Source organism: Arthrobacter sp. ISL-95 (assembly GCF_018613695.1).
Lineage (GTDB): Bacteria > Actinomycetota > Actinomycetes > Actinomycetales > Micrococcaceae > Arthrobacter.
Window position 1 is genome coordinate 215,964 of the sequence record NZ_JAGGPR010000002.1, and the last position, 52,217, is coordinate 268,180.

A 52,217-nucleotide genomic window follows, 5' to 3' on the forward strand; every position below is an offset into this window, starting at 1 on the left:
GGGATGTGAGAGATGGTTGGGGTTAGGCTTCGCTGCGGAGCTCGGGTTCTTTTTGCAACCCGGTTAGGCCGTTCCAGGCCAGATTGACCAGGTGCGCGGCAACGGCCCGTTTGTCCGGCGTGCGGCTGTCGAGCCACCACTGGCCGGTCATCGCCACCATTCCCACGAGCATTTGCGCATACATGGCACCATCTGCCGCGCTGAGTCCCCGGCGCGCGAATTCGTCGGAGAGCAGGTGCTCCACCCGGGCGGTGACATGGGTGAGCAGCGTGGAGAAGGCGCCTTCGGGCTGCGAGGGCGGAGCGTCCCGCATGAGGATCCGGAAACCGTCGGTGCGGTCTTCGATGTACCCGAGGAGGGCCAGCGCAGCCCTTTCCACCAGCACGCGGGGCTTGGCTTCGGTACTGAGGGCCTCGGTGATGGAGTCAAGCAGGATCCGGAATTCGGTCTCCACCACTTGCCGGTAGAGGCCCTCCTTGGATCCGAAGTGCTCGTAGATCACGGGCTTGGAAACGCCGGCGGAGGCTGCGATTTCTTCAATGGTGGTGCCGTCCAACCCGCGGGTTGCGAAGAGGGCGCGTCCGATGCCGATGAGCTGTGATTTGCGCTGCTGCCCGGTCATCCGTACGCGCGTTGCAGGAGCGTTGGTGACGTGCTCTGCGGGCTCGGAAGCGGCCGACGGCCGGGGGAGTTCAGTGCGGTTGCTCACGTGACCATCATGCCCTAAGTCGCCTCTGGAACGGCTGAGGAGCGGGGGCTCTGGAGGTTGAGGGGTGGGGCGCAAGGCGGTCAAGTCGCGAAGCACGCGGTGGTCATGGCAAACTAGATTCTTGTGTGTGCATCCCGGTGATCCGGGAAACCCTCCGGGCCGCAAGATTCGGGGGACGAAAGCGTGCACGGTCCGCTCTGGTGTAATGGCAGCACCCCGGCCTTTGGAGCCGTGGAGTATAGGTTCGAATCCTATGGGCGGAACGGTCGGAAAATGCGCTCCTTCTCTGTACCTGTAGCGGCTCTCATGGTGCCTGGGTCCATTGTTGGATGGCGGCATTCCGAAGCCGGGTTACCCGGGACATACCGAGCAAGGAGAGCCAGTACGTGAGCCCCGAAACCATCGGTCCCGCAGCGGTGATCGTTTTGGCCGCAGGTGCCGGAACGCGCATGAAGTCGCGGACTCCCAAGATTCTCCACGAAATCGGCGGCCGCTCCATGGTTGGCCACGCTCTTCTTGCCGCACGCGCCATCAATCCGTTGAAGCTGGCCTTGGTGGTCCGCCACGAGCGTGACCGCGTAGCCGAGCACGTCACAGGCCTTGACCCGGAAGCACTGATTGTTGACCAGGACGATGTCCCCGGCACAGGCCGCGCCGTGGAAGTAGCGCTCAATGCCTTGGACGCCGACGCCGAGCTTTCCGGCACCGTGGTGGTCACTTACGGCGATGTCCCGCTGCTGACGGGCCAGCTTCTTGGCGAACTGGTGACAACGCACGAGGCTGACGGCAACGCCGTCACGGTTCTGACGGCAGTGCTGGACGACGCTACCGGTTACGGCCGGATCCTGCGCGCCGACGACGGCACCGTCACCGGTATTCGCGAGCACAAGGATGCCAGCGAAACCGAACGCGCCATCCGCGAGGTCAACTCCGGTATCTATGCTTTCGACGCCGCTGTGTTGCGCACTGCCCTGACGAAGGTCACCACGGATAACGCGCAGGGCGAGATGTACCTGACTGACGTCCTCGGGTTGGCCCGTGACGCGGGCGGCCGGGTGGCCGCCGTCGTGACTGAAGACCGCTGGCAGGTTGAGGGAGCCAATGATCGCATCCAGCTCTCCGCGCTGGGTGCCGAGCACAACCGCCGCATCGTCGAGTCCTGGATGCGCGCGGGGGTAACAGTGGTGGACCCCGCAACCACATGGATTGACTCCACCGTGACCCTCGACGAAGACGTCCGGCTGCTGCCCAACACCCAACTGCACGGTGCAACCACTGTGGCGCGCGACGCCGTCGTGGGCCCGGATACCACCCTGACTGACGTCAAGGTGGGCGAGGGCGCCAAAGTGATCCGCACGCACGGATCCGGCTCCACGATCGGGGCCAAGGCCAGCGTCGGACCTTTCACCTACCTTCGCCCGGGCACGGTCCTTGGCGAGACCGGCAAGATCGGCGCGTTCTACGAAACCAAGAACGTCACCATCGGCCGAGGCTCCAAGCTGTCGCACCTGGGCTATGCCGGTGATGCTGAGATCGGCGAAGACACCAACATCGGTTGCGGCAACATCACTGCCAATTACGACGGCGAGAAGAAGCACCGGACGGTGATCGGCTCGGGTGTCCGCACAGGTTCCAACACGGTCTTCGTGGCTCCTGTGACGGTTGGCGACGGCGCCTACAGCGGTGCCGGGGCCGTCATCCGCAAGGATGTTCCCGCGGGAGCCCTTGCCCTCAGCCTGGCCGCACAGCGGAACGCTGAAGGTTGGGTCATCGCCAACCGTCCGGGCACCGACTCTGCAAAGCTGGCCGAGGCTGCCCACGAGCTGACGCCCGCCTCCACATCCTCACAATCCCCGGCAACCATAGAAGAGGGCAAATAGGCATGAGCGAAATTACCGCACACGGCGAGAAGAAACTGATTCTCGCCGCCGGAAGGGCGCATCCGGAGCTGGCGCAGGAAATCGCGAAGGAGCTGGAGACCGAGCTCCTGCCGATCGACGCCTACGACTTCGCAAACGGGGAAATCTACGTCCGTTCGGCTGAGAGCGTGCGAGGCACCGATGCCTTCGTCATCCAGGCCCACCCGGCTCCGTTGAACAACTGGCTCATGGAGCAGTTGATCATGATCGACTCCCTCAAGCGCGCCTCTGCCAAGAGGATCACGGTTGTTTCCCCGTTCTACCCGTACTCCCGCCAGGACAAGAAGGGCCGTGGCCGCGAGCCCATTTCCGCCCGCCTGGTTGCCGACCTTTACAAGACCGCCGGCGCGGACCGCATCATGTCCGTTGACCTGCACACCTCGCAGATTCAGGGCTTCTTCGACGGTCCCGTTGACCACTTGATGGCCATCCCGCTGCTGGCTGACTACATCCGCACCAAGGTGGAAGCGGACAACATCACCGTTGTTTCCCCTGACACCGGCCGTGTCCGTGTTGCAGAGCAGTGGGCGGAGCGCTTGGGCGGTGCTCCGCTGGCGTTTGTTCATAAGAGCCGCGACCTCACCGTCCCCAACCAGGCCGTTTCCAAGACCGTTGTTGGCCAGGTTGAGGGCCGTACCTGTGTCCTGATCGACGACATGATCGACACCGGTGGAACCATCTCCGGCGCCGTCCAGGTCCTGAAGAACGCCGGCGCCAAGGACGTCATCATCGCCTGCACGCACGCCGTCTTCTCCGATCCTGCCGCCCAGCGCCTCGCGGATTCCGGTGCCCGTGAAGTTGTGGTCACCAACACGCTGCCCATTCCGGCGGAGAAGCGCTTCCCGTCGCTGACGGTGTTGTCGATCGCACCCTTGATCGCGCGCGCCATTCGTGAAGTGTTCGACGACGGTTCGGTCACCAGCCTGTTCGACGGCAAAGCATAACGCCGGACTGCTGAATTTGAGCGGGCCACCTGCCACCTTCGGGTGTGCGGGTGGCCCGTTTTCATTGGCCGTTTTCAGAAAGAGCGCGATCCGCTGCTAAACTCTTGGGGATACCTTGGCGAGGGAGAGCACATCCGGTCCGCATTTGTGGGCCTGGGTTGCGGGTCTCCGTTATCGACTGGGTCTGCATCTCCTTCAACACAGGCGGAACGGCTGCTCAGCGGCCGGTCTCAGCCGGGCGTAGAAGGTCTCCAGACCTCCGCCCTTGCTGATAGACCAGCCCGGACTTTCCGGGTGCCACAGTAATCAAGGAGTACACATGTCTGAGCAGAAGCTCACCGCAGAACTGCGCACCGAATTCGGCAAGGGTTTCGCCCGCCGTGCACGCATGGCCGGCCAGATTCCGGCTGTCATCTACGGTCACGGCGCGGAGCCGATCCACATCAACCTGCCGGGCCGCGCCACCACGCTGGCAGTGCGCGTTTCCAACGCCCTCCTCGCAGTGGACGTCGACGGCGAGCAGCACCTTACGCTTGTGAAGGACATCCAGCGCGATCCCGTAAAGCAGATCATCGAGCACGTTGACCTCCAGACCGTAAAGGCCGGCGAGAAGGTTACCGTCGACATCGCCATCCACGTTTCCGGTGAAGTTGCTCCGGGTGCCGTTGCCAGCCTCGAAGCCACCACGGTTTCCCTCGAGGCTGAAGCAACCCACGTTCCCACGGCCGTGGAGGTTAGCATCGATGGCCTCAAGGCCGGCGAGAGCATCCACGCTTCCGACCTCGTTCTGCCGAAGGGTTCCATCCTCCTCACCGAAGGCGACACCCTGGTTGTCCGCATCGCCGAAGCCGCTGGCTCGGAAGAAGAAGAGACCACGGAAGCTGCCGCCGAGTAGTCTTCTGACTGCTTGAGGCTTACGCCGTTGAGTGGCCGGGCACCCTTGGGTTCCCGGCCACTTTCTTCTTTGCCGCCACCCTTCCTGCTGAACCTACGCACGCTCCCTAGGATGAGACCATGACTGACACCTGGCTGATTGTTGGCCTCGGCAACCCCGGCAGTGAGTACAGCAGCAACCGGCACAATGTTGGCCAGATGGTGCTCGATGAACTGGCTTCCCGCATGGGTGGGAAGTTTAAGGTCCACAAGGCCAGGGCCCAAGTAGTTGAGGGGCGGCTGGGTATCGGGGGTCCACGCGTGGTGCTCGCCAAGCCCATGACGTACATGAACGTCTCGGGCGGACCTGTAGCAGGACTTTGCAACTTCTTCGGTATAGCGCCGGATCATGTCATCGCTGTGCACGACGAGATTGACATACCTTTTAACACAGTCAAGCTAAAACTTGGCGGCGGCGAGGGCGGGCACAACGGCCTGCGGGACATTTCCAAAGCACTTGACACCAAGGACTACCTGCGCGTCAGGGTAGGGGTGGGCCGGCCGCCGGGACGGATGGAGACAGCCGACTACGTCCTCCGGGATTTCGCCACGACGGAGAAGAAGGAGCTGCCGTTCCTCTTAGACGAGGCAGCGGACGCCGTGGAACTGCTCATGGACCAGGGGCTGCTGGCTGCGCAACAGAAGCACCACCCTGCCAAAGCTTGAGCAAATCTTGAGGAAAGCCTGAGGAAAGCCTGACGGTCCCGAGGACCTTTAGGCCTACAAACTGCGGGCGCCCGAAGGTAGTGTGCATGGTACGCAGGTAAGCGGTGGGGGTCTACCGCGAATGTGTAGCTAAGGATGCGGATGTCGGCGGAGTTGCTAAACAGGAGCGGTGGAGGCGCAGCGAGGGCTGCGGCTCCCGATCTTTTGGGCGGCCCAACAGACCGTCAAACCTGGTCACTGCTGGCCCGGAGCCACGATCTGTCCAAAGCGGGCAAGTACCTCGAATCACCCGATTCCTACGGAGTGGTCCTCACCGGGGAACGGGGAATAGGCAAGTCAGGCTTGGCGAGGGCGGTGGTGTCCTCCCTCGGCCCCAAAGTCCATAGCCTTCAATTACGCAACACCGTCGCCAGCGGCCAAACCCCCTACGGATGCCTTGGCTTTCTGCTGGCCCGCCTGCCTTCGGGGGCGGTGGGCTCCCCGACGGGCATTCTGCACGCGGTCACCAAGCTGATCAGGACAGAAGCCGCGGGCCGGGAGACCGTGTTCATTGTGGACAATGCCGGCGGCATGGATCCGATGAGCACCGGCGTGCTCTTGAACCTTATGGCTACCGGCACGGCCAAGGTCATTGCCACCGTCCAACGCGCCAGCGACCTCCCTGCCGATTTCCATCGGCTGGTCCTTGAAGGAGGACTGGGCGAGGTTCATCTGAACACCCTCAGCGAGGAACAGACCAAGCAAGTCCTCGGCTCTGTCCTTGGACACTACGTATCCTCAACGCTGGTGGGTTCGCTGCACTCCGCGGTGGGTGGCAACCCCATGCTCCTGCATGCGCTTCTTGAGGAGCAGCGGCACACTGGCAACTTGGTCCTCAACGACTCCGTCTGGACACTGCGTGACCGGATCAGTCTTGAGGGCGCCACGGTTGTGGAGGACTTTGTCCGTTCCAGACTGGCGCGCGAGCCGCAACCCAGCAAGACCGTCGTCGAAATCCTGGCCTGCGCGCAGCGCGCAACGTTGTTGGATCTGGCAGCGATTTTCGGCACCGAAGTCCTGGTGGACATGGAAGACTCGGCTCTGCTGACTATTGGGAAGGCCGGCGAACATTGGGTCTCGCTCCGGGACCCGTATGTGGGAGAGGTTGTCCGCGGCTGGCTAAGCACCCGCCGCATGCGTGAGCTGCGCCTGATGCTGCACGGTCCCAAAGAGCCTGAACTCCAAGCCCTGGCACCGCAGGACCTCTTGAGCTATGCGGCATGGATGCACGCTTCCGAAGATGAGCCCGCACCCTCGCCCGCACATGCACTTGCAGCCGGGCGGGCGGCATTGGATGACTACGACCCCAATTTTGCCATCCAATGCACCTTGTCCTTGGACCCGAAGGACAGCGAGTGGGTGCCCGGGCAGCGACTGAAGGCTGCGGCTTACCTCATGCTGGACCTGCCGTTGCATGCGGCCCAGGCCTTGGATGAGGTCTCCGAGTCCCATCTGGCTGCCTTGGAGCCCTTGGAGTTCGCTGAAGTCACCGCAGCAAAATGCCAGGCCATGATGTGGATCGACGGACGATCAGGGATGGTGCCGGGAGTAATCGCCGCGGGACTGGAGACGCTCGAAGCCGAAGCCGGGGACCATCCCGCTCAGGCCGTGGCGCAGGCACGCAACCGCCTGCAGCTGTGCAGCTACGAGTACAAAACCTTCACGGGTGAGTACGCTGCCATGATTGAGGACCTGGAAGCCGAACAGGCCAAGGACTTGGCGGAGGACCGCCAACACTGGCTCAAGTCCTCCTTCTTCCTCATCGAGGCCCGCTGCATGCTGGGCAGGGAGCTGGAGGCCCAACAACTTGCCCGCACCGTTTCACGGCACTTAGGGGACGCGGACCGCCCGGCACGGTTGGACGAATCCTTTGCCACACACGCGTTCCTGGTGCTGCTGTTGTCCGGTCAATGGCGCAAATGCATCGAACTCATGCGCCGCACGCCCTCGGGGTCCTCGCGCCTCCAATACAGGGGTGCACTCACGGAACTGGGCGTCGGGCTTGCGTTCGCCTATGCAGGCAAGCCCGCTGGCGCCATTGAACCACTCCGGTCGGCTGTTGCCCAGCTGGAGCTCCGGCCGAGCATGAACATGAACAAGGTTGCGTACGCAGCCACAGCTTTTGCCTATGCTCAACTTGGCAATACCGTGGAGGCCGGCCGATACCTTGACCTCTACAGGACATGCAGGGGAGTAGGGACGTTCTTCTCCGAATCCGTAGCTGAGTTCTGTGCGGAGATGGCCGGGCGCTGGATGGGGGACCCGGACGTGAAACAAAGGCTGCTGGTCCGGGTACAAAACGACATTGACCAGCAACGGTTCGCCACGGCGGGCATCAACCTCTTCGGGGCAACCGTGGAAGGAACGGATGAGGAATACCGGCTGCTGGAAGAGATTGCCGGCCGTCGGCAAGGACCCTTGGCCAAGATCTCCGGGGACCTCGCTCGCGGAGCCCTGACTAAGAGTTCCCGCTCGCTGCTGGCGGCCGCTGATGCCGCAGCAGCCTTGGACCTGCTGGTGGTTGAAGCCCGCTGCGTGGCCATGGCCCTTGACTTCGCCAGGGACGCCGGCGAAACCACAGCGGCCCGAACGGCCCAGCTGCGGCTCGAACGGTTGGAGCATTCCATCCCGGCGCTACCGATCCAGCCACGCAGCGACGCGCCGGTACTGACCGAACGGGAACGCCAAATTGCTAAACTCGCGGGAAAGGGTGTAAGCAACCGCGAAATCGCGATGGATATTGGGGTGTCTGTGCGAACTGTAGAGGGTCATCTGTACCAAGTGTTCACGAAGCTCGGTGTTTCGTCTCGGGGCGAGCTCAATGGGCTGCTGTGAATCGAAATGTGAAACTTTTCTAGCCCTGACGTGGGTCGCCCATGCAGGCTGAGCACTCGGTAGGCCGGGACGCGGAACTGGACCTGGCCACGGAGATACTGAGGCAGGAAGGCACCGGGGCCGTGCTTCTGGTTGCCGACCCGGGGATCGGCAAGACCGCTCTGGCAGCCGAGATCGCGGCCCGCCTTGCCGGTGAAATGGTGGTGATGCGGGTTCATGGGAGCCCTGCATTGTCCGCCGTTCCCTATGGCGTCTTGGCCCCCTATCTGCTGGATCTTCCCGTGGAGCAGGCAACCTCGCCCGTGGCCATCCTCCGCGAGTTCTGGTCTCAGTTCGAGAAACGGCGTGGCGGTGAAGGCGCCCGCCTGCTGCTGATCGTTGACGACGCCCACGACCTCGATGAAGGCAGCACCCAGATTCTGGCGGAGCTGGTCACTGCTGGATGGGCGCGCCTGGTAGCCACCAGCAGGCCCAGGCCCGGCCTTCCTGCTGCATTGCTTCAACTTTGGTACGACGGACTGGCCGAGCGGCTGGAGCTCCACCCGCTGGACAAGGAAACTGTTACGGAGCTGGCAGAAAAGACCCTCGGGGGTGCGGTCATGTCCAGTGCGGCGGAGGTGCTGCACTCCATGTCCGAAGGCAACCCCTTGCTGCTCCACTGCCTCCTTGAGGACTCGAAGGCTGACGGAAACCTCATCCGCCGGAACGGAGTCTGGCTCCTGACGCGTGGACTTTCAGGCAGTGGAGAAAGACTGGCCGAGGTGGTCCGCAACAGGGTTCTCCGGACCAGCGAAGCCGAACGGGAGGCGATGTACGTCATTGCCTTATCCGAGCCCGTCCCTGTCGCCGTGCTGGATATGCAGGTAGGCAGGGACACAGTACGGGCGTTGATGGACAACCGGCTTGTGGTCTCCGCCAACGGACCCGGCGGTCCGCTGAAGATGTGGCACCCCATGTACAGTGAGGCGCTCCGACAGATCGTTTCGCCTGCCAGGAGTCTTCAGATCCGCCAGCGCCTGGTGCAGCAATTGCCCACGGAACCGTCCACGGCGGAGGAACTGCTGCGGATGGTGGGCTGGGCCCTTGACTGTGGTGCCGTCGTCGACGATGAACGACTGCTGGAGGCAGCCTTCCTTGCCGCCAGGACGCTTCAACACCCGCTGGCACTAGCGGCGGCCGCCAAAGTCCGCTCGGGCGCGCTGCAGCCCCGGGCTCGCGCCGTCATGGCCTTGGTCAGTTACAACGACGGCGACTACCGCGGTGCCGTCCGGCTGCTGGAGGAAAGCGCCGGGTTCCTGGACGCTGACGTATCGGGGCCATTGGGCGCAGGCCTGTTGTGGGCCGCCGCGCGCACCGCTGCGGGCGACTCGCCGGCTGACATTGTGGCTGATGCCCGGACCGCTGCCAAAGCACTGATGCGCGAGCGGGAATCATCCGATCCTGTGCTCCGGCAAGTCGAAGGGCACGTCCGGGTGGTGGAATTGGCGGCGCTTGCCAATGACGGCCACTATGAGGAACTCCGCGAGGGCTTGGACCGGTTCGCCGACGAGTTCGCAACGGATGGCCCAGACCTCGCCGTGAACCGGATTTTCCTGCGCGCCATGCAGTGTGAGCTGCTAACGGTGGAGGGCCAAGCTGTGGAGGCCCTGGAAGCCGGCCGCGAAGCCTTGCTGTTGTTGGACGAGCACCCCCATGAGCTTTTGTACTTCAGCGACTTCGTCCTGCTGCGCTACACCCTGGCCGCCTTGGAATCCGGAGACTGGGAGGCAGCCGGGGCCGGCCTTGACCGCTACGCCTCCAATTCGCCCCGGGGACTCATATATTTTGGCGGCGACATTGAGGCGCTCAAAGGCCTGTCACTGCTGCGTCAGGGACGCTTGGAGAAGGCAACGGAGATGCTCACGCCCGCCGTCGAAGCGTTACAGGTCAGGGACCCGCTGCAGCTGCAAAGCCTTGGAACCGCCCTGGCGTTCTACGCGGCAGCCAAGTCCGGCAATGATTCGCTTGCCCGGCGGCTGGAAAGTGAGCAGCGGGACGCTGCCATCGGTGGTGCTTATGTGGAGGCCCTTGCCGAGCTGTTCAGGCTTGCCGGCCGGGAACTTCTCACGCAGGGCACGGGGCTGCAGAAACTTAGTGGTCTCCCCGAATCCGGCCATCTGCACCAACTACCCGGGGTCTTACTGCAAAACTTGGTGCTCAGGGCCGAGCTCGGAGACGTGCAAGCCATGGAGTCGCTCCGGGAAACGGCGGCGTCGATGGCCGGAAGCTGGGCAACCGGCTGGGAGTCACTGGCGGCGGCGCAGCTGAGCGGTGAGGGCCAGGGATTGGTAAACGCAGGCAACCTCCTGGCTGCATCCGGGATGCCGGGACCGGCCGCGGCGGCGTTCGACAAAGCGGCTGTGACTTTTGACGCTGAAGGCAAACGCCCCGAAGCCCGGCAGGCAGCTGTACTGCGTGACGTCAGCGAGGCAAGCCTTGGCGACGCCGTGGTCCATGATCCGCAAACGGAGGCAGACCGGTCCGTGCCGCTGACGCGACGCGAGCAGGACATCGTGGCATTGGCTGTCTCGGGACTGACCGACCGTCAGATTGCCGAGAAACTCATGGTGTCCGTACGGACCGTGGAAGGCCACCTGTACCGGAGCTACGCCAAATTGGGCATCCGCCGTCGTGAAGATTTGGGCGCTGCCGTCCGTCCCTGACGCCCGCACCGAGTAGTCACTGACGCCGGCCACTGAGTACCTTCGGAATCGCCTCCGGACTCACCGCCCTTGGAATCCCGCGGAATTTACCCAATCAATGGAGTAATAAGCAGGTATTTCGTGTCGCAACCAAGTAGTGCCCTGTCCGCGGACTGAGTACAACAGAGTACCGAGGGAGCAAAAGCCGCCTGTTTTTCGAGTACCAACTACTGATGTACGCGATGTTGCGCCCCGGCAGTATTGATCTTGGAAGAACGGTTCAGCCCCAAGCATCACCGGGATTCCGGAAATCGCATCACCCGCATCGGAAGGTCTCTTTGGCCGATGCTCCGGCCACCGCTTGGTGGTCCGGCCCTGTACGAAGCCGGCGGCGACAGAGTCTTCTGAGACCGAGACTCTCCCCCCAGCCGCCGCCGGCTTCTAGGTCAGGGACCCCGCACATCGCGGAACCCCAAACTCTCCCGGATCATGGGACTGCTGCTATTGGAGTGTGCATGTTGCCGGACCCTTGGCTGGACGAAGACACCGTCACAGCCGGTCTGAGGCCATCAACCCTCCCGGACAGAGCGCAACTTCTAAACCTCATCCTTTCAGCCGTACCGTCCACGTCCACCAGCGGCATTGTGGTGGTGGGAGAGAGGGGCTCCGGAAAGAGCCACCTCTTGCTCTCCATCAAAGAGGGACTCCCAAAATCCGTGGATGTTCGCACCTTCACCGGAAAACCCGAACGGAGGGCACTCCACTTCGGGGCATTGGGTGCCGTTTCGGCAGCTGAAGCGGACGAGGCCGTACCTCCGGGTCTCCACGTTCTCCGGGCACTGACCAGTACTCTGGGGCCGGCCGACTATTTGTACACACCACCACGCGGACGACGCCGGAGCAAACGGCACGTCCAGCCGTCACGGCCGCAGCTGGTCCTGTTGGTGGACGACATCCACTACATCGATCCGGCCTCACTCGCGGTCCTGCTGCAACTCATTCCCGGCTTCGGCGCAACGCTTGTTGCCACGGCCGAAAGCCGGCACCCCCTCCCGCCGGACCTTTACCAGCTCTGGGAAGACGGCTTCCTGGAGCAATTCTTCCTGCCGCCCTTTACGTTCAATGAGGCACACGCTCTGTGCGAGTCCATCCTTGGCGGACATGTCCAGCGACGCGCGAGCAGCCTCCTGGCAGCCATGAGCGGCTTCAACGTGGGGTTGCTGTGCCTGGCCGTCGATGACGCACGCAGTTCCGGTTTCCTTGTCCGCATTGATGGTTACTGGACCATCGATGTACGGGCGCACTGTGACTGGCCCGGCGTTGCTGAGCACGTCCGGAAGGAGAACACTTCGCGCCCGCCCGAAGAGCGCCAGGCGCTCGAACTCATTGCCCTCTCAGAACCCGTGGCCCTTGAGGTGGTGGAGCGCCACTTCGGCCGGAAAGCCGTGGAACATCTCCTCGCTAACAATGACATCAGGCTGCTGCCCGGCCAGCCCCCGTTGCTCCGCACCAGTTCCTGGCTGCGGGGCGAAGGAACCCGGCTGTCCGTACCGCAGTCCCGTAGCGTGGCTCTTCGACTGGGTGTGGAGGAACCCGGGCTGACTACGGAGACGGCGCCCGCCATGCTGCGATGGATAACATGGACCCTCGACTGCGGGCTGACGCTCTCCTACGAACTCCTCCTCGCTGCCGCCCCCGCAGCTGACAGTCCATCCACCGCCGAACTCGCACTGAGGGCCGCCTCGGCAGTGACGGGCGCGGATCACGTGGACGAGGCCAGGCTGGTCAGGGCACGGGCGCTGATCGCCGAGGGCCACATCCGGGAAGCAGGTCCGGAACTTCGGCAGCTGGCAACAGCGGGCGGGCCCTCTGAAGTGAAGATCGACGCCGCGCACCGGCTGCTGGCCCTTGGGCTCCTGGGAGCTGCAACTTTGGCAACGGAGTCCGCACCTTTGGAAACGGATCCTACCGGCTTGGATCCCGCCGGCCAGGGTTCGGCGGGGCAGGGTTCGGCGGGGCAGGGCGATCCGTCCGGCCAGGGTTCGGCGGGGCAGGGCGATCCTGCCGTGCTGATCGTGGAGGAAGTGCGCGAAGCCGAGCGCCTGCTGCTGTCCGGGGCGGCGCCCGAAGCGTTGCAACGGTCCTCGGCCGCCATCGAGGCCATCAACGCCGATCCAACCCTGGACATGTTCCTTTCGGGCGCCCTGCTCCGCCACGTAATTGGCCTGCGGTACAACCTGGCTTGGGAAGTGTTGGATCCACTCCTTGATACTCCCGCCGACTACACCATGCCCATGCACCTCTCGGCGTGCCTGGACGTTGCCCGCGGTTACGTCCAGCTCAGCCAAGGGCTTCCGCGCGCAGCCCGCGCTACTTTGGAACCCGTCCTCGCAGAACTGCACGACGCCGGCCTGCCGCCCGTCCGCGCTCTGGCTGCGGCCCTGCTGGCTTACTCCGAGGCGCTCTGCGGCAACTCGCGGCGGGCCATGGCAAGGGCCCGGCAAAGCGAAGCAGCCCAGGCCGGTCCGGTGACCCAGGCCAGTCTGGTGAGGCAGCCCGGTCTCGTGACGCAGCCGGACCTCCTCACTGAACTCAGCACCGTGTTTGTCGCGGCCGCCCGGGACCAGGCATCGGGCACGCCACGTCATCTGATGGCGCTTGCAGAACACTTGCACTCCCAAGGCAGCATGCTGATGGAAGCTGAGGTGTTCTCCCTCCTGACCTTAAACGCCGCAAGTGCCGCCGTCGACGATTCCAGGATTCAGCGCCGCCTTGGCGGGCTGGCCGCAACTGTCCAGGGTCCTGGCGGGGCAGCGTTGGGGACGTTTGCTGCCGCCCTGCTGGACGATGACCCCAAAACGTTTGAGGCCGCAGGCCGGAGCCTGTCTGCGGACCGGCAGTTTGCCCATGCCGCGCTCTGCTATTCGCGGGCCGCTACGGGTTATGAGGCAAGGACACGGGTTGCTGCCAGCCGCCGGGCCTCGGTGCTGCTGGAGAGGCTGCGGAGTGCCTTCGATAGCGGGATCGTTCCACCGCCGGGGTGGGTGCCGGGGAGGGCCGGCGGCTGACGTGCTGTACGGCACACCGTCGGGCAGGGGCCACCGTGGGATAATGAGGAGTCCCTGAAGGATTTCCAAGGAGCGCCCCTTGACTGCCGTATCAACTCCCGCCTCACTGCAGCGATCCATGCACGCCATGGACAACGCGGAGGTGTTGCGGATCCGGAATGATTTCCCGGTGCTGGACCAGCTGGTCAACGGCAAACCCTTGATCTACCTTGATTCCGGCGCTACGTCGCAAAACCCGCTCAGCGTCATCGAAGCCGAGCAGGAGTATTACGAGCAACGCAACGCTGCCGTTCACCGCGGCGCCCACCACCTTGCCGTGGAGGCCACGGAGGTCTTTGAGGACGCACGCCAGACCGTGGCGGACTTCATCGGTGCGCAGTATGAGGAAACCGTGTGGACCTCCAACGCCACCGAGGGCCTCAACCTCATCAGCTACGCCCTGTCCAACGCTGCGTTGTGGGCTGCCCAGGGACGTGGCGGTTCAGCGTTGAAGGACCTGGCAATCGGTCCTGGCGACGAGATCGTGGTTACCGAAATGGAACACCACGCCAATCTCATTCCCTGGCAGGAACTGGCCTTCCGGACAGGTGCCACGCTGAAGTACATCCCCATTGAAGACGACGGCACGCTGCGGCTTGATGCAGCCGCTGATATCGTAGGGGATCGGACCAAACTCCTTGCTTTCAGCCACGCCTCCAACGTCCTGGGCACCATCAACCCTGTAGCCGAGCTTGTAGCCATAGCTCGCCGCGTAGGTGCTTTGGTTGTCCTGGACGCTTGCCAGTCAGTTCCGCACATGGCTGTGGACGTCAAGGAACTGGATATCGATTTCGCTGTTTTCTCCGGCCACAAAATGCTGGCCCCCACCGGCGTCGGCGTTCTGTACGGGAAGCAGGAGCTGCTGGACGTCTTGCCGCCGTTCCTGACGGGCGGGTCCATGATCACCACTGTCACTATGGAACGGGCCGAGTACTTGCCGGCACCGCAGCGGTTCGAGGCCGGAACCCAGCGCATCTCCCAGGCTGTTGCCCTCGCCACCGCAGTGAATTACCTTACCGAGACCGGCATTGACCGCATCCACGCGTGGGAGGCCACGTTGGGCCAACGTCTCGTCAAAGGGCTTGAAGCCATCGATGGCATCCGCGTGGTTGGTCCTGCCTCCGGCACCGAACGGATCGGGCTCGCAGCTTTCGACGTCGCCGGAGTCCACGCCCACGACGTCGGACAGTTCCTTGATGACCGCGGCATCGCCGTTCGCGTCGGACACCACTGCGCCCAGCCGCTGCACCGCCGCCTGGGCCTGACGGCAACCACCCGCGCGAGTACCTACCTTTACAACACCACGGACGACGTCGACGCTTTCCTCGACGCCGTTTCGGGTGTCCGGGCCTACTTCCAGGCCTGACACGCGGCACAGGCCCTTGGCCGCTCAGCCGTCAACCACGATTTCCCCCAGAAGAGGCAACAAGCATCATGAGTCTTGACCAGCTGTACCAGCAGATCATCCTGGACCACTCCAAGCAGCGGCACGGCAGCGGCCTCGCGGAAACGGATGCGCCGGACGGTACGTCCACGGGTCAATCGCACCAGCTGAACCCTGTGTGCGGGGATGAGGTGACGCTGCGGCTTGCGGTCTCCGAAGGAACCGTCCAGCAAATCAGCTGGGACGGCGCGGGCTGCTCCATCTCCATGGCCTCGGCTTCGGTGCTCAGCGAACTTGGCGAGGGCATGTCAGTGGAAGAACTGCACTCGGTGATTGATAATTTCCGCGAGGTTCTCCGTTCACGCGGAAAAGTACAGGCAGACCCTGAGATCCTGGGCGATGCCGCCGCATTCGAAGGCGTCGCCCGGTACGCGGCCCGCGTGAAGTGCGCCATGATTTCCTGGGTTGCTGCCGAGGACGCCCTTAATCAGGCCACCGCGTAGCCGCTACCGCAGTACCTCCGCCTCAGGCGCGGGAAAAGACGTCAGGGACGCCGTCGCCGTCGTCGTCGCGTTCTTCATCTGCCTGCACTTGGCGGTAGCGCCGGTTACGGGCCCTGAGCACGACGGCGGCCAGCAGTGCCGAGATCAGGGAACCTGCCAGGATGGCCACCTTGGCGTGGTCGTTATGGGTGGAGCCGGCGCCGAAGCTCAACTCGCCGATCAGCAATGAGACGGTGAAACCGATGCCGGCCAGCAGCGCCAGTCCGAAGAGGTCGATCCAGGCGATGCTGGAATCCAGGCTTGCCCGAGTGGTTTTGGTGACCAGGAATGTGGTGCCGAAGACACCCACGGCCTTGCCAACCACCAGCGCTGCCACAATGCCCAACGCCACCGGATCCCTCAATGCCGCTCCCATGCCATCCACACCGCCCAAGGCCACACCGGCCGAGAAGAACGCGAAGACGGGCACGGCAAAGCCCGCCGAGAACGGACGTAGTTTGTGTTCGAGGTACTCGGCCAGGCCTTCGGCCGGCTCTCCCTTTTTCCCGCTGGCCAGGACCGGAACGGCGAAGCCCAGCAGCACCCCGGCCACGGTGGCGTGGATCCCGGATGCATGCACAAAGCCCCATGTGGCCAAGGCAAGGGGAACCAGCAGGTACCAGCTGCGGACGCGTTTTTGGACCAGGAACGTGAAGAGGCCAAAGGGCACCAGGGCTGCGAGCAGCATCAGCGGCTGAATGCCGGTGGAGTAGAAGAAGGCGATGATGCCGATTGCGATGAGGTCATCCACTACGGCGAGCGTCAGCAGGAACGTCCGGAGCGCGGAGGGCAGGTGCGTGTTGATGACGGCCAGCACTGCAAGGGCGAAGGCGATGTCGGTGGCGGTGGGGATGGCCCAGCCTTTGAGCGTTTCGCCGGCCGTCCCCAGGTTGAAGAGGACATAGATCAATGCGGGGACCACCACGCCACCAACAGCAGCGGCCACGGGGACAACAGCTTTGGCGGGTTTGCGGAGTTCCCCGGCGACGAATTCGCGTTTGAGTTCAAGCCCGGCGAGGAAGAAGAACACCGCCAGCAGGCCGTCTGAAGCCCAATGGCCCAGACTCAGTTCAAGATGCCAGGGTTCGTAACCGATCTTGACGTCGCGGAGCGCGAAATAGCCGTCTGCTGCAGGGGAGTTCGCCCAAATGAGCGCCACCACGGTAGCGGCAAGAAGGAGGGCGCCGCCAACGGTTTCCGTGCGAAGGATCGCGAGGATCCGGCGGTACTCGGGGTAGCTGGAGCGGGAGAAGACTTTGCTGGAGCTGCTGGAGACGGGCTCGGGTGCTGCAGGCCGGTTCGATGGCTGGGGCACAGGGGCTCCTCAAAAGTGGGCGGGCATTTGCGGGTACTGCAAAAGAACCGCCGACCAGACTTCCCGGCACACCACTGTCCATCTTACCCAACTGGGTAGCAGCAGTGCGCGTTATGAGCTCTCAAAACGCGCACTGCTGCGACTCAGTTGGGTGAAACCTAGGCGACCAGGCCCGCGATCCCTATGCCCGCCGTCGCGAGTCCCAGCACCATGGAGATGGTGACCAGCACAACGTGGACCGTGAGGAACTTGGTGGCTTTACCGGCGGCGTCGCGGGCGCGCGGGTCCTTCATGACGCGCTTGAGGAACTGCGGCCAGACAACCAAGGACCAGACGCCGGCAACGATCAGGACGATCGCCAGAATTGCGGGGATCTCCACGTTAGTGGCTTTCGAGCCAGGCCTGAGCCTGCTGGGACTGGATGCCCAAAGCCTTGCCCACCATGGGCTCGGCAGCGTCGGCGATCTTGCCACCGAGGAACGGAACCGAGGAAGTCACATTGCCTTCGAGTTCGATCCGGGTGCTGGCGCCTTCGGCAACCAGACGCTGGACCGCAGTGACATCAAGCGGTGCGCCGGAGATCTTCAGTGCAATAGTGCTGGACCGTGAACCGTCGTCAGCCGGGGCTTCCCACTTCTCGGTCTGGGTAACCTTCAGCGTTTCGCCAACGAACTTGCGGGCGATGTCCGGCAGGCGCGTGGTGGGCAGCGTGCGCACCGTGGTGGTGGTGAAGGCGCCGGCGGTGTCGCCGTCAACGGTGAACGATTCCAAGGAGCCGCCCACGTATTCGCTGGTGTGACGCAGGAAATCTTCGTTCACAAAGACTGCGGCTACGCGGTCAACGCTGTGGGGCAGGGTGGTGGATGCACTCAGGGCCATGGGTCCTCCGTGGATGGTTGTGGTGAAGCTTTTTAGCTCCCAACATCCTACGGGGTCCGGGTGGACACCCCTGAACCGGCCTCTTGGAGCGCAGTGGCAGCGGCGGAAATGTTGCGGGCCATGGAGGGGAAGATGAACCCGTGGAAGGGGTACACGCCAAGCCAGTACAACCTCCCCGCCAGGCCGCGGGGGAAGAAGATGGCCCGTTGCTTGTAGAGGCTCCCGTCGCCATCGGGTTCCACTGCCAATTCAAGCCAGGCACCGCCCGGGGCCCGCATCTCGGCCCGTAAACGGAGCAGGTGTCCGCGCTCGATCGCTTCCACCCTCCACCAGTCCACTACCTCGCCCGTGTTCAGGGTCTTGGGGTGCCTGCGTCCCCGCAAGAGCCCTGCGCCGCCCTGCAGCTTGTCCAGCCAACCCCGGACCCGCCATGCCAAGGGTAGGGAGTACCAGCCGTTTTTACCGCCGATGCCCTCAATGATGGTCCATACATGTTCAGGCTTGGCCTCGCTGTGGAAGGTCCGTTCATCAAGGAACACTTTGTAACCGGCCCAGTCGGGGTCGCTCGGCAGGGGATCGGCGTCGATGCCTGCGTTCGCCCACGTCGTCTCAACCTGTCCGTCCCGTTCCTTGCCCAGCGCCAAGGCGACCGCGCGCCGGTAAGGCGTGAGGCCGCCGTCGGGCTGTGGAATGTAATCGTCGACGTCGTGCTCCCGCGACACCGCGTCATGCTGCAGCGACTGCACCAAAGGCAGGGACATGGACAACGGAATGGGAGTTACCAAAGCAACCCACAAGCCTGCGAGCTTGGGAGCGGGCACCGGAAGGGCGATCACCAGCCGCCGGGGGAGCCCACGCTCCACGGCGTAATCGTTCATCATGTCCTTGTACTTCAGGACGTCGCGCGAACCGACATCGAAGGAACGGTTCAGCTTTTCCGGGATTGAGGCCGCGGCCACGAGGTAGTGCAGGACGTCACGGACGGCGATTGCCTCAACCCGGTTATTGACCCAGCTGGGCGCCGGCATGACGGGCAGGGTCTCAGCAAGGTGCCGGATCATCTCGAAAGAGGCCGAACCCGAACCGATGACCACCCCGGCCTGGAAAACTACTGAGTCAACCGCGGACTGCAGGAACACCCGGCCCACGGTCTCCCTGGACCGCATATGGATGGAAAGCTCCTGGTTCTCCGGGTGCAGGCCGCCGAGGTAGACGATCCTGTCCACGCCCGCTTCCTCTGCCGCTTCTGCCACGAGCTTGGCCATGGATTCTTCCTTGGCTTCAAATCCGCTGCCGGACGCCATGGAGTGGACCAGGTAATAGAGCACATCCACGCCGGTCAGGGCGCTGGCCAGGCTACGGGCATCGGACAGGCTGTCCTGGATGATTTCAACCTGATCGTGCCAGGGAACATCGGCAATCTTCTGTGGTGTGCGGACCAGGACCTTGACCTTGTGGCCGGCTTCGAGGAGTCGGGGGACCAGACGCCCGCCGATGTAACCGGTGGCGCCGGTGACCAGCACTGTCTTGGTCTCTTGCGGGGTATTGGAATGCGTAGCTTCCGAAGGCTGCAAAGGAACTCCTGTGGCTGGGGGTAGAGGTAGGCTGGAATGACCCGGCATTCATCTGAATTTCCGGGCATTTGTGTTGCCTGCCCTTGGACCCACCCTAGGAGTTTCTGCCATGAGCCTCAACGGTCTGCGCCGCGCACTGGCGGAGGACAAGACTTTTGCGCGCGTTCGCACGGAGGCGCAGCGGTCCTTCAGCGACCGGAACGCCGACTACCAGATCAGCGCCCCCCAAGGGATGCGCGCGGTGTTGCTCGCCGAAATGGCCGATGCCCTGGCTTCCGCTGGTGTCGAAAATGACAGTGCTCCCGTGGTGCTCGCAGTGACCGCAACCGGCCGTGAAGCCGAGGACCTTACGGCGGCGCTCGCCTCGTATCTCCCCGTAGAGTCCGTGGCCACCTTTCCCAGCTGGGAGACCCTCCCGCATGAGCGGCTTTCACCACGCTCAGACACCGTTGGCCGCCGGCTCTCCGTCCTGCGCCGCCTGACACACCCGGAAAGCTCGACGGCGGCCCCCTTGCGTGTGGTGGTTGCCCCGGTCCGGGCCGTGGTCCAGCCCATTGTGGCCGGCTTGGGTGACTTAATCCCCGTCACCTTGCAGGTGGGGCAGGAACGATCCTTTACGGAAGTTGTCAGGGCACTGTCCGACGCCGCGTATGCCCGCGTTGACATGGTGACGCACCGTGGCGAATTCGCAGTCCGAGGCGGCATCCTTGACGTCTTCCCGCCCACCGAGGACCACCCCATCCGCGTGGAATTCTTCGGCGACGAAGTGGATCAGATGCGCTGGTTCGCCGTTGCCGACCAGCGCTCGCTGTCAGCGCCGGGAATCCACCATCCCACTGAACTGCACGCCCCGCCGTGCCGGGAAATCCTGATCACGGCTTCGGTGATGTCCCGTGCGGCCAAGCTCAAGGTAGACATGCCTGCCGCGGCTGACATGCTGGAGAAGATCGCCGGCGGCATCGCCGTGGAAGGCATGGAGTCCTTGGCCCCCGTGCTGGTGGATGCCATGGTCCCGTTCGTGGACCAGCTCCCGGCCGGCTCGCTTTCGGTGGTGATCGAACCGGAGAAGGTGCGTACGCGCGCTCACGATCTCGCGGCGACGAACGAGGAATTCCTGGAGGCTGCTTGGTCAACAGCGTCCGACGGCGGTGCGGCGCCACTGGATCTGTCGTCCCAGGCCTCCACCGACCTGCACGCCGCCAGCTTCCGTTCGCTGACCGACACCCGCTCGGCTGCCCTGGAACATGGCGTGTCCTGGTGGTCCATCACGTCGCTCGCCTCCGATGAGGACCTGGTCCTGGACATCGACGTGCTGAACATGCGTGCCCGCGAACCGCGTGGCTACCAGGGTGATGTGGCCGAGATGCTGGAGTTCATCGGCTCCCGTGTTCGTGAGCAGTGGCGTGTGGTGGTGGTGACCGATGGTCCCGGGCCTGCCCAGCGTTTGGCGGAGCTGTTCCATGATGCAGAGATTCCTTGTTCGCGCGTGGAGTCCCTGGATGAGGAACCCCAGCCGGGCATCATCGAGGTGACCACCGCCGCCGTCGGACGTGGTTTTGTCCTGGACGGCCTCAAACTGGGCCTGTTGACCGAAGCTGATCTGTTGGGCCGTGCCACGGCCAGTTCCACCAAGGACATGCGCCGCATGCCCTCCAAGCGGCGCAACGCCGTGGACCCCTTGCAACTGCATGCCGGCGATTTCGTGGTTCACGAGCAGCACGGAATTGGCCGGTTCGTGGAGCTCATCCAGCGCAAGGTGGCCGGGACGTCGTCCTCCGATGCCGGGCTGCGAGAGTATTTGGTGCTGGAGTACGCGCCGTCCAAACGTGGTGCTCCGGGGGACCGACTCTTCGTACCCACGGACCAGCTGGACCAGGTGACCCGCTACGTTGGCGGTGATGCTCCGGCACTGAGCAAGATGGGTGGTGCGGACTGGGCCAGCACCAAGTCCAAGGCACGCAAGGCCGTCAAGGAAATTGCCGGTGAGCTGATCCGGTTGTACTCCGCCCGCATGGCCTCCCGGGGTCACGCCTTCGCGCCGGACACTCCTTGGCAGCGCGAGCTTGAAGAGGCGTTCCCCTACGTGGAAACGCCGGACCAGTTGACCACCATCAACGAGGTCAAAGCGGACATGGAGCGGGAGATCCCCATGGATCGGTTGGTCTCCGGCGACGTTGGCTACGGCAAGACCGAGATCGCCGTCCGGGCAGCCTTCAAAGCCGTGCAGGACGGCAAGCAGGTGGCAGTCCTGGTGCCCACCACCCTGCTTGCGCAGCAGCACTACGAGACATTTACCGAGCGCTTTTCCGGTTTCCCCCTGAGGGTGAAGCCGCTGTCCCGCTTCCAAAGCAGCAAGGAAGCCAAGGAAACAGCTGAGGGCGTCAAGAGTGGCGCCGTGGACGTGGTGATCGGCACCCACCGCCTCCTGTCCAAGGACTTCCAGTTCAAGGACCTTGGCCTGGTAATCGTTGACGAGGAACAGCGTTTCGGCGTGGAGCACAAGGAAGCGCTCAAGAAAATGCGCACCAACGTAGACGTGCTTGCGATGAGTGCAACGCCGATCCCGCGGACCTTGGAAATGTCGCTGACGGGCATCCGCGAAACGTCCACCCTGGCCACTCCGCCGGAGGAACGCCACCCCGTGCTGACCTATGTTGGCCCGTACACCAACAAGCAGACCTCCGCCGCGATCCGCCGTGAACTCATGCGCGAAGGCCAGGTGTTCTTCGTCCACAACCGCGTCTCATCCATTGAACGCATCGCCGCGCAGATCCGCGAGCTGGTCCCTGAAGCCCGCGTGGAAGTAGCGCACGGCCAGATGTCGGAGAGTCGCCTTGAGAAAATCATTGTGGACTTCTGGGAGAAACGTTTCGACGTCCTCGTCTGCACCACCATCATTGAAACCGGCCTGGATATCTCCAATGCCAACACCCTGATTGTGGATGGGGCGGACAAGTATGGTCTCTCGCAGCTCCATCAGCTCCGCGGCCGCGTTGGCCGTGGCCGGGAGCGTGCCTACGCCTACTTCCTGTACCCCTCGGAGAAACCGTTGGGTGAAGTCGCGTTGGAGCGCCTCAAAGCCGTGGCCGCGCACAATGAGCTCGGTGCGGGTATGCAGCTGGCCATGAAGGACCTGGAAATCCGTGGCGCCGGTAACTTGCTGGGTGGTGAGCAGTCCGGCCATATCCAGGGAGTCGGGTTCGACCTCTACATCCGCCTGGTGGGTGAGGCTGTTGCCGAATACCGCGGTGAGGCCGAAGAGAAGGCCGCCGAGATGAAAATCGAGCTGCCCGTCAACGCCCACCTGCCGCACGACTACGTGCCCGGCGAACGGTTGCGCCTGGAGGCGTACCGGAAACTGGCGTCCGCCATCACGTACGAGGCCATCGACGAAGTCCTGGCAGAACTCGTAGACCGCTACGGCGAGCCGCCGTTGCCTGCCCAAAACCTCATTGCCGTGGCCCGGTTCCGGGTGGGCGCCCGCGAAGCCGGCCTGTCCGACGTCGCACTCCAAGGCAACTTCATCCGTTTCTCGCCGGCGCAACTGCCCGAGTCCAAAACCATGCGCCTGAACCGCATGTACCCGGGCTCGCAGGTGAAGCCTGCCCTGGATGCGGTGCTGATTCCCAAGCCCAAGACGGCCAGGATCGGTGGGCGGGATCTCCAGGACGCCGAGATCCTTCAATGGGCCAACAACGTCATTGAAGCGATTTTCGCTGATGTACCCGTAAAGGCCGGCTAACTTCCATGATGGGAGGACATCACGCCGCGTCGGGAGCCGCGGCGTGGATTGCCATTGCCTCTACCGGCCCCTACGCCTTGGGCTGGTACCCGTTGGACTCCACCGGGATCCTGATCGGCGCCATGGCGACGGCGGGAACTGCTTTGGTGGTGGACTGGGACCACCGCCACAGCACTGTCGCGAATTCGCTGCCGCCGCTGTCCAACGTAATTGCGGTGGGGATCGAGAAAGCCAGCGGAGGGCACCGGCAGGGGACCCACTCGTTGTTGGGAGCCTCCGCGTTTGTGGTGCTCGCAGCCATGGCGGCCCAGTTCCAGATGGTCACCCCGGTAGGCAAGCTCTCCATCGGCGCGGGGTTGCTGTGCATGTTCATGATCAACCTGGCGGCGAAGGCGTTGAACCTGTTCCCGAAGTCGGGCTGGATTACCAACTGGCTCTTCGCCGTGGTGATGGCCGGCCTGGTGACCTGGTTTGCGCCGGATCAATGGGGTTGGTTGCCGTTATCCATGCTCACCGGCGTGGTGGTTCACATCGTGGGGGACATGATCACGGTTGGCGGGGTGCCTCTCTTATGGCCCATTGTCATCAAGCCACCCAAATTCCTGCGGAAATCCGTGATCCGGGGAATCTGGCGGCCCAATGGAGCCTTCTCCATCCCGTTGCTGGGACGGGCTGGTTCCCGACGTGAGTGGTTGGTCCTGATACCCGTCAGCGGCTACGCCATGGTGGGCATGGGAGCTGCCGCGTGGACGCTCGCACAACAGCACTGGCCGGGCGTTCTGGCGGCTCTGGGCGGGGTAGTGCAACTGCCCTGATGAGGCTCTTCGGCAGCACCCGAACGGTCAAAAAAGAATGGCCCGGGCGTGAGCCCGGGCCATTCAAAGTTGCAGTGGGGTTTAGCTTTCGCCGGCAGAATCAGAACGACCAAAAATGGTCTGCGGGATCCAGAATGCCAAGGCGAACAGGCCGAGGCAGACGGCCATCGGCCACGGGTTATCCAGCGTGAGGAACGACAGCGAGTAGATGGCACCCAGGAAGAGCACGATCATGACAAGGAACAGCACAATGCTGGACGCCAGGCTGTTCTCTTTTTCAATGGGGGCGCTTGTGGCGTTCTTGGACATTCATTCCTCCTCGCCCCGCAGGGCTCAAAAATCTCTGACGGTAGCGGAAGCCCTAGTAGGCAGATGAACCCTGTTCACCTTTGACAATGGCAATTCCGGAACTCGCTCCGATACGTGTTGCACCAGCAGCAATCATAGCCTGTGCATCGGCCAGGGACCGCACTCCACCGGAGGCCTTGACCCCCAGGTCAGGTCCCACGGTCTTGCGCATCAGGGCAACGTCTTCAACGGTGGCGCCGCCACCGTTGAATCCGGTGGACGTCTTGACGAAATCCGCCCCCGCTTCCACAGCCGCTTCGCAGGCGATGACCTTCTGCTCATCGGTCAGCATGGACGTCTCAATGATGACCTTCAAGATGGCCTCACCTGCATGGACTGCCTCGGAAACGGCCCGGATGTCATCTACCAGTGCACCCTTGTCATTGGCGCGGGCGGAGGCCATGTTGATCACCATGTCGATTTCATCGGCACCATCCAACACGGCACCGCGTGCCTCAAAAGCCTTGACGTCGCTGGGCGTGGCGCCCAGGGGGAATCCGATCACCGAGCAGGTGAGCACACCGGAACCTTTGAGTGCCTTGGTGACGGTTTTGACCCATACCGGGTTCACGCAGACTGACTTGAACTTGTACTCAGCGGCCTCGGCGCACACCTTGAGGATGTCAGCCTCGCTGGCTTCCGGCTTCAAGAGTGTGTGATCAATGTAGGAGGCAATATTTGCAGGGGCGACGGCTTCGTTGCTCATGGGATCCTTCCGTGCAGGGCGTGGCCGGCCCGGTGGCCGCAGGGTTGTCACTGCCCGTCAAAGGACCATCTTGCCACATGCGCCGGGGGCCGCCCGGGCCCCCGCCAGCTGCACGTCAGGCGGCCATCAGCGCCTGCTGATCATCTTTGCCCACGCCGAGAAGCAACCCCGAGGCGCACAACATTGCAGAGGACTCGGCGGAGAGGAGCAAGCCCAGGCGAAGCCCGTCGCAGGACGCTGCATCGCCAACCGCCCAGATGCCGGGGACGGACGTGGCGAGGTCGCGCCCCACTGAAATACCGCCGTCGGGAGCTGTTGTGAGTCCGGCGCTTTCGGCGAGGTCGTTGCGGGCAGTGCGTTCCTCGGCCAAGACCACCAGGTCGCCTTTCATGGTGCTGCCATCTTCGAAAAGGATGCCGGTTGCCGGCAGCGTGGCACCTTGAGCGCCGGTTGCGGCGCCGGTTTCGGTCCCGGTGAAAGGCACGACGGCGGTGGGGCGGAGGGTTGTGCGGACGGGACGGACTCCGCGGGCACGCAACACGGCCTCAGCCTGGCCCGCTGCGGGTCCGTTCCCAACCAGGATTCCCAGTGGGCGGCGGCCCACCAACCGGGTGACGTCTTTGACCGCTTCGCCGATGGAAGCGGCGTCATCGATGGTGGAGTAGCTCAGGCCTGATTCGGCGCCTGCCACCGGCGGAAGGGCCGGGGCCGAGCCAGTAGCGATAACCAACTGGTCGTAGGAGAACTCCATGCCGTCAACCGTGGTGACAATTTTTGCGTCGGCATCAATGAAGCTGGCCGCCTGCCCGAACCGGACCGAGACCTGGGGGAGTTCCGCTAGTTCCAACAGGGCCTCGGGGCATTCGTCCCGGTTGCTGAGAACTGTGATGGTTCCGTGGAAAGCGCGCTGCCGGGAGTCGGACGCCGCGGCAAGTCGCCGCACCAAAGCCTGGGCCGCTGGACCTGCGCCTGCAATGACGATGTGGAGGGAAGGTGCGGACGGGATGGCGGACATGTTTGGCCCTTTCGCTCATGTGACCTGCTGTTGTTCATCAGCGTAGGGGGCCGGTTTTTCGTGGGTGTTTCGCCGCTGTTGCCATCTATGGCCGATCTGTAGCGTCGCGTTTACCGCTCGGTAATAAGGTGGATCACAGGTCCCGCTGATCCGGGTGTAGACCATGTCGAAGTCGTGCTCCAGCGGTCCGCCAGGATAGCTTCCCCTCTCCAGGCGGGCATGGATGGTGTTTCCGTCCGCGCTGAAGTGGCCCACGAATCGCTGGGGCCAGTCCGGGCCGTCCCGGAACATCATCCAGACGTTGTCTTTCAAGGTGACGTCGTATATTCGGGCGACGCCGCGTGAATCGAAGTAGTGCTGCTGGAGGGCACCGTCGGAGCCTGTGGCGCCGATGATGCTGATCGAGTCGGGGTACTCCGGTCTTTGAACCGTGGAGCGCTGGATCAGGAAGCCGCCGCTTTCCAGCCACTCGAAAGTGGTCCGGCCTGTCACATCCCTGTCCGGGACGGTGGTTTCCCACTCGCCGATCAGGATGGTCAGGTGCTCCAGGTTCGAAGCTCGCGTCATGGGATCCTCCTGCAGGTATAGCCACAGTGTCCGCCCGGCTGTGGCCTTTTGCCAGGGTTTTCTGTTTCTTCCTGGGGCGGTGGTGGCATGATGGGCGCATGAGCCACGTCACGTGTGATCTGACCGTTTCCCTGGACGGATTTGTTGCCGGCCCCAACCAGCGGCTGGAGGAGCCGTTGGGCGACGGCGGAGAGTTCCTGCACAGATGGATGTTCGAGGAGCCGGAGGCGAACGCACCTGAGATTGAAGGGATCTTGGCGGCAGGCGCCTTCATCATGGGACGCAACATGTTCGCAGGACCCGGACCAGCGGCGTGGGACAAGGAATGGCGGGGTTGGTGGGGCGAGGAACCGCCGTATCACGCACCCGTATTCGTTCTGACCCACCACCGCCGGGAGCCGCTGGAGATGGAAGGCGGCACAACCTTTAACTTCGTGACCGACGGCATGGAATCGGCGTTGGCGCAGGCCCGGGAAGCCGCTGCGGACAAAGATGTAGCGATTGCCGGGGGCGCGCAGACCGCCCGCCAGTATCTTTCAGCTGGGCTTATGGACGAGCTGCGGCTCCACATTTCACCCATGGTTCTTGGTGGCGGTGAGCGATTGTTCGACGGCGTGGGGGACCTGACGCTCGAGCAGGCCGAGGTGCGCGGGGCTGGACTGGTCACACACGTACGGTATCGAGTGCTGCGTTAATGGCGGGTGGGCTTGCCGGTGCTGATGATGATGTCCTGACTGAGTAGGAGAAGGTGCCCGTCGGCGGGAACTCATCAACAAACCGAACATAATAGGGTCATGACCCGTTCCCTCCGAGCTGTCGCCAGGGCTGCCATGGTTGCCGTAATCGTTTCTTCCCTGATGGCATGCACCGCGCCGGCGCCACTGCCCGAGCAGACCCCGCAATCCATTCCGCACGACGCGGACACCGGACAGACCATCGCGGAAGCCCGCGAGGCCATAGACGCTATCCCCGGGATCTCCGTTACCGACTTTGCAGGCGGAGGCCCACCGAATGTGAAGGGCAACACCGGTTACACGGTGGTGTTCAACATTGAGCCCGGGTACACCGTCACCGACGGCGACTTGCTCGTCGACTACATTGTCCGCAACGTTTGGGCTGTGGGCGAAGGCCACATGCCAAATACTCAGATCCAAATCAGCGCGAGCACCGCTGATGGGGAGCCGTTCTTCGACCTTACAGCCGCAGCCGAGGGCTCGACCTGGCGCAGCCCAAAGACTTCCTCCGCCCCATCGCGACACAGCTCCGTCATTTTCCCGCTCAGCGAGGATGACCCGGAGGGGGCCGTCAACCTCATGAAGCTCAAGCGGGGCGGTTCCTGGCCGGGCGTCATACCGGAGCCTTTCTCGTATGACGTCACCGTCAAGAATGGCTGATCCGGCACGAAAGGCGCCCCTCGCGCTAGCGGCCCCACGGGCGTCGCTAACCTGAGTATCGGGCGTCGGCGACGCTCAGGTCGGCGTCGCTGACACAGGCATTACCGCTGGCGGGTGATCCTACGCGTCTCGCGGAACTCCGCCGGCACGTTGATAGTGCCCTTCGGGGCGGCGACTGTGATGCCCTTCTTCGTCACACTGGTGACGTTCTGGCCCAGCTGCTTCGCGTACTCGACGATGGGTCGCGAAGCGGCCCTGTTTCGGACGATGGCGACGAGTACGATCGTGAGGAATGCGAGGGTTGTCAGCCCAGGAACCACGATGGCGATCACCGGGCTGATGAGACCGGTCAACAACAGTGCCGGACCGACGAACCACAGCGCGACCGAGGAGAACATCAAGGCGAGAACCGACTTCTCGGAGCGTGCGTGTACGGCCTGCGCGTGGGCCAGTTCATCCGGGTATCGCTCCTGGAATATGCGTGTGACGTCGGCGCTGAGCGCACCAGCTACTTGCCTGTTCCGGTCGGCCATGGCTCTCCAATGCGTGATGCACAGTCCGCCGCAGTGTGCTGGGTCGACGCCGGAGACAGTGCTTTTGTTGTGTGTGTGCCAAGAAGTTGTTCCCTTGACCTTCCCTAAAATACTCGTCATTCGTCTCGACGCGAGACCAACCGCGGCTTAGGCACCGAGCGAAGCGGAATGGACAGGATGTCTGGCGTCCGCTGTACACTGAACCATCGAACATATATTCGAATAAAGGTGTGTTGTGGGCGTGATAGTCGGCCCCCGCGTGATAGATGCGGGCTTTTCCCTTATGTCAGTTCTGTTGGCTCCTCTTCCGGTGGCGGCAGGCTATCCCTCGCCTGCGCAGGACTATTTTGACGGTCGGATCGATCTCAACGAGCACCTCATCAAGGATGTCACCAGCACGTTCGTGGTGAGGGTGACGGGTCAGTCCATGGAAGGGGCGGGCATCAGCGACGGTGACGAGTTGATCGTCAACCGGGCGCTGGAGCCCAAGGATGGGTCCGTCGTCGTTGCTGTCCTGGACGGTGAGCTGACTATCAAGAGGCTGCGCGTCACACCCTCGGGCGTAGTCCTGCAAGCTGATAATCCAAGGTACCCGGACATCATCGTCCCGGCGATGTCCGAACTGACTATTTGGGGGGTCGCCACCACCTGCCTGCACCACATCTGACGGGCCGGTGCGGCCGTGGAGCTTCGCGCCACCGTTCGCCGGACTTTTCCACAATCCGGCGGGCGGGACGTTTTCTTGTCAGAGCCCGGAGGTAGAGTGAAGATATTCGAATATATGTTCGAATACACGGCGTGTCCCGCACTTGAAAAGAGGGTACGCGTGTTAGTGCCGAGCCAGGGAGCAGAATGTCCAAGCCAGCGCTCATGCATCGGATGCAGGAGATCGCCCACGTGGATATCAACTGCTTCTATGCGTCGGCCGAGCGTGCCTTCAATCCAGCGTTGGAGGGCAAACCGCTGATCGTCTTGTCCAACAACGACGGCTGCGCCGTGACAAGGTCGCCGGAGGCCAAGAAGCTGGGGATCGGGCTGGGGGAGCCATGGTTCAAGCTTGCTCCGCGTGCCAAGGAATGGGGGCTCATTGCACTCTCAAGCAACTACGAACTGTATGGAGACATCAGCTCCCGTGTCATGGAGCTCCTGGCGCGGTACTCAGCATGGCAGGAGGTGTACTCCATCGATGAGGCATTCCTGGGAGTCAAGGGGCAATCGGAAGATCTGCTGACATTGGGGCGCACCATCAAAGATGCCTGTCAACGGCATGTGGGGGTTCCCGTGTGCGTAGGAATCGCGCGCACCAAGACGCTGGCCAAACTGGCCAATAAGTGGGCCAAACATAATCCGGCCTTCAACGGTGTGTGCCGTTGGGGCTCCGTCCCGGAGGCCCAACGCGAGGCACTCATGGCGCGGCTCTCCGTGATCGAGATCTGGGGAGTTGCCACCAGGCTTACCAAACGCCTGAATGCGATGGGAATCTTCTCAATCCTGGACCTGGTCCGTGCTGACCCTGTGGCGTTACGGGACAAATTCTCCATCGTCATGATGCGTACCGTCTTGGAACTCCAAGGCACGCCCTGCATCCCCATGGAGGAGGAACGGATCGGGCGGGACCAACTCATCTTCTCCCGGTCCTTCTCCACGCCGATCACCACGGCGGCTGAGCTGCGGCAGGTACTGAGTGTTTACGGCCAAATGGCAAGTGCCAGGCTGGCCAAGCACGATCTTCAAGCCAAACTGCTGACGGCCTTTGCTGCAACCTCGGTCTACAACCCCAACGACAAATCGTTCCCCACTGTCAACGTCAAGCTCCCCATGCCCACCTCGGATCCGGTGTTGCTGACCAAGGCCGCACACGCGCTGGTTCCAAGGATCCAGGAAGGCGTGAGGTACGCCAAGGCAGGGATCATGGTCACTGACCTCCGCCCCAGTGGCAATCAGAAACCGCTGGAGATCTTCGAGAACCCGCATGAGGAACGTGGCATCGGCCCCTTGCTGGAGCAAGTCAGCAAGCGGTACGGCAGGGGCTCCATCGGCTTGGGCCATGCAGGCATCAAAGGCGGCCCGGACTGGTCCATGAAACGCGACATGCTCAGTCCCCGCTACACCACCAATTGGGATGAGCTTCCCCTGGTGAAAGCGGCCTAGCGTGTCAGAAACCCTAGGCCCGCAGCCGGTACCCCCGCTTCACTACTGTTTCCACGAGCTTGCCGTCCGGGAGGGCGGACCGCAACCGGCTTACCGTCATGTCCAGCGCGTGCACAGAACCTCGCAAGTCCAACAGATCGGAGAGGGCTTCCCGGGACAGGACGGCCCCACCCGCGCCCAGCAGCGCTCGCAGCAGCAGCAGGGGAGCCGGTGCAAGGTCCACCACCTCGCCATTGATCCGCAAGCAACGTCCGCGGAGCTCAATGGTGGCACTTTTGGTTTCCAAACGCCGCACGTGGTTCAGCGAAAGATGCTCGGTAACCAGCCTGATGAGCGCGCCCATGCGGTAGCGATCAGGGATCAGCGGGCTCAGCCCGGCGTCCACCAGCGGTTGAGCGGTGACGGGCCCAACGGCTGCCACAGTTACCGGACCCTTGAGGGCCTCGATGAGCTGGCGGTAGAGGCCCATCTCGTGTGCGGTGCTCCACATCGCGTCCACGGCTGGGGCGCTGGTGAACGTCAGGACGTCGAGGTTGCCGCCCACCACGGCTTCGATCAGGCGCGGCAGCTTGTCTTCGCCGTCGGGCTTCACCCAGCGGTACGGAGTCACCGTAAGGACCGTAGCCCCGGACATGCGGAGCCGCTCCAACTGGCGGACGTCGGTGTAACCGTGCAGCTGCACGGCCACGGTCTTGCCGCGCACGCCTTCGGCCAGGAGCATGTCCACCAAAGTGGCGGTGGTTTCGTCACTGCTGATTCCGACGTCGGCAAGACCGGCCGCGCGCACTGCACCGCGGGCTTTGGGACCACGGACGAACATGCGGCAGGCGGACAGGGTCTCCAGGAGTTGCTCGCCGATGCCAAAAGAGTCTGCAGCCTCACACCAGCGACGCATTCCATATGCCGTAGTGGCGATGCAGATGTCCGGTTTAGCCGCGATGATGGTGCGCGTGTCCTCGATGAGGACCATGTCCTCCTGAACAGGGGCAATCTTCAAAGCCGGGGCGTGCAACACGCTCGCACCGCGACGCTCCAGTGCCTCAATGAGATCCCGGGAGCGGCGGTGCGAGGTGACGCCAATGCGGAATCCGTCCAATGGCGCTTCCACAGCTTCGGAAACTTCCGGCGCGGCAATAGCGTCCTGGACTTCGATGGCACGTGCAACAGTCATGTGTTCTTACCTTCAGGCTTCAAGGAGCGAAGCCGCGAGTCGGCTCAGTTCAGCGGATGCTTCGGCATGGTTCCGGTTGGCTTCAGCAACCCGAACCACCTCGCCGATGACCAGTACGGCCGGGTTGCTGCAGCCGGTGGCTGCCGTTTCGATGGTACCGAGGTCAGCGATGGTGGTGCGCTGTCCCGGGCGGTATCCGCGTTCCACCACGGCCATGGGCATCTCCGAATTCATTCCCGCGCGGCGCAGGCCCGCCGCCAGCTGGGGCAGGGTGCCGATGCCCATGAGGACTACGATCGTCCCGCCCAAGCCGGCAAGGTGGGTGTGTTCCTTTTCCGTCAAAGGCGCGTGGCCGGACACCACGGTGAACATGTGGCTCACCTCGCGGTGCGTCACCGGGATTCCGGCTGCTGCCGGCACGGAGATGGCGCTGGTGACACCCGAAATGACCCTGACAGGGATGCCGGCAGCAACACAGGCAGCCACTTCCTCGCCCCCACGGCCGAACACATAGGGATCGCCGCCCTTGAGTCGGACCACGTTCTTGCCCAGCAGCGCAGCTTCCACCATGAGCTTTTCGATGTCCCTCTGCGTCACCTTATGGAGCCCGGGCTGCTTTCCCACATCCACAAGGTCTGCAGAGGTCAGATCGATCAGTTCCTGGTAAGGAGCGAGACGGTCATAGAACACGACGTCGGCATCCCGCAGTGCGTCCACGGCACCCACGGTGAGCAGGTCCAGGGCTCCCGGGCCTCCACCCACCAAGGTCACATGGCCTTCGGCTCCGGGTGCAGGCTCAAACGCCACGGGAATCCCCGCGTCGCGGCAACGTTCCACCAGCGGCAACCAGCCGGTTCCGCCGTCGTCCACTACCGCCACCAGGAACGGGCGCTCGGGAAGTTGACCGTCGCCCGGAACACCTTCCGGGGCGCTGAGCCGGTACACGTTGGCACCGGCTCGCTGGTAGCGGCGGACCGCTTGGCGGGCGGACTTTTCAGATCCCGTGACGAGGACGTCGCGGCCGGTGAGATCAATGGTGAGCTGCATGGTGAACCCCTAGTTTTCTGCGCCGACGGTTTCGCTGCGGACCGGGATAGTGGAGGCAATGAGTACGCCGCCCTTTTCCTCGTTGGTGGCCGGACGGATCTGGCCGCGCTCCGGAACGAAGGAAATGGACTCGTCCTTCTGGTTGGGGGCGTTGACGAAGGAACGGAAACGACGCAGGCGCTCCGGGTTTTTCAGGGTCTCGGCCCACTCGTCCTCGTAGGTGTCGATGTGCTTGGCCATGGCAGCTTCAAGCTCCTCGGCAATGCCCAAGGAGTCATTGACCACTACTTCCTCGACGTGCTTGATGCCGCCGTCAAGTTCCTCCTGCCAGCGCGCGGTGCGCTGGAGGCGGTCGGCGGTGCGGATGTAGTACATGAGGTAACGGTCGATGTACTTCAGCAACGTTTCGTCGTCCAGGTCCTTGGCCAGCAGTTGCGCGTGGGCTGGGGTAGCGCCACCGTTGCCACCGACGTACAGGTTCCAACCATCGGCCGTAGCGATCACGCCAACATCCTTGCCGCGGGCCTCAGCGCATTCACGGGCGCAACCGGAGACACCCATTTTCAGCTTGTGTGGACTACGGAGGCCGCGGTAGCGCAGCTCCAAGGCGATGGCCATGGCCACCGAATCCTGCACGCCGAAGCGGCACCATGTGGAACCAACGCAGGACTTCACAGTGCGAAGACTCTTGCCGTACGCCTGTCCGGATTCGAAGCCGGCGTCCACCAGTTCCTTCCAAATATCGGGCAGTTGCTCCAGGCGGGCACCGAACATATCGATGCGCTGGCCGCCCGTGATCTTGGTGTAGAGGTTGTACTTCTCAGCAACAGCTGCGATGACACCCAGGCCCTTGGGCGTGATCTCACCACCGGCGATGCGGGGAACCACCGAATAGGTGCCGTCCTTCTGCATGTTCGCCAAGGCGCGGTCGTTGGTGTCCTGCAGCGAACCGCGTCCGGCATCCAGGACGTAGGCGGAGTGCTGGCTGGCCAGGATGGAGGCAATGGTCGGCTTGCAGATATCGCAACCCGCGCCCGTGCCGTACTTGGCCATGATCTCTTCGAAGGATGTCAGCTCCAGGACGCGGATGGCATCGAAGAGTTCCTGACGGGAGAGGCTAATGTGCTCGCAGAGTGCCTTGGAGACCTCAATGCCGGACTTCTTCAGCTCGCCTTCAAGGAGCTTTTTGAGCATGGGAACGCACGAACCACACTGGGTGCCGGCCCGGGTGCAGCCCTTCAGTTCGCCGAGCTCCTGCACCGGGGAGTTGCCCTCACAGGCACCGCAACCGTTGATGGTGTCGCGGATGGTTCCGGCAGCAACGTTGTTGCAGGAGCACAGGATGGCATCGTCCGGAAGTTCGGTCTCGGGAGCTTCGCCGCCACCGGCAGCGCTCAGGTAGGCGCCCGGTTCGGCAGACAGTTCGCGACCCAGAAGCGGGCGGAGACTCATGTACGGGGACGCGTCGCCCACGAAGATGCCGCCCAAAAGGGTCTTGGCATCATCGGTGGTGACAATCTTCTGGTAGACGCCACGAGCGGGGTCGGCGTAGACAATCTCCAAGGAGTGCTCGGTCCGGGCAAACGCGTCGCCGAAGCTGGCCACGTCAACGCCGGACAACTTGAGCTTGGTGGCTGTGTCAAAACCCGGGAACGTTGCTTCGCCGCCGTGCAGGCGATCGGCCACGATCTCGGCCATGGTGTTGGCCGGAGCCACGAGGCCCAGGCACATGCCTTCAAAGTTGGCCACCTCGCCGATAGCCCAAATGCCATCCACTTCGGTGGCACAGAAATCATTGATGACCACTCCGCCGCGCTGGCCCAGGCTGAACAGTTGCTCTTCACCTTCTGCGGCGCGGAAGAGGTCGTCGCGGGGCCTGACGCCGATGGCTACGATCACGAGGTCCGCGTCGATGGTGCGGCCGTCAGCCATCAAGACGCCGGTGACGTTGCCGTCGTCGTCCGTAATGACTTCGGAGGGGAAAACGCCGCCGTGGACTTCGAAACCCTTGGCTTCAATCAAGCGGCCCAGTGCCTGGCCCGCGCCCTCATCCAGCTGGGTGTTCATCAGCCACGGTGCGCCGTTGATGACAATCGGAGTGGCCCCCAACTGCTCGGTGCCGGCAGCGGACTCAAGTCCAAGCAAGCCACCACCAATGGTGACCGCGTTGACCTTGCGGCCCAGCTTTTCCCGCAGCTCGGCAATCGCCTTGTTAATAGCCCAGACGTCCTCGAGCGTGCGGTAAACGTGGGTGTGCTCGGAGCCCGGAATGGGGAGGCGGGCCGCGTCCGAACCAGAAGCCACCACCAGGTGGTCGTATTCATACTTGTTACCGGCCGCGGTGAGGACACTCTTGGCAACGGGGTCGATCTTGACCGCGCGCTCGCCGGTCATCAGGGTAAGGGCCTCGTGGCCCCACATGGAAGCATCGCCCAAAGTGAGGTCCACTCCGGTTTCCGTCAGGGCCTTGCTGAGCGCTACGCGGTCGTAGGGGAGGTGGGCCTCTTCGGTCAGCACCGTAACCTGCCAACCTTCAAGCCCGCGGTTGACCATGGCATCGGCGAAGCGGTGGGCAGCGGGGCCGCCGCCGACGACGACGACGCGGCGCGGGTTCTCTGTACTTGAAGTGTGTCCGGTCACTGGTGGGCCTTTCGCAGTTGTTGCAGACGGATCTGTCGCAACTTGTGGTTCCAGCCTAGGGACGGGCAGTTTCGCTTCAGTTTCCCTTATGTTTCGTGATCTTAACTTCTGCATCACGAACGCATTTCGAGGGGCGTGAGGTCTCTTTTACGCGTTCGACACAAACACGGACAACCGATGAAACACCCGGGTCCTAGCGTGAAGGAGTGGCCGCAAGTGTGGCCCGGTCCGGGGAAGTGACGGTGAAAATGCCAGCACCCGGACACCGTGAGAGGGGCTGAAATGACCGTAATTCTGGACCGTGCCGAGGACCTGACCACCACCGCCACCTGGCACCGCGTTTGCCCGGTGGACGAACTCGAACAGGCCTGGGGCGAGGCTGCGTTGATCGCCGGACGTCAGGTTGCGCTGTTCCGAACAACGCCCACTGAGGTTTTCGCCGTGGCACAGCAGGACCCGGCGACGCTCGCCAATGTCATGGCCCGCGGAATCATCGGATCCCGCGGAAGCCGGCCCACCATCTCGTCGCCGCTGCACAAAGAGGTCTACGATCTCGAAACCGGTGAATGCTTCACCAACCCCGAGATGAAGCTCGACGCGTTTGCCACCCGTTTGGTGGATGGCTTCATTGAGGTTGAACTCTAAGAGTCCTACAAGCCCAACGCTTCGCGGACGTCCGTGAGGACGTCGTCCAAGGACGTCCGCGCTGCTTGGCGTGCCGCGGGAAGTTCCGCCGCAGATTCCACAGCCTGGATGACTTCCAAGTAGCACTTGAGCTTGGGCTCGGTGCCGCTGGGCCGGATGATGACGCGGCTTTGGTCCCGGGTCAGGTACAGCAGGCCGTCCGTGGGAGGCAGTGCATCGCTTCCTTCCGCGAGATCAATTGAAACCTCGACGGCGGAGCCTCCGAACGCTTCCGGCGGATTGACCCGCAGGCGGTTCATCATGGCATCGAGAAGTCCCAAATCGGCCACCCGGATACTGAGCTGGTCGCTGGCATGCAGCCCGTGCACCAGATACAGGTCATCCAAGGTGTCAAAGATCGTTTTGTCCTGGGCCTTGGCTGTTGCTGCGAGTTCCGCGATCAGCACTGCCGCTGAAATGCCGTCTTTGTCGCGCACCAAGTCCGGCGCCACACAGTATCCCAGTGCTTCCTCGTACCCGTAGCTGAGGCCGGGGACTCTCGAAATCCATTTGAACCCGGTGAGTGTTTCCTCGTGGGCGTACCCTGCTGCGGCCGCGATGCGTGAGAGCAACCGGGAGGACACGATCGAGTTGGCGAAGACGCCGGTCTGTGTCTCATCACCGGCGCCGGCAGCCATGCGCGCTACTATGTGCGCACCCAATAGTGCACCCACTTCATCGCCCCTGAGCATCCGCCAGGCTCCCGTGGCGGGATCCAACGCAGCAACCGCAGCTCGATCGGCGTCGGGGTCGTTGGCCAAAACGATGTCTGCGCCTGACTCCGCAGCAGCCGCGAGGGCCAGGTCCAGGGCACCGGGCTCCTCCGGGTTGGGGAACGCGACGGTGGGGAAGTCCGGATCCGGTTCGGCTTGTTCGGCCACCAGGGTGACGTCGGTGAAACCGGCGGCGTTCAGGACAGAGACGGCCGTTTCGCCGCCGACACCGTGCATGGGCGTCAGGACGATCTTGAGGTTCCGCGCCGGGAAATGTTCCCGATCCACCAATCCCGCCATGGTTTCTTCGTATTCGGTGGCGATGGAGGTCGGCAGCACAGTCCAGCCGCCATCTGCCAGTTCAATTGAGTCCAGCGCACCTACGGCTTCAATCTTCGCTGCGATCCCGGCGTCGTATGGCGCCACTATCTGCGAACCGCGTCCGCTCTCGGACACGGCGTGCCGTCCGAGGTAGACCTTGTAACCGTTGTCTTGCGGCGGGTTGTGGCTCGCTGTGACCATCACGCCGCCGTCGCAATCCAGTGACCGGACCGCGTAGGCGAGCAACGGCGTCGGAAGCGCGGCCGGCATCAGGAAGGTTTCGATGCCTGCGGCTGTGAAGATTGCAGCGGTTTCCTGCGCAAAGATGTCCGAGTTGTAGCGGGCATCGAAGCCGACGACGGCGCGTGGCCGGGTTCCGGGCGCAGCTGCGGCTACCGTCTCGGTGAGGAAAGCGGCGAGGCCTGCCGCTGCCCGGCGGACGACGACGCGGTTCATCCGGTTGGGGCCGGGACCGAGCGCTGCCCGAAGGCCGGCGGTGCCAAATTGCAGCGTGCCGTTGAAGCTGTCGCCCAGTTCCTGCGTTGCTCCCGCATCACCACCGCGGGCGAGGTCGGCCAGCTCAACGAGAGCAGCCGCCGTCGCCGGGTCCGGGTCTTGGGAAGCCCATTGGCGGGCGTCGGTGATCAGCTGTTCAAGTGCGGCATCGCTGGATGTCATAGGGACCAAACTATCCTCATTGCGCACGGCAAGGGCAACGCGGGGTCAGATGTGGCATAAAAACAGGGTCGTAATGGGCCATATCCGACCCCGCGTTGCTTTAGAGATTGCGGGAGGAGACAGTGAAGTCCGTCTCGCCGTCCAGGCTGAACGCCGAGGCTCCCACACTGTCCCAGTCCGGGAAGAACGTCTCCGAAAGAACCGCAGCCCCACCCCCGGCGAAGACTTCCACCGAGGACGAGTCCAGCAGGATGGTGAGATGGACTTTGCTGCCGGGGGAGCGCAATGCCACCTCATGAAAGGGGCTGAACTTGGGGGAGAAGTTACTGGTTCCGGCCTGTGAACGGTCCACCCTCACAGTGCTTCTCTCCTTGTCAAAGGAGAGGCGTAGGCCGGACTCGGAGCCGGATTGCCGGAGGACAACGCCTGCTTCGCGTGCCGACGTCAGGTCCATGTCAAGCCCGATCAGCTGGGTTCGGCCCCGGAAGTCCCGGCCCAGGTCCGTCGTAGAGGAGTCGACGGTGAGGTTTTTGCTATTTACTTCACCGGAGCGTTCCAGCGCTTCCCGCGCCGCGGCGGCTATTGCAGACCTGAGCTCAAGCCGCTTCGCACCCCGGACCAGGGTGAGTTCACGGGGAATTGCCATGGATCCGCGCCACGGCGTGGTGGGCACATCCTGGGCGTAGTCCCAGTTGCCCATCCACCCCAGGAGCACGGGTTTGTCCCCGGGTGCGCCGGAGATGGAGTTCGCTGCGTAATAGTCGGCTCCGTGGTCCAGCCACTGGGATTCGGTGAGGGGCGCGTCCGGAGCTGCCGCGTTTTCGGCCGTGAAGTGCGTGCCGTCGAATTCGCCCACGAAGTACTGCATGCCCGATCCTCCCGCAATGCCGCCGGGGTTGATGCTCAGCAGCATGACCCACTTCTTGGCCGTTGAGTCCGCCACGTCCATGTGGATGAGCTCCGGCACTTCCCAGAGACCTCCTTGGGCACCGGGCCCGGAGAAATCACTGAGGTATTCCCAGTGGAGGAGGTCCGTGGACTTGAACATTTTCACTACCTGGGCGTCGGCCACCACGGTGGTCATCACCCAATAGCGGCCGGGCTCGTACCACGTCACTTTGGGGTCCCGGAAGTTGTTGTTGCCGGGTGTCAGATTCAAGACAGGGTTGCCTTGGTACCTTTGCCACGAGGCACCCCCGTCCAGGCTGAACGCGACGGACTGGGCTTGTGTGCCTTGAGGCAGCACGCCGTTCTTCCCGTAGGCGCTGGTATAGAGGGCCACCATGGGTGGGGTCTCCGCCGAGCCGAGACCGGAGGCATTGTTCTTGTCCATCACGATGCAGCCGGAGAATATTTCTTCTTCGGGGCTCGCCTCCATGGCGACGGGCTGCTGTTCCCAGTGGATCAGATCCTCACTGGTGGAGTGGCCCCAGGACATGTTGCCCCACGAGTTTCCGTGGGGGTTGTACTGGTAGAAGGCATGGTAGGTGCCGTCGTGGTAGACGAGACCGTTGGGATCATTGAGCCAGTTCTTCTCCGCCGTGAGGTGGGCTGCGGGCCGCCACGGATCCGACGGGGACGGGCGGTGCCCGCCCGGGGCGGGACCCGTCGTCGGGCTTTCCGCTGGTGTGCAGGACGCGGCAGAAAAGGCGACAACGACGGCGGCACTTGTGGCCAGCATCTGGCGGCGAGAAAAGTGGGGGCTGGGAAATGTCATGGGGAAGATCCTGGGGGTTGGGGGTGGCAAGGGTGCCGGTCCTCCTGAGACCGGTCACCCCTGCCGTGGCCTGGCGGCCGGTGTGTTGCTGCTTACTTGTAGAGGCCTTCGCCGCCAACGCGGACGTTGGTGGGAAGGTAGCCGAACGGGCCAAGGCCGTTCTGGCCGAAGCTGCGGTCCACCTGAGTCACGCCGCCCTGGAAGTTCATCTTCACAGTGGGTGACAGGGAGCCGCCGCGGACGCCGTCCACGTTGTCAATGAATGACTGGACGAGGCCGCCCGGCTGCACGTAGTGCGAGTAGGCCTGGAACTGACGGCCGTTCTGACGCGGGTCCGGACCTTCCGGTGCGTTGGCCGGCATGTTCAGGTCGGTGGGGGAGCCCAGGGCCAGGCCGCTGTTGTTGACCGGCTGGTAGTCCGAGCGGACGCCGTTGCCGACGAAACCGTAAACACCGTCCGGGCCGCGCATTCCATCTGCGTACGTGAATTGGTGGCTGATGGTGAACAGGTAGTACTTGTTCTTGCCGTTCTCGTTTTGGATGAAGATCTGTGGACGCTCAGTCTGATCGTTAACGCAGTTGGCCGAAAGGATCGGCGGCAGGAAGCTCCATTTGGTGAGGTCCTTGTTGTCCGCGACAGCGAGGCCCACGTTGGCAGTCTGGTACCAGGCGCCCGTGCTGTTGACCTGGGCTACGGTTTCGGCGTGGGGGTCGCCCGGGGCGTAACCGAGGTCTTCCTGCTTGCACTTGTAGGAGCCGCGGGTGCCGCCGGTGTTGCCTTCAAAGACCATGAAGGTTTTACCCGGGTGGGCGGGATCAGCGAAGGTGTACGGATCCCGGAAGGCGAAGCCGGGGTTCTGGGCTTTGTTCTGGTACAACTTTCCGTCCGGTTCCAGCAGTTTGGTGTGCTGGAAGCCGTCGAAGGTTACGCCTTCCTTGGTGGCGTGGATGTTGCCCAGTGCCTTGGCGATCGCGGCATCGGGTGCGATCCCGCCGCCGCCCGCATTCCGCTCGGCCACATCGTAGAACGTGGTGGCCGTGTAGAAGACGTTGATCTTGTTGCCCTGCATGAGGCGCGTGGAACCGGACCATTCCGTGTTGCCGATGGACGTGTTGTCCAGGAACAGGTGCCCGCCGTAGTTCCATTTGTCCTTGGCGGGATCGGCGTTGGTCTTGCGGAAGAAGTAGCCGATCCTGGCGTTCCAGTGGCGCTGGTCGAAGCCATAGCCGGCGTGCCGGTCAGCAACCAGGGAGAAGACGACGTCCCAGCCCTTGTAGCTGATCTGGTTGGCGTTCTCGTCCGTTAGTGACCAGGTGTCCCACACCCAGACGTCGTCATTCATGGCAGGGAAGTCCTTGGGGATTTCCGGCATGGTGACGTCGGGGCTCATGGAGTTCTGGCCAGGGGCAACGTTGGGGTTGCTCTGGGCCATGATCTGCTTGGCGTCGGCTCGCGTCCACTTGGACGTGAAGTCCGCCGCAGGATCATAGGCCTGCTGCGTGTGGGTGGTTGGCAGCGGGAAGCCGGGCGTGGGTGCCGGCATGTTGCTCGACGGCGGGTCGGCCGGCAGGTTGGCCTGTGCTGCAGGCGTCACCAGCAGGATGCTGCCGGCCACGCCTGTCGCTGCGGCAATGGCTACTGCCTGTCGCAGCCGACGGCGTGGCCGTTGAGGGGATAAATGCGTGTTCATGCTTGCTCTTCTCGCGGAGTCGTACTTCGTGGACTGGGGCGCATGCCCTTGCCCCCTGGTAGGGGCCCTCTACTCAGGCGTCCACCGATCCGCTCAAGGCGTCATCGAGGGACGCCATTGTTTTCGAGGTGCGGGGGAGCTTTCCAGCTATCCGCCGCGGTGGTTCCGGTACGTCGACTTACCGGAACACTCTCCACGCTAGACACGTGTTAGGTCTGGGATCAAAGGGCGTTGCGTGGGCCTCTTCGGCTACTCCCGGGTACTTGCGCAAGCGCTTACATTGACAACGTGCGCGCGTGACATTTTGGGCAAGTTGGGTCAAATGTTTCGACATAAAGCAGATTTATTCTGAGCATTAGCTGTGCGTTTGGTTTTCCCCGGGGAATTGTTAGCGCACACCTGTTAAAGAGCAATGCGGGGCCACCGGTGATGGTGACCCCGCGGTGATGGTGACCCCGCGGTGCTGCCTAAAACCCTGACTAGAGTTTGGCGATGATCTCCGCCAGAAGCTTGGAAATCCGCTTGCCCGCAGCGTGTCCGGCTTCGAGAACTTCCGCGTGGCTCAGCGGAACCGGGCTGATGCCCGCTGCCAAGTTGGTGACCAGGGAGATGCCGAAAACTTCCATCCCTGCATGGCGGCCGGCGATTGCTTCCAGCGCCGTGGACATGCCCACGAGGTCGGCTCCGATCCGCTTGGCGTACTGAACCTCCGCCGGTGTCTCGTAGTGCGGGCCTGTGAACTGTGCGTACACGCCCTCTTGGAGGGATGAATCAACTTCAAGCGCGAGGTCGCGGATCCGTGAGGAGTAGAGGTCCGTGAGATCAACGAACGTTGCGCCTTCAAGGGGTGAGGTGGCGGTGAGGTTGATGTGGTCGCTGATGAGTACCGGGGTTCCCGGGGTCCAGTCCTCGTTAAGCCCGCCGCAACCGTTGGTGAGCACCAGCGTCTTGCAGCCGGCGGCTGCGGCTGTTCGAACGCCGTGCACTACGGACCGCACACCGCGGCCTTCGTAGTAGTGCGTCCTGGCGCCGAGCACCAGGGCTCGCTTGCCTTCCTTGGTGAGGACGGAGCGGATGGTGCCAACATGGCCCACTACCGCTGGTTTATGGAAACCGGGGACTTCGGATGCGTTGAGGGTGGCGGTGGTATCGCCGATCAGATCGGCGGCTTCGGCCCATCCGGATCCGAGCACCAGGGCTACGTCGTGGGACTCGACGCCGGTCTCCGCGGCGATGAAGTCCGCAGCGGCCTTCGCGGCCTCGAAGGGGTCAGTGTTCATCAGCTCAGTGTTACTCACTGGTACAAGCTACCTTGCGGCCGCAGGACTTTGGTAGGGACAGAGCCCGGGTGAGGTTCGGCTGGGTGGCAACCAGCGTGGCAATGAGCGAGAATTGAGGATTGTGACCACCCAAGTTGACTTCAGTGCCCCCCGTATCGCGATCCTGGGAGGTGGTCCCGGCGGATATGAAGCTGCCATGGTGGCCGCCTCGCTCGGCGCGCACGTCACGATCATCGAGCGGGCAGGCCTCGGCGGCTCCGCGGTGCTGACCGACGTCGTGCCTTCAAAAACCCTTATTGCCACCGCCGATCTCATGACACGCGTCGGTGAGGCGGACGAACTCGGAGTGAAGTTCGACGGCGACGGCACCGCTTCCAAACCGCGCGCCGACCTCAAGCACATCAATGATCGTGTCCTGACTCTGGCTCATGGCCAGTCTGATGACATCCGTGCAGGCCTCGAGCGTCTGGGCGTGGAGATCGTCATCGGTTCCGGCAAGCTGCTGGACAACAACACCATCGAGGTCCTTACCCTCGAAGGGACCCGCACCATTGACGCCGACGCCATCCTTCTGGCCGTTGGTGCGCACCCGCGCGAACTCCCCACGGCAAAGCCCGACGGCGAACGCATCCTCAATTGGGCCCAGATCTACAATCTCGACGAACTTCCCGAGGAACTGATTGTTGTCGGTTCGGGCGTTACCGGTGCCGAATTCGCATCCGCCTACAACGGTTTGGGCTCCAAGGTCACCCTGATCTCCAGCCGTGACCAGGTTCTCCCTGGCGAGGACACCGACGCCGCCAAGCTCCTGGAAGGCGTCTTCGAGCGCCGCGGCGTCAACGTTTTGTCCAAGTCACGCGCCAACGCAGTTGAGCGCACGGACGACGGCGTGAAGGTCACCTTGGGTGACGGATCGATAGTGACAGGTACGCACTGCCTCGTGTGTGTTGGCTCCATCCCCAACACCGCCGGCATCGGCCTTGAAGAAGCCGGAGTAACTCTCACGGAGTCCGGGCACATAAAAGTGGACGGCGTTTCCCGCACCACTGCCCCCAACATCTACGCTGCCGGCGACTGCACGGGTGTCTTCGCCTTGGCATCCGTTGCAGCCATGCAGGGCCGCATCGCGATCGCACACTTCATGGGTGATGGCGTCAAGCCCCTGAAGCTCAACCAAGTAGCTTCCAACATCTTCACTTCCCCCGAGATCGCCTCCGTGGGCGTTTCCGAGGCAGACCTCGCTTCGGGCAAATATCAGGGTGACGTTGTGATGTTGTCGCTGCTCAGCAACGCCCGTGCCAAGATGCGCAACACCAAGGATGGATTCGTGAAGATCATCGCCCGCAAGGGATCCGGCACCGTGATCGGTGGCGTGGTGGTGGGGCCGAACGCGTCCGAGCTCATCTTCCCGATCTCCGTGGCAGTGACCCAGAAGCTCCACGTTGATGACGTAGCCAGCGCGTTCACCGTGTACCCGTCGCTGACCGGCTCCATCTCGGAGGCCGCGCGGCGCCTCCACGTACACATGTAACTCCCCTCCGACGCCCGTTTCGGGGGTTCGCTGCGGATCATGCCGTTCGCACGGCATTCCAGGCAGGGAACCCCCGAAACGGGCTTTCGGCTGCCCGGGCTCTTTAGGCCCCCTATGTCTGGAGTGCGGAGAGGGCGTCGGCCAACGGCATGTGCAGGGCAGGACCATGGCCCGGGAGGATCACCTTGGCCAGGACAGCACCGGGGGAGCGCACAGTAGCCAGGGAGTTTGCCAAAGCCAGGGATTGTGCCGAGACGAGGGCCGCGGCCGGGTCCGAGTGGTACATCTTGTGCAGCATCTGCGGGCCGGACCTGGTGCTGATCGGATGGCCGCTGACAAAAGTGTCACCCACGGCAATTGCCTGGGCGGCCGGCAGCAGCAAGGCTACGTTGCCCGGGGTGTGTCCCGGCAGGAGAATGGCTTCCGGCTTACCCGGCAGGACCTTAAGTGTTTCGACTGTCCAAGCCGCCGCTTGAGTGGCCGGTTCTGCCTGAAGGGCCTTGGCCTTGATGACATGCAGCATCCAACGGAACACCCTGGGCCGCCATGCACGAACCAGAACCTGGACCAACGTGACCTGGTGTTTCACCTTGCCTTGGACATGTGCCAGTTCCTCGGGGGAGCACAGGATCGGCGTGCCAAAAGTTCGTGAGAAGTACGCTGCGGATCCAGTGTGGTCCACATGCCCATGCGAGATGAGCATGGCCTTCGCCTCAGCAGGCTCCAAGCCCAGCTCGCGGATGGACCCAAGGACCAGGTCACGGTCGGCAGGGTAACCGCCGTCGATCAGCATGAATCCCGAATCATCCCGGACGATCAGCCAGTTGGATGCTGGTCCCTCGACGAAAAAGACACCTGGCGCTTGCTCGGATACGTTCACACGAGCAGTCTAGATCCCCCAATTCGATGGTTCCCTGCGGATCATGCCGCGCGTACGGTACTCCGGGCAGGGATCCCCCGAGACCACGAAATCCGGACGTACCGGAGCAGCGAACCGCGAGCTACGCGGCAGCCGCCTGGAAGTGTTTCTCGATGATCCCTTTGATGTCCTCATGGCATCCTCCGCAGCCTGTTCCGGCGCGGGTGGCTTTGGAGACCTCGCCCACCGTACTGCAGCCCTCAACGACGGAGTCCTCAATGCTGGCCGCGCTGACCCCGGCGCAACGGCAGACGGTCCGCTGGGGATCGTTGCTGGTGGCCCCGGCATCGAGTTGGTCCGGGCCATCGAGGCGGAGCAGGAGCGAGCGGTCCGCAGGCAGCTCCGCAGAGCGTTCGAAGAGCACCACCAGCTCAGCTGCAGTGCGCGGCATGCCCACCGCCACCAGGCCTTCCAGCACTCCGCCACGGGTGGTCATCTTCACGTAGCGGCCGTGTTCGGGATCGGCCCACTGGGAGATCTGCCGACGGGCACGCCCGGACGCGGCGCCGGCTTCCAATAACTCCTCGTCCCAGGGATCGGCTTGGTTGTCGCCCGCCACAGCCAGGTTGACGCCGCGCGCCTTCAGGACAACCACCCCGGGTTTCTCCTTGGGCAGTGGTTCGAAAGCATCTGCGGCAGCCTGTCCATCACGGGCCAAGACCACGAGGTACTCGGCCAACCATTCGGCCTGCCGCCAGCCCGGACCCACCAGACCGGATGGACCGGAGGCATTCCGGCAATTGACGCATGCAGCGTCAGGGCAGCGAACTTCAGCGCAGTCGCCGATCGCGAACATGTGGGGCTCGTGATAAGTCCGAAGGTGGTGGTCCACAAGGATCCCGGCACCGGTAGGAAGGCCGCAGCCCTCCGCCAATTCGATGCGGGGTCGCACACCACAGGACAACACCAGCAGGTCGCCGTCGATTGCCGAGCCGTCGTCGAGGAGCAACGCGGAGAAGCTGCCCCCGGGTCCGGCTGTCTCCACGCCGGTGGACCGTGCGTTGCCCGCCATCCGGACGCCACCGGCCCGCAGGCTGTTGGTGAGGACAGAGCCGCTGCCCCGGTCGATGCTGCGTCCCAAGGGGAACGGCCCATTGTGAACCACAGTGGTTCGCGCGCCTTCTTCCGAGGCAGCCAAGGCAGTTTCCAAGCCGAGCACGCCCCCACCCAGTACCACCACGCGCTTGCCTTCCGCCACCGCGGAGTGAAGCACGGCAGCATCCCTGAGATCACGCAAGGTAGTAACGCCGGCTGGAAGCACGGGCCCGGAGGGATCCGGGTTGAGCCCGGTGAGGTTCGGAATCACCGGACGGGATCCGGTGGCGAACACCAGCCGGTCATAGTGTTCAGCGGTTCCGTCGGACAACACCACGTTCTGGCGGGCGCGGTCGATCCTTTTGACTTTGACGCCCAACCGAACGTCCACGCCGTTGGCTTCCAACTCGGCGGCATCCGCCATGGCCAAAGCCTCGGCTGTGGTGCGGCCGACGCCCAGCTCGGCTACCATCACGCGGTTATATGCAGCTTCGGTTTCCTGGCCGACCACCAGCAACTGCACCAGCCCGGTGCGGACGGCGGGCAGCAGTTCGTCCACGAGGCGGGCAGCGACCGGCCCGAATCCAACAACAACAATGCGCTCGCTCATGATGCCTCCTTGACGTGCAGTGGCAGTCGCGTTCCAGCAGGTATGAGGTCCTGAGTGGACACTGCCTTCCGGACCCACACCCTGCTGGTCTTGAACTCCGGCATGCCGGAAATGGGATCTGTGGCCGCCTCAGTAAGGCGGTTGGCGTTTTCCTGGCCGGGGAAGTGGAAGGGCAGGAAGACCGTGTCCGGGCGGACCGAGTTGCTGAGCTCGGCACGGCAGAGCACTTCGCCCCGCTCATTCGTCACGGTGGCGTAGTCGCCGTCGGCAATGCCGCGGGTAGCCGCCGTGCCCGGGTGGATCAGGAGTCGGGCCTGCGGCTGCGATGCCAGGAGTTCGCTCACGCGGCGGGTTTGGGCACCGGATTGGTAGTGCTCCAAAAGCCTGCCCGTTGCCAGGGCCAGCGAACCGTCCGCAAATGAACGTACCGCCCGCTTCGACGGGGTCACCGGAACCATGACGGCCCGGCCGTCAGCATGGGCGAACCCGTCGGCAAACAGACGCGGCGTCCCAGTGCTGCCCACAGGATAGGGCCAGTAGGCGGCTTCACCGCGGTCCAGCATGGCGTAATCGATGCCGGAGTAATCCGCCAAGCCACCGGCAGATGCCAGCCGCAGCTCTTCAAACACGGTCTCGGGATGGTCGCTGAACGTTGAAGGCGCCTCAAGCATCTCGGCAAGCCTGGCCATGAGCCACAGCTCGCTGCGGACACCCGGGGGAGGGGTCAGGGCACGGCGGCGACGGATCACGCGGCCCTCAAGGTTGGTGAGCGTACCTTCTTCCTCGGCCCATTGCGTCACGGGCAAAACCAGGTCCGCTTCGGCAGCGGTCTCGGACATGAAGAAGTCGCACACCACCAGGAAGTCCAGGCTGCGGAGTCCTTGGACCACTGCGTTGGTATCGGGCGCCGACACCACCACATTGGCGCCGTGCACGAAGAGGCAGCGGACGCCGTCGGGCTGTCCCAGAGACTTAAGAAGTTCGACGGCGGGGAGGCCGGGTCCGGGGATCAGTGACTCGTCGATACCCCACACCCCGGCGACGTGGGCGCGGGCGGCGGGATCGGTGATTTTGCGGTAGCCCGGGAGCTGATCGGCTTTCTGTCCGTGCTCGCGGCCGCCCTGGCCGTTTCCCTGGCCCGTGAGTGTGCCGTAGCCGCTGCGGGCGGAGCCGGGCAGGCCCAGGAGGAGGCTGAGGTTGATGGCCGCGGTGGCGGTGTCCGTGCCGTCAACGTGCTGCTCCACACCCCGGCCGCTGAGGATGTAGCTGCCGCCGTTGCGGGCACCTTGGGCCAAGCGGCGGGCGGTCTCCCGGATGAGGTTGGCCGGGACGCCCGTGATGGACTGGACACGCTCGGGCCAGAACGAAGACAGGCTGCGCACCACTGCCGCGTAACCGCTGGTGTTGGCGGCAATGTACTCAGCGTCGGCCAGTCCTTCGTGGACCACCACATGGCTGATGCCCAAAAGGAGCGCCAAATCGGTGCCGGGCGTCGGCTGCAGGTGGAGGCCGCCGCCGTCGGACGTGAACGCAGCAGTAGCCGAGCGGCGGGGGTCCACCACAATCAGCCCGCCGGCGTCGCGCGCGCCCTGCAGGTGCTGGACGAACGGCGGCATGGTTTCGGCAACGTTGGAACCAAGCATGAGGATCACGGACGCTGTGTCCAGGTCCGTGACGGGGAAGGGGAGGCCACGGTCCACCCCGAAGGCCCGGTTGCCGGCAGCTGCAGCCGAAGACATGCAGAACCGGCCGTTGTAATCGATCCGGGACGTGCGCAGTGCCAGTCGTGCGAACTTGCCCAACAGGTACGCCTTCTCATTGGTGAGACCGCCGCCACCGAACACCCCTACGGCGTCGTTTCCGTAATGCTGCTGGGTTTCCTTCACCGCTGAGGTGATCAGCATGAGCGCCTGGTCCCAGGAGATGGGTTGGTGCACGCCGTCCGAACCCTTGAGCATGGGTTCGGTGACGCGCCCGTTGTGATGCAACAACGACGCCGATGTCCAGCCTTTGCGGCACAGCCCGCCCCGGTTGGTGGGGAAGTCGCGCCCGGATACTTCCAGGGTCATGGCAGGCTTGGCCGGTTCTGCGCTGGGTGCCGGCGCTGCCGCTGTTCCCCCGGCCTCAGATGCAGCCGGGGTCAACGTCATGGCGCACTGGAGCGCGCAGTACGGGCAGTGGGTATCGGCGCCGTTGGGCATCTAGATGTGTCCGATCGTGTTGCGCTTCTGTGCGGGTCGGATGTAGACCACCCAGCAGACAGTGAGCATGAGGACATAGGCTCCAACGAATCCGTAGAACGCCGGGGTGTAGGAGCCGCTGGCCGTGTTGGAAGCGTTCAGGACCTGCGGGATGACGAAGCCGCCGTAGGCACCGATTGCGGAGATCAAGCCCAGCGAGGAAGAAGCCAGCTTTGCAGTGGTGGTGCCCGCGGCACCTGAACGGGCGGCCCGGCTGGAGGTGGCGAAGATGACCGGGATCATGCGGTACGTTGCACCGTTTCCGAAGCCGCTGGCCAGGAAGAGCAACAGGAACAAGGTGAGGAAGAGCCAGAAGTTCTTCAGGGGCAGGGTCCAGACCATGGTCAGGGTGATGACGGCCATGGAGGCGAACGATGCGATGGTCATGCGGGCACCACCCATGCGGTCGGCCATGCGTCCGCCGTAGGGGCGGGCCAAGGAGCCGATCAGCGGGCCGAGGAAGGCCAGGGAAAGCGCCGCAGCTCCGACGTGGATGGAGGAGAAGTCCGGGAAGTAGTCCTTGATCAGCTTGGGGAAGACGCCTGCGAAGCCGATGAACGAGCCGAACGTTCCAATGTAGAGGAACGCCATGATCCACAGGTGAGGTTCCTTGAGGGCGGCCAGGGAGCCGGCCACGTCACCCTTGGCGCTGGTGAGGTTGTTCATGTACTTGTAGGCGCCGAAGGCGGCGATGATGATCAGCGGGATCCAGATGATGCCTGCCATCGGCAGGTTGACGGTTCCGGCGGCCAGCAGGGTGATGGCGATGGGGACTACAAGCTGCGCGACGGCGGCACCGAGGTTTCCACCGGCTGCGTTCAGCCCCAGCGCCCAACCCTTTTCGCGGGCGGGGTAGAAGAAGGTGATGTTGGCCATCGAGCTGGCGAAGTTGCCGCCACCGAAGCCTGCGAGTGCGGCGACGAGGAGCATGACTCCGAAGGGCGTCTCCGGATTGGAGACACAGAGCGCCAACCCTGTGGTGGGGATCAGCAGGAGCAGGGCGGAAACGATGGTCCAGTTCCTGCCACCGAACTTGGGAACCATGAAGGTGTAGGGAATGCGGAGCGTGGCACCTACGAGGCTGGGGATGGAGATGAGCCAGAAGATCTGGTTGGTGTCGAACTGGAAGCCGGCCGCGGGGAGCTGGACCACCACGATGGACCACAACTGCCAGACGACGAAGCCGAGGAATTCGGCGAATATGGACCAATTGAGATTGCGCTTGGCAATGGACCGGCCTTCGAACTCCCATTGGCCCTTGTCTTCGGCATCCCAGTTGGCGATCCATCGGCCGGGGCGGTGTTCAAGGGTGGAAGTGGCGGTGGCAGGGGACTGGGCGGGAGCCAGTGCATCTGCGGTGCGGTCAACTGTCACGGAGTGCCTCCTTGGTGGGGACGTTGTTCTTCCAAGGTAGGTTTGGCGCATTTCGTGGACGGTCGCCGTTTGTAAACGCCCTGTGACATTTCCCTATCGGCGGGGTCACCGGCGCGTGAGGCCGCGGTGAGGTAATGTGGCGCGGACCACAGGGTGAGATTTTCCTCTGTGTCCGCATGTTGGACTTGGTTGTCCAGTCAATGGACAGCGGGAACTATTATTGAACTCTCGAATAATCCTTCGCCGGATAGGCTCTTGGGGGCTTCGGCCGGCGTGAAAGAAAGCTGCAAATACATGTCTTCCACCGCACCATCCAAGGAAGGCGAGTCCACTAAGCCAGTGAACTCGCGGGGCAAGGTGATCTTCGCGAGCCTGATCGGCACGACGATCGAGTTCTACGACTTTTACGCCTATGCCACCGCGTCGGTACTCGTCTTTCCGAAGCTCTTCTTCCCGGACGCCACTGACATCAATGCGCTGCTCAGTGCTTTCGCCATCTTCGGTGTTGCCTTCTTCGCGCGGCCCATCGGCGCCGTGGTCTTCGGTCACTTCGGTGACAAGATCGGCCGCAAGGGCACCCTGGTTGCATCGCTGCTGACCATGGGTATTGCAACCTTCCTCATTGGCCTGCTGCCGACGGCCTCCATGGCGGGGTGGGCGGTTCTGGCCCCGATCATGCTGGTGGTCCTTCGCTTCTTCCAGGGCCTGGCCCTGGGTGGAGAATGGTCCGGCGCTGCGTTGCTCGCCACGGAGAACGCCCCCGAGGGCAAGCGCGCCATCTACGGAACGTTCCCGCAGCTGGGTGCTCCCATTGGCTTCATCATCGCCAACGTCATCTTTATCTGGATGAACGTATCCCTGAGCGCCGAAGAGTTCCTGGCGTGGGGATGGAGGGTTCCGTTCATCCTCAGCGCCGTATTGGTGATCGTGGGCCTCTATGTTCGTTTGAAGCTGGTGGAGAGCGTGTCCTTCACCAAGGTGATCGAGCAGGACAAGGTGCAAAAGATGCCGCTTGCAGCCACCCTCAAGAGCCACTGGCGCCCCGTTGTGGCGGGTACGTTCATTATGTTTGCCACGTACGTGCTCTTCTACATCATGACCACGTTCACCCTGTCCTACGGCACCAAGCCAACGTTGGCCGGGGCCCAAGCGGCCGCTGAAAAGGCCGGCAAGCCCATGACGGCTGATCAGGTCGCGGCGTTTGTCCCCGGCTTGGGGATCACGCGGTCCGACTTCCTCTGGATGCTGATCATCGGCGTCATCTTCTTCGGCATCTTCACCGTGGTCTCCGGACCACTCGCTGAGAAGTGGGGCCGCCGAAAGTTCCTGCTGGGCGTCACTGCCGGTATCTTCGTGTTCGGGGCGCTCTGGTTCACCATGTTCGGTCCTGGCCAGGCAGCGGCCATGGTTGGCCTCATTGTGGGCTTCACGCTCATGGGGCTCACCTTCGGGCCAATGGCGGCCATCCTTCCCGAGCTGTTCCCGGCCAACGTCCGTTACACCGGTTCAGCCGTTGCGTACAACCTGTCCTCGATGATCGGCGCAGCACCTGCTTCGTTTGTGGCCATTGCGCTGTGGTCTGCAGCCAACGGCAGCACCTGGCTGGTGGGTGCCTACATGGCGGCGGCCGCCGTGGTCACCTTCGTGGCGCTCTGGCTGACACGCGAAACCAAGGACACGGATTACGAGAACAACGTGGCCTAAGTACCCAATAACGACGTCGGCCCCGCACCAAACGCTTGGGTTCTAGCGGTCGTTGCAACACTCA

At 63.4% G+C, this 52,217-nt stretch carries 39 protein-coding genes and 1 tRNA gene; 19 read left to right on the forward strand and 21 right to left on the reverse strand.

Annotation, left to right across the window (positions count from 1 at the left end):
- Positions 1–22: 22 nt before the first annotated feature.
- Entirely contained in the window at positions 23–622 is a 600-nt protein-coding gene (locus J7I86_RS02100; RefSeq protein ID WP_214815172.1) for a TetR/AcrR family transcriptional regulator, read from the reverse strand.
- A gap of 278 nt (positions 623–900) precedes the next feature.
- On the opposite strand from J7I86_RS02100, the gene J7I86_RS02105 reads away from it, so the two are divergent.
- The 10 genes from J7I86_RS02105 (at position 901) to sufU (ending at position 15,720) form a co-directional block, all read left to right on the forward strand.
- A tRNA-Gln gene (locus J7I86_RS02105) sits at positions 901–972 on the forward strand.
- Positions 973–1,095: 123 nt separating this feature from the next.
- Positions 1,096–2,589: a bifunctional UDP-N-acetylglucosamine diphosphorylase/glucosamine-1-phosphate N-acetyltransferase GlmU gene (gene glmU / locus J7I86_RS02110; protein ID WP_214815124.1), complete on the forward strand. Its 1,494-nt coding sequence runs from the start codon at positions 1,096–1,098 to the stop codon at positions 2,587–2,589.
- A 2-nt stretch (positions 2,590–2,591) separates the two neighbouring features.
- Entirely contained in the window at positions 2,592–3,572 is a 981-nt protein-coding gene (locus J7I86_RS02115; protein WP_011774071.1) for a ribose-phosphate diphosphokinase, read from the forward strand.
- A gap of 319 nt (positions 3,573–3,891) precedes the next feature.
- Positions 3,892–4,467, forward strand: a complete 576-nt coding sequence (locus J7I86_RS02120; RefSeq protein ID WP_214815125.1) for a 50S ribosomal protein L25/general stress protein Ctc — start codon at positions 3,892–3,894, stop codon at positions 4,465–4,467.
- Positions 4,468–4,586: 119 nt separating this feature from the next.
- Complete coding sequence (gene pth, locus J7I86_RS02125; protein WP_214815126.1) at positions 4,587–5,171, forward strand: aminoacyl-tRNA hydrolase; 585 nt, start codon at positions 4,587–4,589, stop codon at positions 5,169–5,171.
- A 141-nt stretch (positions 5,172–5,312) separates the two neighbouring features.
- Positions 5,313–8,045, forward strand: coding sequence for a LuxR C-terminal-related transcriptional regulator (locus tag J7I86_RS02130; protein ID WP_286179185.1), 2,733 nt, complete (start codon positions 5,313–5,315; stop codon positions 8,043–8,045).
- Between the two features lie 41 nt (positions 8,046–8,086).
- The gene (locus J7I86_RS02135; protein WP_214815128.1) at positions 8,087–10,747 is read left to right on the forward strand and encodes an AAA family ATPase; all 2,661 of its coding nucleotides are present in this window, start codon (positions 8,087–8,089) and stop codon (positions 10,745–10,747) included.
- 494 nt (positions 10,748–11,241) lie between these two features.
- Positions 11,242–13,794, forward strand: coding sequence for an ATP-binding protein (locus J7I86_RS02140; protein ID WP_214815129.1), 2,553 nt, complete (start codon positions 11,242–11,244; stop codon positions 13,792–13,794).
- Positions 13,795–13,873: 79 nt separating this feature from the next.
- Positions 13,874–15,199 carry a cysteine desulfurase gene (locus tag J7I86_RS02145; RefSeq protein ID WP_214815130.1) on the forward strand — a complete coding sequence of 442 codons (1,326 nt, stop codon included), beginning with the start codon at positions 13,874–13,876 and terminating at the stop codon, positions 15,197–15,199.
- Between the two features lie 68 nt (positions 15,200–15,267).
- Positions 15,268–15,720, forward strand: a complete 453-nt coding sequence (gene sufU, locus J7I86_RS02150) for a Fe-S cluster assembly sulfur transfer protein SufU (RefSeq protein WP_214815131.1) — start codon at positions 15,268–15,270, stop codon at positions 15,718–15,720.
- Between the two features lie 22 nt (positions 15,721–15,742).
- Here sufU and nhaA read toward each other — a convergent pair whose 3' ends face one another.
- The 4 genes from nhaA to J7I86_RS02170 all read right to left on the reverse strand — a co-directional run bounded on the left by nhaA (position 15,743) and on the right by J7I86_RS02170 (position 19,527).
- The gene (gene nhaA / locus J7I86_RS02155) at positions 15,743–17,074 is read right to left on the reverse strand and encodes a Na+/H+ antiporter NhaA (RefSeq protein ID WP_214815132.1); all 1,332 of its coding nucleotides are present in this window, start codon (positions 17,072–17,074) and stop codon (positions 15,743–15,745) included.
- Between the two features lie 158 nt (positions 17,075–17,232).
- Positions 17,233–17,454 carry an SCO4848 family membrane protein gene (locus J7I86_RS02160; protein ID WP_209757492.1) on the reverse strand — a complete coding sequence of 74 codons (222 nt, stop codon included), beginning with the start codon at positions 17,452–17,454 and terminating at the stop codon, positions 17,233–17,235.
- A 1-nt stretch (position 17,455) separates the two neighbouring features.
- Positions 17,456–17,953, reverse strand: coding sequence for a DUF2505 domain-containing protein (locus J7I86_RS02165; RefSeq protein WP_214815133.1), 498 nt, complete (start codon positions 17,951–17,953; stop codon positions 17,456–17,458).
- Between the two features lie 47 nt (positions 17,954–18,000).
- Positions 18,001–19,527 (reverse strand): SDR family oxidoreductase, encoded by a 1,527-nt coding sequence (locus J7I86_RS02170; RefSeq protein ID WP_214815134.1) that lies wholly within the window; start codon positions 19,525–19,527, stop codon positions 18,001–18,003.
- Between the two features lie 109 nt (positions 19,528–19,636).
- Here J7I86_RS02170 and mfd point away from each other — a divergent pair, with 109 nt between their 5' ends.
- Together mfd and J7I86_RS02180 are read left to right on the forward strand one after the other, a co-directional pair.
- Positions 19,637–23,269, forward strand: coding sequence for a transcription-repair coupling factor (gene mfd / locus J7I86_RS02175; RefSeq protein WP_214815135.1), 3,633 nt, complete (start codon positions 19,637–19,639; stop codon positions 23,267–23,269).
- A gap of 5 nt (positions 23,270–23,274) precedes the next feature.
- Positions 23,275–24,084: a metal-dependent hydrolase gene (locus J7I86_RS02180; protein ID WP_214815136.1), complete on the forward strand. Its 810-nt coding sequence runs from the start codon at positions 23,275–23,277 to the stop codon at positions 24,082–24,084.
- 81 nt (positions 24,085–24,165) lie between these two features.
- On the opposite strand, the gene J7I86_RS02185 is transcribed toward J7I86_RS02180, so the two are convergent.
- The 4 genes from J7I86_RS02185 to J7I86_RS02200 form a co-directional block, all read right to left on the reverse strand.
- A complete protein-coding gene (locus tag J7I86_RS02185) occupies positions 24,166–24,393 on the reverse strand; it encodes a hypothetical protein (RefSeq protein WP_214815137.1) in 228 nt (75 codons plus the stop codon).
- A 52-nt stretch (positions 24,394–24,445) separates the two neighbouring features.
- Positions 24,446–25,138, reverse strand: a complete 693-nt coding sequence (deoC, locus tag J7I86_RS02190; RefSeq protein ID WP_214815138.1) for a deoxyribose-phosphate aldolase — start codon at positions 25,136–25,138, stop codon at positions 24,446–24,448.
- A gap of 115 nt (positions 25,139–25,253) precedes the next feature.
- Positions 25,254–26,153 (reverse strand): FAD-dependent oxidoreductase, encoded by a 900-nt coding sequence (locus tag J7I86_RS02195; RefSeq protein WP_214815139.1) that lies wholly within the window; start codon positions 26,151–26,153, stop codon positions 25,254–25,256.
- Positions 26,154–26,168: 15 nt separating this feature from the next.
- A complete protein-coding gene (locus J7I86_RS02200) occupies positions 26,169–26,720 on the reverse strand; it encodes a hypothetical protein (protein ID WP_286179186.1) in 552 nt (183 codons plus the stop codon).
- Positions 26,721–26,818: 98 nt separating this feature from the next.
- Here J7I86_RS02200 and J7I86_RS02205 point away from each other — a divergent pair, with 98 nt between their 5' ends.
- Positions 26,819–27,415: a dihydrofolate reductase family protein gene (locus J7I86_RS02205; RefSeq protein WP_214815140.1), complete on the forward strand. Its 597-nt coding sequence runs from the start codon at positions 26,819–26,821 to the stop codon at positions 27,413–27,415.
- 99 nt (positions 27,416–27,514) lie between these two features.
- The gene (locus J7I86_RS02210; RefSeq protein ID WP_214815141.1) at positions 27,515–28,114 is read left to right on the forward strand and encodes a hypothetical protein; all 600 of its coding nucleotides are present in this window, start codon (positions 27,515–27,517) and stop codon (positions 28,112–28,114) included.
- 101 nt (positions 28,115–28,215) lie between these two features.
- Here the strand turns inward: J7I86_RS02210 and J7I86_RS02215 are convergent, their stop codons facing one another.
- The gene (locus J7I86_RS02215) at positions 28,216–28,647 is read right to left on the reverse strand and encodes a hypothetical protein (protein ID WP_214815142.1); all 432 of its coding nucleotides are present in this window, start codon (positions 28,645–28,647) and stop codon (positions 28,216–28,218) included.
- A 235-nt stretch (positions 28,648–28,882) separates the two neighbouring features.
- Between J7I86_RS02215 and J7I86_RS02220 the strand changes: the two genes are divergently transcribed.
- Together J7I86_RS02220 and J7I86_RS02225 are read left to right on the forward strand one after the other, a co-directional pair.
- Positions 28,883–29,314 (forward strand): LexA family transcriptional regulator, encoded by a 432-nt coding sequence (locus J7I86_RS02220; RefSeq protein WP_214815143.1) that lies wholly within the window; start codon positions 28,883–28,885, stop codon positions 29,312–29,314.
- A 185-nt stretch (positions 29,315–29,499) separates the two neighbouring features.
- Positions 29,500–30,798 (forward strand): Y-family DNA polymerase, encoded by a 1,299-nt coding sequence (locus J7I86_RS02225; protein ID WP_214815144.1) that lies wholly within the window; start codon positions 29,500–29,502, stop codon positions 30,796–30,798.
- A 13-nt stretch (positions 30,799–30,811) separates the two neighbouring features.
- Here the strand turns inward: J7I86_RS02225 and J7I86_RS02230 are convergent, their stop codons facing one another.
- Genes J7I86_RS02230 through nirB form a run of 3 tightly spaced genes read right to left on the reverse strand, consistent with a single transcriptional unit; the run spans position 30,812 to position 35,656 of the window.
- Positions 30,812–31,969, reverse strand: coding sequence for a uroporphyrinogen-III synthase (locus tag J7I86_RS02230; RefSeq protein ID WP_214815145.1), 1,158 nt, complete (start codon positions 31,967–31,969; stop codon positions 30,812–30,814).
- Positions 31,970–31,981: 12 nt separating this feature from the next.
- Positions 31,982–33,016 (reverse strand): uroporphyrinogen-III C-methyltransferase, encoded by a 1,035-nt coding sequence (cobA, locus tag J7I86_RS02235; protein WP_214815146.1) that lies wholly within the window; start codon positions 33,014–33,016, stop codon positions 31,982–31,984.
- Between the two features lie 9 nt (positions 33,017–33,025).
- Complete coding sequence (gene nirB / locus J7I86_RS02240; protein ID WP_214815147.1) at positions 33,026–35,656, reverse strand: nitrite reductase large subunit NirB; 2,631 nt, start codon at positions 35,654–35,656, stop codon at positions 33,026–33,028.
- Between the two features lie 282 nt (positions 35,657–35,938).
- On the opposite strand from nirB, the gene nirD reads away from it, so the two are divergent.
- A complete protein-coding gene (gene nirD, locus J7I86_RS02245) occupies positions 35,939–36,301 on the forward strand; it encodes a nitrite reductase small subunit NirD (RefSeq protein WP_214815148.1) in 363 nt (120 codons plus the stop codon).
- A gap of 5 nt (positions 36,302–36,306) precedes the next feature.
- On the opposite strand, the gene J7I86_RS02250 is transcribed toward nirD, so the two are convergent.
- The 4 genes from J7I86_RS02250 to J7I86_RS02265 all read right to left on the reverse strand — a co-directional run bounded on the left by J7I86_RS02250 (position 36,307) and on the right by J7I86_RS02265 (position 42,740).
- Complete coding sequence (locus J7I86_RS02250; RefSeq protein WP_214815149.1) at positions 36,307–38,052, reverse strand: phospho-sugar mutase; 1,746 nt, start codon at positions 38,050–38,052, stop codon at positions 36,307–36,309.
- 100 nt (positions 38,053–38,152) lie between these two features.
- Positions 38,153–39,769: a glycoside hydrolase family 32 protein gene (locus tag J7I86_RS02255; RefSeq protein ID WP_214815150.1), complete on the reverse strand. Its 1,617-nt coding sequence runs from the start codon at positions 39,767–39,769 to the stop codon at positions 38,153–38,155.
- A gap of 92 nt (positions 39,770–39,861) precedes the next feature.
- Positions 39,862–41,460 carry a glycoside hydrolase family 68 protein gene (locus tag J7I86_RS02260; RefSeq protein WP_214815151.1) on the reverse strand — a complete coding sequence of 533 codons (1,599 nt, stop codon included), beginning with the start codon at positions 41,458–41,460 and terminating at the stop codon, positions 39,862–39,864.
- A gap of 479 nt (positions 41,461–41,939) precedes the next feature.
- Complete coding sequence (locus J7I86_RS02265; protein WP_214815173.1) at positions 41,940–42,740, reverse strand: purine-nucleoside phosphorylase; 801 nt, start codon at positions 42,738–42,740, stop codon at positions 41,940–41,942.
- Between the two features lie 121 nt (positions 42,741–42,861).
- Here J7I86_RS02265 and J7I86_RS02270 point away from each other — a divergent pair, with 121 nt between their 5' ends.
- Positions 42,862–44,271, forward strand: a complete 1,410-nt coding sequence (locus tag J7I86_RS02270; protein ID WP_214815152.1) for an NAD(P)H-quinone dehydrogenase — start codon at positions 42,862–42,864, stop codon at positions 44,269–44,271.
- 112 nt (positions 44,272–44,383) lie between these two features.
- Here the strand turns inward: J7I86_RS02270 and J7I86_RS02275 are convergent, their stop codons facing one another.
- The 4 genes from J7I86_RS02275 to J7I86_RS02290 form a co-directional block, all read right to left on the reverse strand.
- Entirely contained in the window at positions 44,384–45,151 is a 768-nt protein-coding gene (locus tag J7I86_RS02275; protein ID WP_214815153.1) for an MBL fold metallo-hydrolase, read from the reverse strand.
- A gap of 121 nt (positions 45,152–45,272) precedes the next feature.
- Positions 45,273–46,835: an FAD-dependent oxidoreductase gene (locus J7I86_RS02280; protein WP_214815154.1), complete on the reverse strand. Its 1,563-nt coding sequence runs from the start codon at positions 46,833–46,835 to the stop codon at positions 45,273–45,275.
- Positions 46,832–49,036 carry a molybdopterin oxidoreductase family protein gene (locus J7I86_RS02285; protein WP_214815155.1) on the reverse strand — a complete coding sequence of 735 codons (2,205 nt, stop codon included), beginning with the start codon at positions 49,034–49,036 and terminating at the stop codon, positions 46,832–46,834. The genes J7I86_RS02280 and J7I86_RS02285 overlap by 4 nt, the downstream gene beginning before the upstream one ends.
- Positions 49,037–50,449 carry an MFS transporter gene (locus tag J7I86_RS02290; RefSeq protein ID WP_214815156.1) on the reverse strand — a complete coding sequence of 471 codons (1,413 nt, stop codon included), beginning with the start codon at positions 50,447–50,449 and terminating at the stop codon, positions 49,037–49,039.
- A gap of 294 nt (positions 50,450–50,743) precedes the next feature.
- Here J7I86_RS02290 and J7I86_RS02295 point away from each other — a divergent pair, with 294 nt between their 5' ends.
- Complete coding sequence (locus J7I86_RS02295) at positions 50,744–52,153, forward strand: MFS transporter (RefSeq protein ID WP_214815157.1); 1,410 nt, start codon at positions 50,744–50,746, stop codon at positions 52,151–52,153.
- Positions 52,154–52,217: the final 64 nt, after the last annotated feature.

Coding starts and splice junctions, on each gene's coding strand:
- J7I86_RS02100 (WP_214815172.1), bottom strand. CDS start 622: ATGACCGGGCAGCAGCGCAAATCACAGCTCATCGGCATCGGACGCGCC.
- J7I86_RS02115 (WP_011774071.1), top strand. CDS start 2,592: ATGAGCGAAATTACCGCACACGGCGAGAAGAAACTGATTCTCGCCGCC.
- J7I86_RS02120 (WP_214815125.1), top strand. CDS start 3,892: ATGTCTGAGCAGAAGCTCACCGCAGAACTGCGCACCGAATTCGGCAAG.
- pth (WP_214815126.1), top strand. CDS start 4,587: ATGACTGACACCTGGCTGATTGTTGGCCTCGGCAACCCCGGCAGTGAG.
- J7I86_RS02130 (WP_286179185.1), top strand. CDS start 5,313: ATGTCGGCGGAGTTGCTAAACAGGAGCGGTGGAGGCGCAGCGAGGGCT.
- J7I86_RS02135 (WP_214815128.1), top strand. CDS start 8,087: ATGCAGGCTGAGCACTCGGTAGGCCGGGACGCGGAACTGGACCTGGCC.
- J7I86_RS02140 (WP_214815129.1), top strand. CDS start 11,242: ATGTTGCCGGACCCTTGGCTGGACGAAGACACCGTCACAGCCGGTCTG.
- sufU (WP_214815131.1), top strand. CDS start 15,268: ATGAGTCTTGACCAGCTGTACCAGCAGATCATCCTGGACCACTCCAAG.
- J7I86_RS02165 (WP_214815133.1), bottom strand. CDS start 17,953: ATGGCCCTGAGTGCATCCACCACCCTGCCCCACAGCGTTGACCGCGTA.
- mfd (WP_214815135.1), top strand. CDS start 19,637: ATGAGCCTCAACGGTCTGCGCCGCGCACTGGCGGAGGACAAGACTTTT.
- J7I86_RS02180 (WP_214815136.1), top strand. CDS start 23,275: ATGATGGGAGGACATCACGCCGCGTCGGGAGCCGCGGCGTGGATTGCC.
- J7I86_RS02185 (WP_214815137.1), bottom strand. CDS start 24,393: ATGTCCAAGAACGCCACAAGCGCCCCCATTGAAAAAGAGAACAGCCTG.
- deoC (WP_214815138.1), bottom strand. CDS start 25,138: ATGAGCAACGAAGCCGTCGCCCCTGCAAATATTGCCTCCTACATTGAT.
- J7I86_RS02195 (WP_214815139.1), bottom strand. CDS start 26,153: ATGTCCGCCATCCCGTCCGCACCTTCCCTCCACATCGTCATTGCAGGC.
- J7I86_RS02200 (WP_286179186.1), bottom strand. CDS start 26,720: ATGACGCGAGCTTCGAACCTGGAGCACCTGACCATCCTGATCGGCGAG.
- J7I86_RS02205 (WP_214815140.1), top strand. CDS start 26,819: ATGAGCCACGTCACGTGTGATCTGACCGTTTCCCTGGACGGATTTGTT.
- J7I86_RS02210 (WP_214815141.1), top strand. CDS start 27,515: ATGACCCGTTCCCTCCGAGCTGTCGCCAGGGCTGCCATGGTTGCCGTA.
- J7I86_RS02215 (WP_214815142.1), bottom strand. CDS start 28,647: ATGGCCGACCGGAACAGGCAAGTAGCTGGTGCGCTCAGCGCCGACGTC.
- J7I86_RS02225 (WP_214815144.1), top strand. CDS start 29,500: ATGTCCAAGCCAGCGCTCATGCATCGGATGCAGGAGATCGCCCACGTG.
- J7I86_RS02230 (WP_214815145.1), bottom strand. CDS start 31,969: ATGACTGTTGCACGTGCCATCGAAGTCCAGGACGCTATTGCCGCGCCG.
- cobA (WP_214815146.1), bottom strand. CDS start 33,016: ATGCAGCTCACCATTGATCTCACCGGCCGCGACGTCCTCGTCACGGGA.
- nirD (WP_214815148.1), top strand. CDS start 35,939: ATGACCGTAATTCTGGACCGTGCCGAGGACCTGACCACCACCGCCACC.
- J7I86_RS02250 (WP_214815149.1), bottom strand. CDS start 38,052: ATGACATCCAGCGATGCCGCACTTGAACAGCTGATCACCGACGCCCGC.
- J7I86_RS02255 (WP_214815150.1), bottom strand. CDS start 39,769: ATGACATTTCCCAGCCCCCACTTTTCTCGCCGCCAGATGCTGGCCACA.
- J7I86_RS02260 (WP_214815151.1), bottom strand. CDS start 41,460: ATGAACACGCATTTATCCCCTCAACGGCCACGCCGTCGGCTGCGACAG.
- J7I86_RS02265 (WP_214815173.1), bottom strand. CDS start 42,740: ATGAACACTGACCCCTTCGAGGCCGCGAAGGCCGCTGCGGACTTCATC.
- J7I86_RS02280 (WP_214815154.1), bottom strand. CDS start 46,835: ATGAGCGAGCGCATTGTTGTTGTTGGATTCGGGCCGGTCGCTGCCCGC.
- J7I86_RS02285 (WP_214815155.1), bottom strand. CDS start 49,036: ATGCCCAACGGCGCCGATACCCACTGCCCGTACTGCGCGCTCCAGTGC.
- J7I86_RS02295 (WP_214815157.1), top strand. CDS start 50,744: ATGTCTTCCACCGCACCATCCAAGGAAGGCGAGTCCACTAAGCCAGTG.